At 29.2% G+C, this 40,821-nt stretch carries 32 protein-coding genes, 4 tRNA genes and 1 pseudogene; 8 read left to right on the forward strand and 29 right to left on the reverse strand.

Annotated elements, in window-relative coordinates; genetic code table 11:
* Positions 1-32: 32 nt before the first annotated feature.
* The 4 genes from VJ881_01140 to VJ881_01155 all read right to left on the reverse strand — a co-directional run bounded on the left by VJ881_01140 (position 33) and on the right by VJ881_01155 (position 1,189).
* A tRNA-Phe gene (locus VJ881_01140) sits at positions 33-108 on the reverse strand.
* A gap of 6 nt (positions 109-114) precedes the next feature.
* Positions 115-191 (reverse strand) — tRNA-Asp (locus VJ881_01145).
* A gap of 16 nt (positions 192-207) precedes the next feature.
* Positions 208-283: transfer RNA gene (locus VJ881_01150), tRNA-Val, on the reverse strand.
* Positions 284-430: 147 nt separating this feature from the next.
* The gene (locus VJ881_01155) at positions 431-1,189 is read right to left on the reverse strand and encodes an LCP family protein (GenBank protein ID HKL74646.1); all 759 of its coding nucleotides are present in this window, start codon (positions 1,187-1,189) and stop codon (positions 431-433) included.
* A 182-nt stretch (positions 1,190-1,371) separates the two neighbouring features.
* Here VJ881_01155 and VJ881_01160 point away from each other — a divergent pair.
* Positions 1,372-1,459, forward strand: a tRNA-Leu gene (locus VJ881_01160).
* Positions 1,460-1,701: 242 nt separating this feature from the next.
* Positions 1,702-2,487, forward strand: a pseudogene (locus VJ881_01165) (aldo/keto reductase).
* A gap of 103 nt (positions 2,488-2,590) precedes the next feature.
* Here the strand turns inward: VJ881_01165 and VJ881_01170 are convergent.
* The 12 genes from VJ881_01170 to VJ881_01225 all read right to left on the reverse strand — a co-directional run bounded on the left by VJ881_01170 (position 2,591) and on the right by VJ881_01225 (position 20,508).
* Positions 2,591-4,438, reverse strand: a complete 1,848-nt coding sequence (locus VJ881_01170) for a family 16 glycosylhydrolase (GenBank protein ID HKL74647.1) — start codon at positions 4,436-4,438, stop codon at positions 2,591-2,593.
* A gap of 24 nt (positions 4,439-4,462) precedes the next feature.
* Complete coding sequence (locus VJ881_01175) at positions 4,463-5,824, reverse strand: glycoside hydrolase family 30 protein (GenBank protein ID HKL74648.1); 1,362 nt, start codon at positions 5,822-5,824, stop codon at positions 4,463-4,465.
* A gap of 43 nt (positions 5,825-5,867) precedes the next feature.
* Positions 5,868-6,284 carry a hypothetical protein gene (locus VJ881_01180; GenBank protein HKL74649.1) on the reverse strand — a complete coding sequence of 139 codons (417 nt, stop codon included), beginning with the start codon at positions 6,282-6,284 and terminating at the stop codon, positions 5,868-5,870.
* Positions 6,285-6,318: 34 nt separating this feature from the next.
* Positions 6,319-9,060 carry a cellobiose phosphorylase gene (locus tag VJ881_01185; GenBank protein ID HKL74650.1) on the reverse strand — a complete coding sequence of 914 codons (2,742 nt, stop codon included), beginning with the start codon at positions 9,058-9,060 and terminating at the stop codon, positions 6,319-6,321.
* A gap of 19 nt (positions 9,061-9,079) precedes the next feature.
* The gene (locus VJ881_01190; protein HKL74651.1) at positions 9,080-10,015 is read right to left on the reverse strand and encodes an ABC transporter ATP-binding protein; all 936 of its coding nucleotides are present in this window, start codon (positions 10,013-10,015) and stop codon (positions 9,080-9,082) included.
* Positions 10,002-10,994 carry an ABC transporter ATP-binding protein gene (locus tag VJ881_01195; protein ID HKL74652.1) on the reverse strand — a complete coding sequence of 331 codons (993 nt, stop codon included), beginning with the start codon at positions 10,992-10,994 and terminating at the stop codon, positions 10,002-10,004. The genes VJ881_01190 and VJ881_01195 overlap by 14 nt, the downstream gene beginning before the upstream one ends.
* Positions 10,995-10,997: 3 nt before the next feature.
* Positions 10,998-11,861, reverse strand: a complete 864-nt coding sequence (locus tag VJ881_01200; protein ID HKL74653.1) for an ABC transporter permease — start codon at positions 11,859-11,861, stop codon at positions 10,998-11,000.
* A gap of 3 nt (positions 11,862-11,864) precedes the next feature.
* Positions 11,865-12,854, reverse strand: a complete 990-nt coding sequence (locus VJ881_01205) for an ABC transporter permease (protein ID HKL74654.1) — start codon at positions 12,852-12,854, stop codon at positions 11,865-11,867.
* An 83-nt stretch (positions 12,855-12,937) separates the two neighbouring features.
* Positions 12,938-14,623 (reverse strand): ABC transporter substrate-binding protein, encoded by a 1,686-nt coding sequence (locus VJ881_01210; GenBank protein HKL74655.1) that lies wholly within the window; start codon positions 14,621-14,623, stop codon positions 12,938-12,940.
* Positions 14,624-14,724: 101 nt separating this feature from the next.
* Positions 14,725-15,738, reverse strand: a complete 1,014-nt coding sequence (locus VJ881_01215) for a LacI family DNA-binding transcriptional regulator (protein HKL74656.1) — start codon at positions 15,736-15,738, stop codon at positions 14,725-14,727.
* A 144-nt stretch (positions 15,739-15,882) separates the two neighbouring features.
* Positions 15,883-19,101, reverse strand: a complete 3,219-nt coding sequence (locus VJ881_01220) for a hypothetical protein (protein HKL74657.1) — start codon at positions 19,099-19,101, stop codon at positions 15,883-15,885.
* Positions 19,102-19,158: 57 nt separating this feature from the next.
* Positions 19,159-20,508: a GH1 family beta-glucosidase gene (locus tag VJ881_01225; GenBank protein ID HKL74658.1), complete on the reverse strand. Its 1,350-nt coding sequence runs from the start codon at positions 20,506-20,508 to the stop codon at positions 19,159-19,161.
* A 261-nt stretch (positions 20,509-20,769) separates the two neighbouring features.
* On the opposite strand from VJ881_01225, the gene VJ881_01230 reads away from it, so the two are divergent.
* Positions 20,770-21,360 carry a zinc dependent phospholipase C family protein gene (locus VJ881_01230; protein HKL74659.1) on the forward strand — a complete coding sequence of 197 codons (591 nt, stop codon included), beginning with the start codon at positions 20,770-20,772 and terminating at the stop codon, positions 21,358-21,360.
* Positions 21,361-21,432: 72 nt separating this feature from the next.
* Here the strand turns inward: VJ881_01230 and VJ881_01235 are convergent, their stop codons facing one another.
* A complete protein-coding gene (locus VJ881_01235) occupies positions 21,433-21,633 on the reverse strand; it encodes a cold shock domain-containing protein (protein ID HKL74660.1) in 201 nt (66 codons plus the stop codon).
* Between the two features lie 109 nt (positions 21,634-21,742).
* Positions 21,743-22,753 carry a M23 family metallopeptidase gene (locus VJ881_01240; GenBank protein ID HKL74661.1) on the reverse strand — a complete coding sequence of 337 codons (1,011 nt, stop codon included), beginning with the start codon at positions 22,751-22,753 and terminating at the stop codon, positions 21,743-21,745.
* Between the two features lie 228 nt (positions 22,754-22,981).
* Here VJ881_01240 and VJ881_01245 point away from each other — a divergent pair, with 228 nt between their 5' ends.
* On the forward strand, positions 22,982-24,460 hold the full coding sequence (locus VJ881_01245) for a TrkH family potassium uptake protein (protein HKL74662.1): 1,479 nt from the start codon (positions 22,982-22,984) through the stop codon (positions 24,458-24,460).
* A 17-nt stretch (positions 24,461-24,477) separates the two neighbouring features.
* The gene (locus VJ881_01250) at positions 24,478-25,146 is read left to right on the forward strand and encodes an NAD-binding protein (protein ID HKL74663.1); all 669 of its coding nucleotides are present in this window, start codon (positions 24,478-24,480) and stop codon (positions 25,144-25,146) included.
* Here VJ881_01250 and VJ881_01255 read toward each other — a convergent pair.
* The 8 genes from VJ881_01255 to VJ881_01290 all read right to left on the reverse strand — a co-directional run bounded on the left by VJ881_01255 (position 25,143) and on the right by VJ881_01290 (position 32,355).
* Positions 25,143-26,039, reverse strand: a complete 897-nt coding sequence (locus VJ881_01255; GenBank protein ID HKL74664.1) for an alpha/beta hydrolase — start codon at positions 26,037-26,039, stop codon at positions 25,143-25,145. The two genes, VJ881_01250 and VJ881_01255, sit on opposite strands and share 4 nt — an antisense overlap.
* A gap of 159 nt (positions 26,040-26,198) precedes the next feature.
* Complete coding sequence (locus VJ881_01260; protein ID HKL74665.1) at positions 26,199-27,338, reverse strand: hypothetical protein; 1,140 nt, start codon at positions 27,336-27,338, stop codon at positions 26,199-26,201.
* A gap of 133 nt (positions 27,339-27,471) precedes the next feature.
* Positions 27,472-28,185 carry a glycerophosphodiester phosphodiesterase gene (locus tag VJ881_01265; protein ID HKL74666.1) on the reverse strand — a complete coding sequence of 238 codons (714 nt, stop codon included), beginning with the start codon at positions 28,183-28,185 and terminating at the stop codon, positions 27,472-27,474.
* A 2-nt stretch (positions 28,186-28,187) separates the two neighbouring features.
* Positions 28,188-28,817: a nitroreductase family protein gene (locus tag VJ881_01270; protein HKL74667.1), complete on the reverse strand. Its 630-nt coding sequence runs from the start codon at positions 28,815-28,817 to the stop codon at positions 28,188-28,190.
* Positions 28,818-28,897: 80 nt separating this feature from the next.
* Positions 28,898-29,851, reverse strand: a complete 954-nt coding sequence (gene menA, locus VJ881_01275; GenBank protein ID HKL74668.1) for a 1,4-dihydroxy-2-naphthoate polyprenyltransferase — start codon at positions 29,849-29,851, stop codon at positions 28,898-28,900.
* Between the two features lie 16 nt (positions 29,852-29,867).
* Positions 29,868-31,091 carry a patatin-like phospholipase family protein gene (locus VJ881_01280; GenBank protein HKL74669.1) on the reverse strand — a complete coding sequence of 408 codons (1,224 nt, stop codon included), beginning with the start codon at positions 31,089-31,091 and terminating at the stop codon, positions 29,868-29,870.
* 24 nt (positions 31,092-31,115) lie between these two features.
* Positions 31,116-31,595 (reverse strand): DUF456 domain-containing protein, encoded by a 480-nt coding sequence (locus VJ881_01285; GenBank protein HKL74670.1) that lies wholly within the window; start codon positions 31,593-31,595, stop codon positions 31,116-31,118.
* A gap of 19 nt (positions 31,596-31,614) precedes the next feature.
* Entirely contained in the window at positions 31,615-32,355 is a 741-nt protein-coding gene (locus VJ881_01290; GenBank protein ID HKL74671.1) for a lysophospholipid acyltransferase family protein, read from the reverse strand.
* 168 nt (positions 32,356-32,523) lie between these two features.
* Between VJ881_01290 and VJ881_01295 the strand changes: the two genes are divergently transcribed.
* On the forward strand, positions 32,524-33,969 hold the full coding sequence (locus tag VJ881_01295; GenBank protein ID HKL74672.1) for a glycoside-pentoside-hexuronide (GPH):cation symporter: 1,446 nt from the start codon (positions 32,524-32,526) through the stop codon (positions 33,967-33,969).
* 6 nt (positions 33,970-33,975) lie between these two features.
* Here the strand turns inward: VJ881_01295 and VJ881_01300 are convergent, their stop codons facing one another.
* A complete protein-coding gene (locus tag VJ881_01300; GenBank protein HKL74673.1) occupies positions 33,976-35,178 on the reverse strand; it encodes a hypothetical protein in 1,203 nt (400 codons plus the stop codon).
* Between the two features lie 95 nt (positions 35,179-35,273).
* On the opposite strand from VJ881_01300, the gene mnmH reads away from it, so the two are divergent.
* Positions 35,274-36,332, forward strand: a complete 1,059-nt coding sequence (gene mnmH, locus VJ881_01305; protein HKL74674.1) for a tRNA 2-selenouridine(34) synthase MnmH — start codon at positions 35,274-35,276, stop codon at positions 36,330-36,332.
* Here the strand turns inward: mnmH and VJ881_01310 are convergent.
* Positions 36,329-38,728 (reverse strand): homocysteine S-methyltransferase family protein, encoded by a 2,400-nt coding sequence (locus VJ881_01310; GenBank protein HKL74675.1) that lies wholly within the window; start codon positions 38,726-38,728, stop codon positions 36,329-36,331. The two genes, mnmH and VJ881_01310, sit on opposite strands and share 4 nt — an antisense overlap.
* 173 nt (positions 38,729-38,901) lie before the next feature.
* Between VJ881_01310 and hcp the strand changes: the two genes are divergently transcribed.
* Positions 38,902-40,572 (forward strand): hydroxylamine reductase, encoded by a 1,671-nt coding sequence (gene hcp, locus VJ881_01315; GenBank protein ID HKL74676.1) that lies wholly within the window; start codon positions 38,902-38,904, stop codon positions 40,570-40,572.
* A 60-nt stretch (positions 40,573-40,632) separates the two neighbouring features.
* Here the strand turns inward: hcp and VJ881_01320 are convergent.
* Positions 40,633-40,821: hypothetical protein (locus VJ881_01320; protein ID HKL74677.1), on the reverse strand; the 189-nt coding region annotated here is incomplete at its 5' end.

The following is a 40,821-nucleotide window of genomic DNA, read 5'->3' on the forward strand; positions in this document are numbered from 1 at the left end:
ACGCTCTACCACTGAGCTATTCCCGCAAAAAATGGTGGTGAGAGGCGGAATCGAACCGCCGACACGAGGATTTTCAGTCCACTGCTCTACCGACTGAGCTATCTCACCTAAAAATGGCGGAGGCGACGGGATTTGAACCCGCGGTCTCCGGCGTGACAGGCCGGCGCGTTGAACCACTTCGCTACGCCTCCATTTTTAATTTTTACATGGTGGGCGAAACAGGGCTCGAACCTGTGACCCCCTGCTTGTAAGGCAGGTGCTCTCCCAGCTGAGCTATTCGCCCATCACTACTTCAGCATAAAACAGTATATACAAAACTTAGCTTTAAGTCAAAATTATCAAAGTCTTTTAAAAGATATTATATTTAATTATATACTACATACTACTAAATACTATAAAATACTTGACAATTTAAAATTAAGTTAATTAATTACTTTTTTGCTGTTATTTCATATTTTATTTTAATTTTTTCATTTTTTTGTAATAATTTTACTAAATCACTAACCAGTCTCTGATCCATATTTGTATCTACCATTTTATAACTTTCAACAATAGTAGAATATAGTTGTGGAATATCAGTTAAATAATCTTTATTTAATGTTTTATTTTTAACTGCTTTAATTAATTTTTCCTGTCTTTTTAACCTATCAGTTTTAACCTGTTCATAGTTATACCATCGTATGTAACTTAATGCTTCTTTTCCGGAAAGTACATTTTCTCCCTTTTTTAAATCTAAATTCAAATCAGGAATTTCCATTTTTTTATCTAAATTTATTGGTACTCCTCCAATTTCATCTATAAATTTGATAAATCCATCATAACTTATAACAAAATAATAATCTTCTTTTATATCTAAAAAATCATTTGTTTTTTTTCTTAATTCAGCAGTTTCATATTTTTTTAATTTATTATCATCTACCTCTATTTCAGGTGAAATTGAGTTTAATTCAATAATATTGTCTTCATTTTTATATTGAGCCATAATTATAGCATCAGTTTCTATACTATCTTTTTGAACACTTTTTCTATCATCTAGACCTAAAATCAAAATATTTATATCTCTTTTAATCTCAAAATCATCAATTGCTAATCCTGGGATAAGCTGCGGAAAAAAATTATATAAATAAATTCCTGAAAATAATAAAATAAATATTGCAATTAAAATAACCCATTTAGTCTTTTTATTCATGAATTTAAAACTCCCTTCAATTTTTCATATGATAATTTATATTTATTTTAGTTACTGTTATTATATTTTCAATAAATATAGATCTATTCCTCCTTTTGATTTTAGATTATATTTTTTTGAATCATTTTTAAGCTTTTTTCCTTGACAGAATATATAATTATGCTATAATATATAAGTGCAATGCCGAGGTGGCGGAATTGGCAGACGCGCAGCGTTGAGGGCGCTGTGGGTATTTTGCCTGTGCGGGTTCGAATCCCACCCTCGGCACCATTTTAATTTAATACGATAATTTACCCCCAAGTTTACCCTGATAATGCAGGTTTCTTGGGGGTTTTTTATTTTCAGTTCTTCAAAGGGAAAGAGACACTCTTGTCGAATATTATTAATAAGGCTTTTCCTTCTTTCGAGTTTTATAGATAATACGATTTAATTCGAAAAGAAATGTCGAAATTTAAATAAACTAAGGAGGTTTTTTAATGCCTTATTTAGCTGCTGAAGATCGTTATCAAAAAATGGAATATCACTATACTGGAAATAGTGGACTCAAATTACCTGCAATTTCTTTAGGGTTATGGCATAACTTTGGCGGAGTTGACAGTTTAGAAAACGCCCGCAAAATGCTACGACAGGCTTTTGATTTAGGAATTACCCACTTTGATCTGGCCAATAACTACGGCCCCCCTGCTGGTTCTGCAGAAGAAACAATGGGGATTTTAATGTAAAAAGACTTTAAACCTTACCGCGATGAACTCCTCATTTCTTCGAAAGCTGGTTATGGAATGTGGCCGGGACCTTATGGAAACTGGGGTTCCCGCAAATACTTAATTTCAAGTATAGATCAAAGTTTAAAAAGGATGGGACTTGATTATGTAGATATCTTTTATCACCACCGACCAGATCCAGATACTCCACTTGAAGAAACAATTGGGGCTTTAAAACAGATTCAGGATCAGGGAAAGGCTCTTTATGTAGGTATTTCCAATTATAATGCCCGCCAGACTGAAAAAGCTGTAGAAGTTGCTGAAAAAATGGGAGTTAAACTACTCTTAAATCAGTTTAACTATTCTATCTTTGACCGCTGGTCAGAAGAAGAAAGTCTTTTAAGAACACTTACAGAATCTGAAATGGGTTCAATTATCTTTTCACCTCTTTCTCAAGGCTTATTAACTGATAAATATCTGGGAGGAATTCCAGAAGATTCTCGCGCTGCTAAAGAAAGCGGTTTTCTTAAAAAAGAAAACATCACTGCAGAAAAACTAGAAAAAGTTAGAAAGCTAAATGATATTGCAGCTGAATAAATGGGTATTACCAACCGGGCACTTGAGAATATATGAAAATAACAAAAAAAGCTAAAACCCCCTGATCTAGGGACTTTAGCTTTTTTTGATTGTTCAGCTTATTTTACTTCTTTTCTAAAACTACATTATCAATATAAATTGTAGTTACTGCACCATTATCAGTGTTTCCCAAAGAGAATACCAGTTTGGGTATATCAGCTTTACTTAGATTAACATCAAAATTGAAGTTTTTCATTTCAGTACCTAATTCTGCATTAGTCTCACCATAAACAGTCCAGGATCCTCCATCTTCCTGAATCATAGCAATAATGTCACGCGCTTTATCAGCTCTGGCATCAAATGATAGAGTGTATTCTCCAGCCTCTAAATCAAGATACTGTGCAAACTGAACTGCCCAGGTCTGGTTGCCGAGACTTGTTACATCAATTTTAAATACGCCGTCTTCAACACCATAGTCTCCAACAGCTCCACCTTCACCTGCCCAGACATACCAGTTATCAGGAGCGTCTCCCATTTCATTTACAATTTCACTGTCAAAGTTACTATTTACAACTGCATTTTTAGTATAGCCTGGTTCTTCAGATTCTCCACCTCTTTGAGTTTCATTATCTGCTGTTCTTTCTACTACATGATAGGGCTCTTCCTGATCATCAATATACCAACTGATCTGATCAGGAGTCCACTCTAGAGTAAAGGTATGGTAGCTTTCAACAAAATTACCTTCTTCTAACTCAAAATCTTCAGTGATTCCTCCACCACCATAGTGGTTAGGTCCGTGAACTGTTCCGTGAACTTCTTTTACATTCCCGGCAATGAATTCCATAATATCAATTTCGCCACAGGCAGGCCATGGATTTTCAGCTATATCAGATCCTAACATCCAGAATGCAGGCCATAGTCCCTGTCCTTCAGGCAGTTTAGCTCTGATTTCTACCTTACCATATTTCATATTAACTTTATTTTGAGTTATCATCCTGGTAGAAGTATAATCATAACTTCCATATTGATCACTGCGATTTTCTTTTCTAGCCGTAATAACTAAGTTGCTGTCTTCAACGCGGGCATTTTCGCCTTCAGTATAATACTGTAGCTCATTATTACCCCAGCCAGGAATTCCCTGCTTGTGACCATTTCCTACTTCATAAGTCCAGTAATCTTCATTAACTTCTTCTCCTTCAAAATCATCCTGCCAGTCTAAGTTGCCGTCCTGGTCATAAACTTTAATGTAGTCAACTAACATTTCTCTAGGAAAATCAGTTTCAACCTGACCACCTAAATTACCACCCACAGCTACATTAAATATAAAGAAGAAGTCATTATTGTAAACCCATTCTTTTTTAGGATCTTCTGGAATTTCATCTGCAGCAGCTTCACCAATCTTTGTTATACTGACATTATCAATCCAAATTGTACCTGTATTTTTACCTAGTTGAAATTCAACTCTTGCTTTGGGATCAGTATCTTTCCCCATTACAAATTCAAATTCATAACTTTTTAAGTTTCTGTCTAGTTCAGCTACAAAACCTCCAGTTTCACCATTACCATTAACATAGGAGTTCCAGGATCTATCAGCAGTTCCCCCAATTTTTAATTCTATTTCTCTCGGTTTAGAAGCTTTAGCATCAAATTGAACTTTATACTTATAGCCCTTTTCGATCTCAACTGGAGCCTGCATCAGCTGAATTGAATAAGTATTACTTCCACCTTCAAAAATAGAGGCTTTAAAAGCACCATCATCCATTTCAGCTGAAGCTTCACCAGCATTTTCTAAAAAGAGCCAGCTGTCTTTAGTATCAAAGTTTCCATCACCATTATCTGTAACTTCATTTACCCCGTAAAACCCTTCTTCAAAATCAGCATTATCCAGAATATTTTCCGCCTGAACAGAAATACTAAAAAAAACTAAAACCATCACTAAAATCACTGAAATTTTACTTTTAAACTTTAGCATCCTATCACCCTTTTTAAATATTTTTTAATAAACGAGGGTCTGAATTGCATGAGCAGGTATTTGAACCTTTACCTGTTTTTTCTTTTCTTTTAGAATAAATTCCTGAGCCTCATCTTTTTCATTCATCACTACAACTGCAGTAGACTGATCTGGATTTTCGAAAGCTGTAAATAGGAGCTGATTAGTATCGTTTTCAAGACCAATTTTTACTGCTCCTGGTTTAATGTATTTGCTGAAATGACCCAGATAATAGTAGGGACTATTATAATGAACTTTATTTTTTTCAGTATCTACAATGATCGGGGCATCACAGTAATTTTGAACATGATTTGGTCCACCTTCTTTGTTTAAAACAAGATTCCAGTCTACCCAGCCGGTTGTGTAGTGATTTAAATCCGCTATAAGATGACGACCGTATTTTTCTCCGGTCCACCACTCATCAATAAAGTTATCTGCATTAAATAAGGGATTACAACCTTCAGTAAAGACTAATTCTTTATCATAGGTCTCATAGGTATAGCTTAAAACTTCATCATCAACTATATCCTTGCTATCATCTTCACCATACCAGTGAAAACCTACACCCCAGACCCACTGAGCTGCTTCTGGATCAGCTAAAATGGTATCGACTCTGGATTTCATAATATCTTTGTTGTGGTCCCAGACAATAATCTTAACTTCTTCCAAACCTGCTTCTTTTAGAGTTGGACCTAAGACCTTAACAAAGTCTCTTTCTTCTTCATCTTCATAAATACAGTTGTCCCAGGGGGTCTCAGCCATTGGCTCATTCTGAATAGTCACTCCCCAGATATCTATATCTCTTTTTTGATATTCTTTAATGTATTTAACAAAATAGTCAGTCCAGGTCTGCCAGTATTCTTTTTTTAATTTACCACCTTTGTTCATCCTGCCATTGGTCTTCATCCAAGCAGGTGGACTCCAGGGAGAGGAAAAGAGTTTAAATTCTGCTCCTTCAACTTTCATTGCATCTTTGATAAAGGGAATTAAATACTCTTCATCACGGGAAATATCAAAATCTTCAAGTTCAGTATCTTTCTCTGTTTCTGTATAAGCGTAATTCCCCAGAGAAAAGTCACAGCTATTGATATGTGTACGACATAAGCTGTAAGCTATACCTTTTTCAGGATGAAAATATGCTTCTAAGACTTCATCTCTCAACTCAACCGGTACCTGGTCTAAAGTGTAGGCCCCTGATTCAGTAAAAGCCCCACCAAAACCGGTGATCTCCTGAGCCTTTTGTTCGCGCTTGATTTCAATTACTGCTGAATCAGCAGCCGCTCCTGTTTTGAATTCTAATCTGTCTTTTTCTGTTAATCTGTCATCTGTATTTTTGGCTGTCTGAATTAATTTAATCTCTTTTGTCATTAAATGACCATTCCTTTATAATAAATATTTATTTTTTAACTTATTAATTAAAGTTTGAACTTAACATCATAAGTTTATTCCTTTGTTTTTCATTTAATTTTTGCTCTGGAGAATTATTAAGGCAGGTATTTTTATTCTCCACAATTAATACCATTGCATTTCTACTTAAAGTATGGGTATGCCATACAGATTTTTTGATATTATACATTTTATATGGTTTCATTTTTTGAGCATAAATTTTATCTATTTTCTGATCGCCCTCAGCCAAAAATAACAGACATTCTCCCTTAAGTAAAACAAAGACTTCATCAGTTTGATTATGCTTTTGCATTTTATCAATATTTTTAGGTAATAGTTCATCACAATAATTTAAAACTGCAACTCTCCATTCCCCATAATCTATAATTGGCTTATATCCTGATTCATTATATTCTTCAATATCGATCAAATCAGATTTCATCATTTTCATTCCTTATAAAAATATATTTTTAAATTTAAGCTAATCTCACCTTAATTTTTAATATCTCAGATTTATTATAATTAGTAATTAAATCTCTACTGATTACAGCTTTTTTATCTTCTAAACCAAAGTCAATGTCTTTATTATTTAATTTTATGTTTTTAATCTCATATTCTTTATAATCAAGGTTTTTATTATTTTCATATATTACAGAAATATCTCTTTTAGCAAAAATTGTTTCTATTTTTGCTCTTCCATTTTTATCAAAATGCTCAGCCAATAATTTTGGAACCAGAACTAAATCTCCCAGTTCACCGCTTATTCCATAAACTTGAGTGACCATAGTCAACAAAAGCCAGCTAGCTGAACCTGTTAAATAATGATACATACCTCTACCTCGATTATTGAAATATTCAGGAATTCCAGGATAAATCTTACTTTCTTCAAAATTAATAGATTGATTATAAATAGAATTTATAACTTCATTACCTGCTTCAGCAAATCCTCTTTTATAAAGTGCATTACTATACATTACAGCCATATGATTGAACATAGCTCCATTTTCTTTATGACCATAGGCAAAACCAAAAGCTCTTCCCATATTTAATAAAATTTCTTTGAAATTAGTATTTAAACGATAAGCTTCAAAATTATCATCTTTTAAATATTCATTAGTACTTTTTACTATTTCTTCAATCTGATCATCTGTAGCTACACCGCTCATAATAGGAAAAACTTGTCCTGTTAAAGTCATTCTAAATCCTAGTGAATGATCTCCTTCAAGTCGTTCTCCATTATTGTCATAATAACCATTAAAATGTTTATATCCTTTTTCATTTTCAAGCCATTCATTTTCTCTAATATTTTCTATTATCCAATTTGCTTTTTTCTCTATATCAGCAATTAAAGAATCAATAGCAAACTTCTTCTTTTCCCCTGAAACTTTATTCTGATAGGAAGAAAAATATTTATCTAACAGTTCTTTTTTTGCACTAACTGAGTCATAATTAACTTTGTTATATATAGAGTCAAACAAATATTTCATTTCAGAAGCCAGTTTAATATTTTTTATATTTTTTTCAGATTTTAGTTTTCTTAAAAACTCAGCTATTTCCAATAAATTGCTGGCATAGAGTGCAGTAAAAGCAACACTTTCTCCATTTTCCTCAGCCATATCAAATCCGTCATTCCAATCTCCAGCCTCTAATTTAAAATTATTATTTTCACCAACATTGAAAAATAAACTAAGATGTTGAATTAATAAATGCTCTAAAATACTTCCCTGATAAATTTGATTATTGAAATCTAATAATTTATTCCCATAATCCTCATTCCATTCTTCATCAATTTCTGTACCAAAAGAAGTGTGTGAATCTTTAAAATAACTCTGATTTTCAAGCAAGAAATCCAAATCTCCACTTCGATCAATATATAGTTTGGTAGTCAAAAAAGGCCAGGCACCGTGGTCCATCCAGACTCGGCTGATATTATTACGGTCAGCTATAAATTCTCCTGGTTCAGACCCTATAATTGTAGCATTTGTACCATCAAAACGAACACCAGCAAAATTATTATACAAAATGTCTCTTACATTTTCAGGCTCCATTAATAACAAGCCAAGAGAATCCTGCCATAGATCTCGCCAACCTCTTCCTCCCCGGCCATAATCATGGTGAGGTAAAAATGAACATCCAAAAATTCTTCTCAAAATAGGTTGCAAACTCACCCAGCGCATCCACTGATCAAAATCATTATTTCCAGACTCTAACTGAAATTTATCTAATTTATTCTTCCAAAATTTCTTATTTTCAGCAAGATACTTATTAAATTTTTCATGGCTACAATATTTTTTTACAGCAGTTTTAATTAACTTATTATCTTTATTTTCATCAATGACTATTGCCAATATATAACTTTTTTCCTCATTAGGAGCCAAAGTAATATCTTTAAATCTTAAAGCTCCCATAGTTTCATAACCCTCTACTTCTGCCCCTGCATTTAAATAATCATTATTAACTTTTGCAGCTTTTCCTGGCCAATCTAAAAATCCTTCTTCTCCAATAAAATCTTCAAGAACTGGATAAAAACCTATAGCTTTTTCAGAATTATCTTCAGTTCCTAAAACAGCATAAGAAACATAATTTTTCTTATGACCTCTCTCATCAAAAGATAAAGTAGGGGTTACAACTATTCCATCTTCTATTGTTTTTGTTCTTTGAAGTAAAGAAGTTACATGGCGGTGATCTCGTAGATTATCTGCAGATCTTCCATAAATTGGAATAGCGGAAGTAGGAGTAATTTTAATTTCCTCATCTCCATTATTTATAATTTTAACCTTCATTAATTCAACCTGATCATGATTTGCAGGCACAAAATTTGTTATTTCTGATTTAATTTTTAGTTTTTCACTTTTCCTAATAATTTTATGCCATAAAAAACCTGCTTTCACAGTTGTTTTTTCATCGTTTTTATCTAAATATTTTTTAGAATGCTGAGCTGCAGAATTGCCAGTTGCAGACCACAACTTCTTATCATTAATTAATAACCAAAAATTCCTTGCTGATCTATTATTATGAAGATTTTCTACAGACACAGGCTCCATTGCAAAAGTATTCTGTCCTGTTTTTATATCTCCATTTAATTTTGGTGTAATTGCCGACATCATTCCTACTTCATTTGTTAAAGGAAAATATATACGATTATAATTATCAGCATTTTCTAACTTAAATTCCCCAGAATTACCTGTAAAATGCCATTCATTATTTTCTTTACTCAAACTCCTCACCTTCCAATTATTATTTATTTAATTCTTCGTCACTAAATAACACACTATGATTTTCCTCTATTTCAACAAAACCTTTATCTTTATTTTTATTATAAAATTCCCTAACATCATTAACTACCTGTTCAGGTAAAAATTCTTCATCTGGATCCCAACGTTCTCCAATTTCAGGTACAGCTTCAAAAAGCATCTGAGTATAGGGATGGGTTGCATTTTCGTATATCTTTTTAGTATCCCCTCTTTCTACAAGTCGACCTTTATACATAATTAATGATTTATCACTAATATAATATCCTAAATTTAAATCATGAGTAATAAATATAACTGACATTCCATTCTTTTTACAGGTTTCAATCAATAAATTTAAAACTCCAATTCTGGTAGATGCATCAAGCATACTGATTAACTCATCTGCAATTAAAATATCAACATCCATTAAAAGTGCTCTAGCAATAAGTAATCTCTGCAGTTGTCCTCCACTTAATTGATGAGGAAATTTACCTAGAGTTCTGTCTGGATTTAAATTAACATCACAAAGTGCTTTTTTAATTGCCCTGTCTTTATCTTCATAACCTAAATCAAAAGAATCAAAAATCATATCAAAAACCCTGTCTACTCTATAAAGTGGATTAAACGTAGCAAATGGATCCTGAAAAATCCCCTGAACATTTCGATAATAATTCTTAAGTTCATCTTTATCATCGATTACTGAAATATCTTTTCCTCTATAAGTGATTTTTCCTTCTGTTGGATTTATTAATTTTAAGATCAACTTACCAACTGTAGTTTTACCACTACCACTTTCACCAATAAGTGAAATTATTTTTCCTTTTTCTATATCAAATGATATATCTTTAGCAGCAACTGTATATTCTGGATTAAAAAATCCACATTTAAATACTTTAGTTAAACCATTTACTGACATTACACATTCATTATTTTTTGCCATTTAAATCACTTCCTAATTCTTTCCAACGCCAGCAGGAGACAAAATGATCTTCTGCTACCTTTTCTCTTTCTGGATTTTTTTCACATTTATCTATTGAATAAGGGCAGCGCTGTCTAAAACGACAACCTTCATCAATATTTAATAAATAAGGAGGAGTTCCTTTTATTCCAGATAATTTTTTGTCATTATACTGAATACCTACCTGTGGAAGAGAGTCAATTAAAGCTCTAGTATAAGGATGGCGAGGATTATTAACAATCTCATCAGTAGGTCCAATTTCTGCAAAATTTCCAGCATACATTATCATTATCCGGTCAGCTATCTGATATAATATTGATAAATCATGTGTTATAAAAATTGAAGATTTTATTATTTCTAAATCTCTTAAATTAGAAAGCATTGTAGCTACAAAGCGCTGAGAACTAACATCTAAAGCAGATGTTATTTCATCGGCAATTAAAAATTCTGGATCTAAGATTGTAGATATAATCATAATAACTCTTTGTTTCATTCCACCTGATAATTCAAAAGAATATCTATTTAAAACTGATTCATCAAGATTAACTAAGTCTAAGCGATCTTTTACTTTCTTAAAAAATTCTTTATTTGTTTTCACTCCATGCTGTTTTGCTAAATCTGATATATAAGTTTTTATTTTTTTAGTAGGAGAAAAAGCATCTAAAGCATATTGAGGAATTAAAGAAATTGTTCTTAAACGCAATTTTTTAAATTCTTTTTCACTCATATTCATTATCTTGTTTCCAACTAAATCAACCTCACCAGACATATATTTTAGAGGTCTTTTACAGGAAATAAAAGTATTAGCTAACGTACTTTTTCCACAACCAGATTCACCTGCTAACCCCAGAATTTCTCCTTTTTTTAAATTAAATGTTACATTATCTACTGCTTTAACCTGACCTTTTAAAATATCATAATATGCTTTTAAGTTTTTTACTTTTAATATATTTTCAGTCATAATTTACATCTCCCTTAATCTAGGGTTAAAGGCTGCATCTAAGCCTGTATTTATAAAATAAAGTGCTGTAATTAAAATCGCAAGTATTAATCCAGGTATTATAGCCCACCACCACATACCAAGTTGTATTCCATTCCAGTTTACAGCATTCTGCATTACAAGTCCCAGAGAAATTCCTTTAGTTGGGCCAAGACCTAAAAATTCAAGCTGAACGGTGGCCAACATCGTACTATTAAACTGTTGAATAAATACCATAAATACATATGAAAACATGTTTGCTGCAATATCTTCTCTTAGAATTCTACCAACACTTATCGCAGATATTCTTGATAAGGAAACATATTCTTCATTTTTTAAAGAAAGTGTCTGTGACCTAACAGCTCTAGCAGTCCAGGGCCATGCAGTTAAAGAAACAATTACAGCCATAATTACAACCCCTCTAACCTCAAGAAACGCAGCAATTACAATCAACAAAGCCAGTTGAGGAATTACCACAAAAATATTTGTAAGCATCATTAAAAGTTCATCAAAAATTGTACCTCCATAATAACCTGCTAAAAATCCAATTACACAACCGACTAAAGTTGCTATTGTACCGGCTATTGCTCCAACTAAAAGGGTTGAACGTAAACCATAAACTGTTCTAGTAAATACATCTCTCCCATCAATAGTTGTTCCAAAAAAATGTTGACTGGATGGAGGTAAATATCCTGCTCCTGCATATTCATCATACTCATATTTTGATATCATAGGTCCAAAAACTGCTAACATAAATACTAAAACAACTATTGTTAGGCCAAATATAACCTTTTTGTTTGTTAATGCATAATATAAGTTTTCATGTTTTGCCCAAAAGTTTTTTAACATAACTTACATCTCCTCTGTATATGAAAGTCTTACTCGCGGATCAATAAACATATAGATTATATCTACAGTAAAGTTTGCTACTAAAACCATAGTGACAATTGTTAGAAATATTCCCTGCATCAAAAAATAATCCTGATTTTGTACTGCATTCAGAAGTAATCTTCCCAAACCAGGATAGTTAAATACTACCTGAACTGTAATAGCTCCTCCTACAATTCTACCTAATCTTAGAGCAAGACCTGTAACCTGAGGTAAAACTCCATTTCTAAAACCATACTTACGGATTAACTTTCTTGAAGAACCTAATGTTTCCATATATTTTGAATAATTTGAGCTTTTCTCATACATAATCATATTTCTCATCCCGATAGCCCATCCTCCAAGCTGTACTAAAAACATAGTGAAAAATGGTAAAAACCAGTGGTGTAAAAAATTTATAATAAAACTAAAGTTTAAACCTGGAGATGCAGTTGAACTATAAGCTCCGCTGATTGGAAACCACCCAATAACTACTCCAAAGAAAAAGGCCACAATTCCAGCCATCCAAAAATATGGTGAAGCTGCTAAAAAATAAAAGAAGGGCATTGTTGTTTTATCAACTCTTTTATTAGTACCTGAATATGCTCCTAATTTATTTCCAACTACCCAACTTGATATAATTGCAGGAAGTAATACAGAAATATCAAATACTATTGCTCTTTTTATAATATCTAAAACTGGAGTTGGAAACTGAATAATTGAAATCCCAAAATCAAGCGTAAAAATCGATTTCCAAAAATTTACATACTGTAGCCATAAAGGCTGATCAAGATTAAATAACAAAGTAAGCTGATCTTCTAAAATCTGACGCCCACCTTCCATACCTGAAAAACGAGATAAAAGTGATTGAATTGGATCACCAGGCATCATTCTTGGAATAAAAAAGTTGATAGTAACTGCAAGAATAAATGTTATTATATAAATTACTATTTTTTTCGCTAAATATCTACCCATTTTTGCTCCTCCTTTATAAATAACAGGTCCGATAATATTATCGGACCTGTATATTAAAAGATATATTTTCCCCTCTTTTAATTTTACTTAGCTGGTTCTATGTTAATTAGAGTTTCAATCATACCTAACTGATAGGCATTACCCCAACTAACTGGAACACCATATGGATCATTTTCATTAGGCCAGTTTGTCCAGTATTGAGTTGTTTGCTGTGCCCATAAACCATTATGCCATAGAGGTACACTTGGCATATCTATTAATAATGTTTTCTGTATCTCAGAAGCTAGTTCCTGCTTTTCTTCTTCATCTTTTATCATATTGAACTGGTCAATTTTTTTGAATAATTCAGGATTATCATAAGCTCCCCAATTACCATTAGTTATTTGTTCACCATGGATACTACTGTTTGCAACACCATTCCAGTAATCAAATGGAGTAGAAGATAGTGTTGTCTGGAAAACCCCAATCATCATATCAAAGTTTTTATTAAAACGTCTATTATCAAATAGTGAACTATCAGGGAAATCGGGAGTAATCTTAATACCAATTTCTTCAGCATCAGCTGAAATTGATCTAACTGCTGACATCCAGTCAGTCCAACCACTTGGAACCATAATTTTCAATTCAAGTGGATCTCCATTTGGCATTTCTCTCCAGCCATCACCATCTTCATCAACATAACCTGCATCAATTAGTAAACCTTTAGCTTTTGTAGGATTATATTCAAAACCATAATCTTCTACTACTTCTTCATCAAGATAAGATTCCCAGCCTTCTCCAAATAATCCTGTAGGATTAGATGGCTTTACCAGACCGCCATAAACTTTATTTACAATATTATCTTTATTAACCATAAAAGCCATTGCTCTTCTAAATTGAGTATCATCCATTGGTTCTCGAGTTGTATTCATATACATTAGAGCAGTATTCCAGGAAAGCATATAAGGCTCTTCTTCATACCAGGTTTTTAACCCAAATTGTTTTTTAACTCTTTGAACTCCTGGAATAAAGTTATTACTTAAATCAAGCTCACCCTTCATTAACATTCCCATTACAATATTATTACTCTGATTTACAAGATCAACAAGATATTTAGGAGTAGGCTGACCAAATACATCATTACCCCACCAATCATCATTTCTTTCCCAAACCATTCTATCCTGACCAGCTTCTTTAGCAGTATAAGGACCTGTACCAACTGGATCTTTCATAGCATTAGTAATTAATTGATCTGAAGGAATTTCACTCCAGATATGTTCTGGAATAATATAACGTTCATACAATTCTGCATTCCATTCTGCATAATGCGGCTCACTAAATGTAAATCTTACTGTATAATTATCTTCAGCTTTTACAGATTCCATCCAGTTCCATATTGGAGAATAGAAAACATCATTTTCTTTGGCCAATTCATATGTGAAAACAACATCTTCAGCATTAAATTCTTCTCCATCATGCCAATTAATATTCTCTCTCAAATTAAGAACATATTCGTCATCTGATACCCATTCTCCACTTTTAGCTAACCAGGGAGTATACTCATCTTTCACAGGATTATATGAAAACATAGGCTCATATACCAAACCTCCTGTACCAGGAGTACAGTTAGGAATCAAAATATTCCAGGTTGATGGAGGACCCCACATAGCACCAGAAACTACCAATGTCTTATCACGATCTAATTCCAAGGCAAATGAAACTGTACTAAAAGCCAAAACCAATACCAACACTAAAGTTAAAAATAAAGATAATTTTGAATAAAACTTCACGTTAACACCCCTTTTTTGTTTTTTGAACTTTCTATATAAAAATCCCTTTAAAATACGGGATTTGTTAACTTTGTAAGCGGTTACAATAACAGCAATAAAAATCATCTTATGTCTTTACATGATTCTCTTTCGATTAATTCAACAGGTAAAATAATTGGAGAACTACTTTTATCAGATTTCCCCATCATACTTATCAATAATTGAGTAGCAGATTCCCCCATTTTCTTTTTATTCTGTTTAACTGTTGTTAAAGCTGGTTTAACATAACTGCTAACTTCTATATCATCAAAACCAATTATAGAAAAATCTTTTGGTATTTCAAGTCCTGCATCTTCAATTGCTCTCATTGCACCGATAGCCATAGTATCACTCTGACAAAAAATTGCTGTTGGCTGATCATCTAAATTTAATATTTTTTTTGCAGCCTTGTAACCACCCTTTTCAGAATATTTTCCATTAAATATCCAATCAGAATTATATTTTATATTCAATTCTTCAAGAGCTTCTTCAAATCCTTTAAATCTATCATTAGTGGGTTTAGTTGCTTTAATTCCGGCAATCATTCCGATTTTTTTATGGCCCATTTCTTTAAAATAATTAACAGCTTTTTTTGCCCCTGAAATATTATTAGACATTACATAAGAAGCATTTTCTCTCTTTATATCAATATCTACAAATACAACAGGTATATCTGACTCTAATAATTTTGGTAAGTTAGGATCATCTTTTAACACTCCCATCAATACTACTCCATCAACATGACGATCCTGACATTTTTCAAGGTAACTAAATTCATCACCCCATTGCCTATTTGTAAAATAGAGAATGTCATAACCTTTTTTACCTAAATTCTTTTCCAGACCATAAATTACTTCTCTAAAAAATGGATGATGGAGGCCGCTATTGAAATGATCTGTAAAAAATACTCCTATTATATTTGATCTGTTAGTAGATAAACTTCTGGCAACAGTATTCGGTCTATAATTATTTTCTTTAATTATTTTGATTATTTTTTCTCTGGTTTCATCTTTTACAGCAGGATGGTCATTAATTACTCTAGAAACTGTTGCTGTGGAAACATTAGCCTGAATTGCAATATCTTTTATTGTAGTCATTATTTTCCTCCTTATATTAATGTCTTAATTGTTTTTTGTAACCGATTACAATTACCTGTTATATTTATTCTTCTTGGTTGAATTAAATATTCCTTCTTTTTTATTATAATTTTTCAAATATTATATTATTTTTATTTTAAATCATTATTTTAGATTAATAAAAAGATAATCAATTTTACCATTACGTAGTTTTTTTGCATATTTTCCTTTGATTTTAGATCCTTTTATCTCAATTTTTTCACCATTAATTAAAAATTCAAAACTTTTTATTTTAACTTTATTATCACCAAAAGTGTTTTTATTCTTAGGATTATTGTAAACAGCAATCGTATGGCCTAATAACCTAAAAGCAAAAGAATTTTTTGGTATTTTAAAATTTACTTTTTTCTTTTTAGACAACTGAAAACTAACATCTCTATCTTCCTGGGTAAAAATATCTTTTTGTAGAATTGGACGTGGCTTAAAACATAATTTATTATTTTCATAAACAAATGGCTTAGGACCAAAAGCAATCAATGACCAAATATGCAAAAACTCTGCTGTTGACCCACTCAAACGAGCTATATATCCACGACCATGATTTTTAACATCAGTATTTAAGCTACTCATAATAAAAGAACTATTTTCTAAAATACTTCTACCATATCTTTCTGGATCTTGAAAAGGAATTAAAACATCTTTCATAACCTTATAAAATTCTTCATTTAAATTACTTTTTAATAACTCCAAAAGATATTTATATTCCATATGAAGCCAAATTGAACCATTTTCTAACCATCCTGAACTAAAAGCTCTGGCTCTACCTATATCATCTGGCATATCTGAAAGATCTCCATTAAGTCGATACATCTTCAGTTTTTTATCATATAATTCACTTTTACAAACACTTTGATGTAAATCAAGTATTTTCTCTTTATTCTCCAATATTTTCATGGCCCTAACCTGTCCTTCAAGAAAAGGAGGAAGAGCATGCTGTGCAAATTCTTTTACCTTAATATACTGATTACCCTTTTTCGAATAAAACCCTGTTTTTTCATATTCTTCTGGTAAATAGTAATAATAGGTATTGTAAAGACCACTTTTTTTGTTATAAGATTTCTTAATTGCAGAATTAAGCTTCATTTTACTCATATTTAAAAAAGATTTAAGCTCATTATATTGCATTTCTTTTGTTTGTCCATTTATACCTTTGAAAACCTTATTTCTGTAAACTTCCTTTAAGCTAGTAGCTTGATCCCAATAAGAAAAATCGTCTTCTTGTTTCTGCCATTTTACTAATTCCTGTTCCAGTTCTCTTATAAAATCATAAACTTCTACAGGCAATTTGACATTAGGTTTTATTTTATCTATTTTTTCTATTAAAAAATCAACTAATCTATATAATTCCATAACTTCAGGAGTTGAAGAACCAAATATTCCAGGCAATCCATTTAAAGCATCATACCATCCCGGTTTATTTGCTTCCATTTCAATCCCTACTCCTTCAGGATCAAAAGATGCTAATTTATTAACTACTATTGCAAGTAATTTATTCATTAAATTTGTTTTAAATATCTTTCCGTTTTTCTTTCTTAACTGTTTAGATTTAAATTTACGATTTTTTATTTCAGCTTTTTTCTCTTCATCAACTTTAACTGCATCTAACTGTCTGGGGCCATTATTTGTTAGAACATATTTTTCACTTCTGGGATTTACGCGGACATAATTATCGTAATAAGTATAACTATTATCATTTATAAGCAATTCATATTCTTTTTCAGGATAAACAGCCAGGTAGTTTTTAATTAAATCTAAAAGATATGTCCAGTGATCTATCCAAAATCCTTCTCCATGCTCAGCTTCTATTTTGCTTTCTGCTTTTTTCATAATTTTATTTATGAATTCTTCTAAAGAAACACTAAGTTTAACCTCATTATCAGTTATAAATAGACCTAAATCACCAGGAGTAAATTGTTTTTTTAATCTATTATCTACTAAAGTTTTTTTGTTTTTTACTAATTTTATAAACTCTTTTCTATCATTTCTTTTCAAATGAAAACTCAGGCCTTTAATTAATAATGGATTAAATCCATCTATTTGAATGAGATTTGCAAATAGCTTTATATTTGACTTTTGAACTTTTGGATTAAATAAATTATCAGACCTTCTATTCTGATTAACATCTCTATAATTCCCATTACCCTGTGAAAAATAATTAGGTTCTAATTGAAAAAAATTATAATCTCTTTCCAAATCACCATGTTTACGAGAAAAAAGATGATAAGTATGATCTCCAATTTCAGAAGGAAATCCTCCTCTAAGAACATTATCCAAAAAAGTCTGTCTGCAGTATTGATCAAATTGAGAATAATTACTTACTGTAAAAATATGATCCAAATAATAGTTATGTATTTTTTTGTTTTCTTTTTCTTTATAATTAACATAACCTGGTTCTAAAATTTTCTTCTTTATAGTTTCAAGTTTTTTCTTTGAACTAGTGTGACCATAAAAAGAATTAATAACTATTTCATCTCCACCATTCACTTTTTTTATAACCGAACTCATAGCTGATGGATAACGATTTTCTAAAAGTTGTTCCCCCTGAAAATCAGCTAATATTTTTCTTTCAAAATTAACTGGGTTTAAAAAAGATTTATTATTGGCAAAGATGATCTCAGGATCTACTAAAGGTTGCAGTATTTTATTATCACCATTATCAGAAGAAAAAGAAAGAAAGAAATGACCAGAATTTATTTCTTTTACTTCAGGTTTATCATCAGCAGTTGCACTTATTCTAAAAAAAGGCATTTTTTCTTCCATATTATCAACTCTACACCAACCAGACATAGTCTGGCTAACTTCCTTTAGAGCTTGATTTGATAACCCTTCAGGTATCACTTCAGGTAAACCATCAAGAACTTCTAATTTTATATCTTTATCAGCTAAATTTTTGATGTTCACTCTTCTTACCAATGAGCCAAAGTTTTCTCCTGGTAAAATAAAATAATTTATTAAAATTTCAAGATCTAATTCATGATTTACTTCTTTTAATGTTAAAGAATAAGGTTCAATTATCATTTTATTTTTTATCTTATCTGAAGTTTTCTTAAATGGTTCATATACATAATCAGATTCAATAAATTTAATAAATGTTCTAAAACCTTTAAGGGGAGTTAGTTGATATGATTTATTAGCAGGATTGAACTCCATAATAGCGTGATCCTTATTTTTTATACCAAAACTAGCAATCCCCTGTCCCCTATTTACATAAAAAGCCCAGATAGGAACCCCCATTTTTCCTGCAATTCCTGGTAAAAAACTGGAAAAGGTTTTTTGTTTTTGATAATTTTCTATTATAAATTTTCCTTTTTCATTTAGATGCACAAAATCACTCCTTATTAATCATAATTTCTTAATTCACTAATCTTTAGATACATTAGTTTACTTTTCCAAACCATTATTTTTAATTACTTTTTTATACCATTTAGCACTGTCCTTCAGATACCGTTCTTGACTATTATCATAATCTATATATACCAATCCAAAACGTTTATCATAACCATAAGCCCATTCAAAATTATCCATTAAAGACCAGACATAATAGCCCTGCAAATTCACACCATTCTCAATAGCTTTATGAGCAGCTTTAAAATGTTTTTTCAAATATTCAATACGCTCATTATCTTTAATCCTTCCATCATTTAACTCATCTTTAAAAGCTGCACCATTTTCAGTTATATAAAGAGGTAGATCACCATATTTTTCTTTAATTTCTATCAAAAGATCATACAATCCTTGAGGATAAACTTCCCACCCCATATCAGTATATTTACTACCTTCTGGCTTAATATTACTAATTGGTATAATTTTGTTATTACTATTATATTTTGTTACAGCTCTGGTATAATAATTAATTCCTAAAAAATCTATTTCTTTAGCTATTAACTTCATATCATCATCTTTGATTTCAAATCCGCCAACTGCTTGATTATAAATATTCAAAAGTCTTCCTGGATATTTCTCTTTAAAAATCGGATCTAAAAACCAGTTGTTTATATTTTCTTTTGCTAATTTCGCTGCTTTTTTATCTTTTTTAGAACTACTTGCAGGATAAGTTTGATGAAGATTAAGAGTAATACCAATTTCTCCATCTAAATTTTTACTTCTAAATCTTTCAACAGATTTACCATGGGAAACTAAAAGATTATGAGAAGCATTTAAAGCTAATTTCAAATCATTTAGTCCTGGAGCATGTTCTCCCTTATGATGACCTAAGAAAGAAACAACCCAGGGTTCATTATGAGTTATCCAACGATCAACCTTATCTCCAAGCTCATCAAACATTAATTCAGCATATTCTGCAAAATATTCAGCTACATCTCTATTTGCCCAGCCTCCTATTTTTTGCAATTCAAAAGGTAAGTCCCAATGATATAGGGTTAATGTAGGTGAAATTTCTGCTTCAAGTAACTTTTCTATTAATCTTTTATAAAAGTCAAGCCCTTTTTGATTTACCTTTCCCTTTCCATCAGGAATAATTCTTGGCCAGGATACAGAAAACCTATATGTATCCAGCCCCAATTGTTTCATGATCTCTACATCCTCTTCAAATCGATGATAATGATCACAGGCCACATCTCCTTTATCAGCATTCTTTACATTACCTGGAGTATGACTAAAACTGTCCCAAATGGACATTTTCTTTCCATCTTTATTCCAGGCTCCTTCTATTTGATATGAAGCTGTAGCGGCTCCCCAGATAAAATTATCAGGAAAAAAAAGTTTGTTCATTAATTAACACTCCTTCAATTTTTAATTGTTTCATAGAGTTATAGTGATAATATTCTAAATTTTTTATTAAATAAAATTTATTTTGTAACCGATTACATTTCTTCTTGTTATTATATTCTTGATTAATTACAATAACCCTTTTTTTATTTATAAATTTTTTTCGACAAATAAGTTGATTAATCTCATAAAAAACTATATAATGATAGACAAAGTTGTATAAAGAAAATAAATAAAATAGAATAAATAAAAATATAAAAGGAAGTGAAAAAACTGGAAGCTCGCACCCATACTTTATTAGCAAAAAAAATCTACAATTTTTTTAAGAAAAGAAATGTGAATTTATCTAAATTTTGGCTGACTATAGGAAGTGTTAAACCGGATTTTACTAATGACGATATTAATCATTATAAAGATGAAAGTATATATTTGTTTTACGAAAAATTCTCTGAATTAAAAAATATTGACCCAGAAAAAGATATTAAAAATTTTTCAATGAAATTGGGAGAAATTTTTCATTATACTGCTGACTTTTTTTGTCATGCTCATAATAATAAAAAAATGGAGAATAATTATCTATATCATTTTAAATATGAATGGCAACTTAATAAATTCGCTTATAATTCTAAAAGTGAAATATTCAATCTAAAACATCTCGATCCCTATATTTATCAATTAACATTAAAAGAATTGATGAATTATAAACATAAGGAATACTCAAATAAAAAAACTTCTTTTAAAAATGATCTTTTTTATTCTTTTCAATTTAGTATATTTATAACTAATAAATTACTTGCCAATGCCTATAATCAAAAACTATCTAATCCAAATTTCAATCTAAATATAGCAAAATAATTTTATGTATATCAATTAAAAAACCTCGACCTAAATAGGTCGAGGTTTGTTTATTCCCAGTTTTATTACTTTTTATAGTTTATTTACATTTTCTGCTTGTGGACCACGGTCACCTTCAACAATTTCAAATTCTACTTCTTCGCCGTCTTCTAGTGACTTAAAACCATCATCCTGAATTGCAGAGAAATGTACAAAAACATCATCTCCATCTTCTCTTTCAATAAAACCATAACCTTTTTTACTGTCAAACCACTTAACTTTTCCTGTGTAAATCATTTAAAAAATTCCTCCTAATTTTTAATAAAGTGAGCTCTTTCTTAGATTTTTTTGCCCACAAAATATAGTATATAGTAAAAATGATCATAAGTCAAGTGATAACCATTTAATTACGTAAATAATTTAGTGGATTGGCTGGTCTTCCATTAACTTGAACTTCAAAATGTAAATGTGGACCTGTAGAATTTCCAGTATTACCAGATCTAGAAATCACTTCACCTCTATGAACATATTCTCCATTATGTACAAGTAATTCAGAATTATGAGCATATAAAGTTTTTAAACCTTTCTGATGTAGGATAATTACTAAATAACCATAGCCTGAACTCCAACCACTATAAATTACCCGACCATCTCCAGCTGCTTTTATTCCAGTTCCAGGATTTACTGCATAATCAATCCCTTCATGCATCCTACCCCATCTAGGTCCATAATAAGAAGAAATTCTAGCATTCACCGGAGCTATAAACATCTGTTCCAATCTATCTTTATAACTAAATTCAGGAACTGCCCCAGGTAATAATAAAGTTTGACCAATTTGAATTTTTTCAGGATTTTTTATTCCATTACTGTTAATAATTTTTGTCCTGCTAATATTAAATTTATTTGCTATTGAACTTAAATTTTCTCCAGGAGAAATATTGTATAATATCCCCTTTACAGGTAATATCTTTATTTTCTCTCCAGGTTTAATTCTATTCATATTACTAATATCATTAGCACCTATTAAAGTATCAATATTTATATCATATTTATTTGCAATACTCCAGAGTGTTTCTCCTTTTTTAACTGTATGTTCTTTTATTTTTTTCAGTAGTGAATTTTTTTCTATTATTTCTTTTCTTATTCGACCAATATTATATAAATTTCTATTTTCAGCTAAAGCAAAATTTTGATCTGAATTAAATGTATTTATATTTTCATTTTTATCTGAAGTTAATTTTGTATTTATTAATTCCAAATTATTATTATGATTTTCTGTTATTAATTCTACATTTGCTATCATTCTCTGATTAATTTTTGGTTTACTATCTTCAGAATTAGAAATAAAAGAAATAAATGAAACTAAAATAAAAATTGGAATTAATATATAAATTAGCTTAACAGATTTATTCATTAGTCTTTTCAGCTCCTAATTAAAATAATTACTTAAATTCATATTTATTATACCATTTATTTTATTGTTTTGTAAACAATTATAGCCTACTTCTTTTATTTTGAACTTATTTACTAAATTATTTTTATTATTTTCTGAAATTTTTAATAAACTATGTTATAATTGTAAAAACAATTATTTTAAAAAAAGGGGGGACCAATAATAAAATTAATTAACAGAAAAAACAAATTGACTAATGCTATATTTTTAGTTTCCGCCTATCTTTTAATTGTTCTTGGAATTATGCTTTTTATCCCTTTTTTATTATCTATATTTTTAAGAGAAAATTCTAATATTCAATATGCATTTTTAATTCCTTCAATAATTTCTTTAACTACTGGTTTTATAATAAAATTTTTATATAGAAATATAGAATTAAAATTAAATGTAATTTCAAGTATGGTTTCAGTTACTTTTGCCTGGATCCTATCGTCTTTTATAGGCTCAATTCCTTTTAAATTAGGTTTGGATGAAAGCTATCTCGATTCTTTTTTTGAATCAGTAAGTGGTTTTACTACTACTGGAATTACTGTGTTCCAAAAATTAGAAACAATGCCAATGTCTATTATTTTTTGGAGAAGTATGATCCAGTGGCTTGGTGGTTTGGGAATATTAACTTTTTTCCTATTAATTACCTTTAGAAGTGAAGGAAATCATTGGCAATTATTTTCGGCTGAAAGTCATAAAATAAATACCAGCCGTCCAGTTCCAAATGTATATAAAACAATAAGTATTTTATGGAGTATCTACATATTATTTACTTTTATTCAAATAATTTTATTAGTGATCTTTAAAATGCCTTTTTTTGAAGCTGTAATCCATAGTTTTACAACTTTATCTACTGGTGGTTTTTCTAATTATGATGCAAGTATTGGTCATTATCAATTAAGTGGCCATCCATATTACCGACAAATAGAATATATAATAATTTTATTTATGACTCTTGGTGGAATTAATTTTATAGTTCATTATCAAGCTTTAAAAGGAAATTTAAAAAAATATATCGATAACATTGAGATGAGATATTTTTGGCAAATTATAATATATGTAACAACTATAATATTCATTGGAAAAACAGTTCTAGATACTCAAACCATAATGAATTTAGAAGAAAATTTTAGAAAAATTCTTTTTCAGGTTGTCTCTGTTATGACAACAACTGGTTTTGGTACTGAAAGTATCGGAGGGGCGTTTTTCCCGGCAGTAGCCAAACAATTATTTTTACTTTTAATGTTAATTGGGGGTTGTGTAGGTTCAACATCTGGAGGAATAAAAGTAATTAGAGTTGCAATTCTAAACAAATTATTTATTAGAGAAATCAAAAAAATTTATTTACCAAAACATGCTGTCATCCCGGTAACTATTGATAAACAGACTGTTGAAATTGAAGAAATATTAAAAGTAGCTGCCTTAGTTTTTGCCTGGATTTTTTTGATTCTTATAGGTTCAGGAATAACCGCAGTATTTTCTGATTTATCAGCATTTCAATCAATTTCTGGTATGTTATCTGCAGTCGGAAATATTGGTCCATTTTATTTTTCAGTTAGTAAAATGGCTTCTCTTTCACCAGTTATAAAAATAACATATATTATTGGAATGTTAGCAGGAAGACTTGAAATATTACCGGTATTTTTAATATTTTTTCGTAATGTCTGGAAATACAACTAAAATCAGGAGGAAATATTATGTATATAATAATCGCGGGTGGAGGTATAGTAGGACGTAATCTCACTAAAATGTTAGTAAAAGATCACGATGTTGTAGTAATTGACCAGGATAAAAGAATATGCGAAAGGTTATATTCAGAATATGGAGTTTTGACAATTAATGGAGATGCTACAAAAATTGAAACTCTAAAAGAAGCAGGTATTGATCGTTGCGATATAGGAGTTGCTGCTATGAGATATGATTCTGATAATCTAGTTTTTGCGCTAATGGCAAATAATTATGGAGCAAATAAAATTCTTACAAGAATGAGAGAACCCGAATATGAAAGTGCCTATGAATTAGCCGGAGTCACAAAAATTGGTTCTGCAATTGATATTATGGTCAATGAATTTTACATAGAAATTGAGGAACCTGAGATAAGAAGGGTTGCCTCAATAAGTAATGGGAAAGCTGAAATTTCAATAATTACTATTCCTGAAGATTCTAAAATAAAAGGAAAGACAATATCTGATATAGTACAAAATCCCAGTTTCCCTGATGATTGTATTATAGCCGGTATTTTCGACATCAAAGAAGATGAGCTAATAATTCCAAGAGGTAATCAACGTATCTATGCAAAAAACCAGGTTTTCTTAGTAGCTTCTGAAGATAACATTATACAGGCAGCTTCATTTTTGAAAAGTTAGTTTTTATTTAAAAAATTATCTATTATTGCAATTAAATCCTCAAGTCTATCAATAAATGGAGAATGTCCGGAATTTTTAATAATTTTTAATTCAGCATTTTCTCCGATCCCTTCTACAGTTTCTTCTTGCATTTCTCTAGTGACAACTTCATCATGATCACCATAAAAAACCAGGGTGGGGACTTCGATTTCATCTACCTCACCTGTTCCTTCTATTAAACCATTATGTTCATGTGATATATTAAAATAACTTAAGGCAAAATTAAAATCAACTAAATTTCTTTGTTTAAGCATTTCATCTATATATGCCTCATAGCGGTTACTTTCAGGTGTATGAGTAGTAAATTTAGATCTTTCACAAACTTTTTTCATTGTCCAGCGAGCAATTTTATTTAAAATGAATTTATCTTTCCATTTGTATGCTTTCAATGCAGGTTTAACAACTTCTTTAATTTCTCCACGAGAAGCCAGATATTCTCCATCTTTATAGATCGGAAAACCTTTTATACTTGAACTTTCAAGTAAAATTAGTCTTTGAACATATTCCTGATAATTTATAGTAAACCTCATTGAAACTGTACCACCAGCACCCCATCCTATTATATTAAATTCTTTTAAACCTAATTTATCGCAAAATAATTTAAGGTCTTCAGCAAGATCTTCAATCCTATCAATTTTTTCATTATAAGAAGATTCTCCAAATCCTCTCAAATCAGGAGCATATAAGGTATATTTCTTTTCTGATATATTTTCCATAAATAAATCCCAGTCTTTTGATGAACTGGTATTTCCATGAATAAGTAAAATGATTTTTTCTCCTTTTCCAGTTTTTCTATAAGCAAGATTTTCACCATTATCCAATTTTACTTTATCAAATTCAATTTCATTAGCCATAGTTACATCTCCTCTTAAAATTTGATGATTGCTTCCATAATATATTATTAAAAAAATATGCTCTATTTCCTTCTTTTAAATAAAATTTTTTCAAAAAAAATAAGCTCTTATCATAAATATGATAATGATAAGAGCTTAAAAAATTAAATTTTATATTTTTTAATACCTATAAATAGCTGCTATTTTTTCATTTGCTGGCATCTCTTCTTTATTTAAAATATATATTTCTCCACCATTCATTATAGTATAAACAGCTGCTTCATTGTATAAATCAATATCTTTTGAACTGTTGTCTATTTCTATTTTTTCATTATCATGATTAAATAAGCCTCTTTTTTCACTATCACTCTGAATAAATAAAGAGTCTATTTTACCATAATATGCTTCTTTTATTATTTTTTTGAAATCAGTATCAGTTTTATCACTACCAATTAAATTTTTATATTTATTTATAGCTTCAATTTTATAATTTTCAATATATGGTTTTACAACTTTCCAGGCTTTATTTAAAATTTCCCCTTCACTAATTTTATCAGGACTCCCTTTAATAAATTCTTTAAGCAAATTATTATAACTATTTGCTTTCTTATAAAGAGGAAATACTTCTTCAACACACATTACTATTAGTGGATCATTTCTATTATGCAGATAATCATATACTGCCTCATCTATTTCTCTTAAATATCTCAGAAAATCTTCTTTGTTATCTTCATCTGTTACTCCCTGCCCATGATAAATCGCAGAACCATTACCAGAATTAGAATGATATTGTATTGTCTTTTCGGGATCATCATACTTTAAAGTATCTTCAATACTATCAGGAGAGCCTTCAAGTTCAATTTCTCTTATATTTTCTTGTGTACTTTCAAAAAATTTATTACTATTTTTACTTATGGTTAATATATAAAATTTCCTATCTTCAAAAAGTTCAGGAATTAATTGCTTTATTAAAAAATTATTTTCTACAGCAATTTCTTCTACAAAATTAAGAGGTAAACGATAATAATTTATACTTTCTTTCGAAAGAAATACAGCTAAACCAATACTTTGTTTAAACCAAAAATCTCTATTATTTGTTAGTTCCCGAAGAGGTTTTAAAAATTCATCAACTTCACTATCATTATAATCCCATTTTTCTTTCAGCTTTTCTCTGATTTCTTTAATCATATTTTTCATTCTAATTTTCATCTTGTTCACATCATTACCGGCTTTTCGACTTGTTGGCATATATAAACTAACACAGGGCCCTTCATTTCCACTAATCAATTCTTGAATATCACTCTTCATAATTTTATCCACATTGTTCCCCCCTGTTTAAATTTACCTTTATTTAGTTAATAGCCAATACTTAATTTAATAATAACAAGCGGTAAAAAATATTTCAAACTTCATAATATTATTATAATTCGCTAAATTAAATGTATTTCCTGCTTTATTTATTTCTTAATTTCATAGCTTTTTTAGGATAATCAGTTATAATACCATCTACCCCAATATTTAATAAAGTTTTAATTTCTTTTTCAGCATTAACCCCAAATACAAAAACTTCTAAGCCATTCTTATGTGATTCATCTATTAATTTCTTAGTAGTCACAGAATAATGAGGATGTAAACTTTTAATATCTAATAATTTGGCATAATTCCATGGTTCATATATATTTGAAGTGTAGAGTATGCCAGATTTAATTTTAGGATCTATTTTTTGAATTTTTTTAATACTATAGTGATTAAAAGATGAAAAAATTACTTTTTCTTCTAATTTTAATTTTTTTACTAAATCAACTGCTCTTTTCTCAATATTAGGGTATTTTACCAGGGAATTTTTTATTTCAATATTTATTATCTCACATGTTTTTAACTCTGCTAATACTTCCTTTAAAGTTGGAATTTTAGCTTTATCAAAAAAATTACTTTCTAAATTATATTGTCTTAATTCACTAAATTTCATATCCTTTATACATCCCTGACTATCTGTGAGACGTTCTAGATTTTCATCATGTATTACCACAATTTCATTATCAGAAGTCAAATGAATATCAAGTTCAACCCCATCAACTCCAATATCAACAGCTTTTTTAAAAGCTGAAAGAGAATTTTCAATTGCTATTTTGGGAGCACCTCGATGCCCCAGAATATAAGGTTTCATTTTTAATATTCTTCTACTATTTTATCATATTCAAATCTAGTTTCACGGGGATTTAATTTTTTATTTTGATCAAAATAACCCATTGAAATCATCATTGTAATTTCATAATTATCTTCAATATCATATAGTTCTCTTGTTTTTTCCTGGTTAAATCCAATCATCGGGTGAGAATCTACTCCATAATATTTAGCTGAATACATAATACTCATAGCCAAAAGAGAACTATTTCGAATTGCATAAGATATTTTTCTACCTTCAGTATTATAAAGTTTATTATTATTATAGGAAATAACCTTTTCTATTTTTTCTTCAGTAATTTTATTTAATCTTAATTTTTCATCCCATATATCCTTATTTCTTGCATAACCATCTTTATCTCCTAAAATAATTAAAGTAACTGGTGCTTTTAAAACTTTTTCTTGATTACATGCTTCTTCATAAAGTTCTTTTCTTTTACTTTTTGATTTTACAGCTATTATTTTCCAGGGCTGTGTATTAAAACTTGAAGGAGCTAAAACAGCTAAATTTATTATTTTTTTCAATAATTTATTATCTAAATCTTTTTCCGGATCAAAAAAATTAACAGAACGTCTCTCTTCCGCAAGTTCTTTAAATGACAAATTTTTATTCATAATAGCCCTCCTGTTTATTTATTAAGAATTATTACTATAATTATATTAACTTAGTTTATATTTGTCAAAAAATTAATAAATTATAAAAATTGCACTACTTTTGCAACACCAAGCGTCAATGCATAACTAACATTAATTAATAAAAAATTTTGAACTGAAAAAATAAAAGTTTCATTCTTTTGTTGATTTTTAAAAAATTTATTTATATTATTTTTAACAGGTATATAAGTAAGTAATACAAGCAAACTAAATGCAGGAAGAATATTCAAAAGGACAAGAATAGTAATATTTATATAACTAATATAATATAAAATTTTAAATAATTTCAATGCTTTCTCAACACCAATATGAATAACTAAAGTAAATCTTTTGTTTTCTAAGTCATCTTCAATATCACAGACATTATTTGCTAACATTATATTAGCTATTCCATTAACTGCCGGTAATGAAACAAAAAATATTTTGATAATCTCTTTATAGTTAAACATAATATTAATTAAATTATTTTTCAGTAAAATATTCACGATATCAGTTGAAAAAACATGAATATATGTTGCTAAAAAAATAATAATAAATCCCATAAAAAATCCAGAAAAAATTTCTCCAAGAGGCATTCTAGAAATAGGGATAGGTCCATATGAATATAAAACTCCTACAATAAAAGAAATTATTCCCAAAATTAAAACAACAGAATCAGTATTCAAAAATAAGAAAAATCCTGTAATTGAGGCAATACTAAATAATATTATTATTGTTTTTATAACCGTTGCTTCTTTTATATTATAATGAACAATCGCATTATGTTTTTCATAGTTATATCCATGTTTTTTTTCAGCTTCTTTATAATCTATATAATTATTTATTGTAGTTGCCACCATATCAAAACTCAAAAGAGAAATAAGCATAAGTAAAAAATTTTTAATATCAAATTGATTATAATTATATATAGCAAATAAACTACCAGTGAAAAAAGGGACCATACTGGCCACTTTGGTTTGAATCTCAACCAATTTTAGAAAACTTTTAATATTCATTATATCAGCTCCGGAATTAATTGGTAATTTTTGACTTTAAAAGAGTAAGTATAATTTTAAATTTTAACTCATCACTTACAGTTTTGGCTAATAATTTATTATTAAATACAAAATTAGGGATATACTTATTATTTTCTGAATTTCTTTTCTTTAAATTTTTATTTATTTTTTTCATTAAATCCTGCAAATTATAGATATGATATCTATTTATATTTAATTTCTCTGCTAGGACTTCTAACATTCCGGCAATAATATACTTATAATCCTGTTTTTTATCAATATCTAACATTTCAGCAATATAAGGAATTAATTTTTCAAATAATAGTCTTTTAGGGGGCATCTTTTCTATTTTAAATATTTTACCTGTTTCTAAAATATCATTTTCACAAATATCACATAAAAAATTAAAATAATATTCATCATTATAAGAAAAATCCAGATAATATTTCTTACCTATTAAGTCTTTAAATTTTTTCATAGTATCATAATAACCCATATTAAGATTTCTTCTTGCTTTCTTTTTACTAAAATCTACCGTTAAACCAAGATCATCTGAAGGCTCAATTTCAATAATATTTAGATCCATTTCACTTAAATCAGGACTTCTACCTAAACCAAAAGTCCTAACAGCTATTATATTTTTATATCCTCTTTTTGCTAATAAATTAACTGGTAAATTATTATAAAAACCACCATCTAGAAAAATTTTGCCATCAACTTTTTCTCTAATAAAAAAAGGTAAATAGGCACTGGCCATTAGATATTCAGCCAGTTTTCCTTCAGGAATATCTTCTAAATATAATTCCATTGGCTCTTTATCAGTTAAAGAAATCGTTACTATTCCAAAATCTTTACCGGAATTTCTTATTTTATCTTCTTTAATATATTGTTGTAAAATTTCCTTTATTTTTGAGTTATCTACACCCTTTTTTTCAAATATGTCTTTAACTTTATTATAAAAATATATAAATGTTTCTTTAGTAATTTTTAGATCTTTTAAATCCTGAAAATAATTATCATTAATTTCATAAACTTTTGAAGGCTTAATATTGTACCATAGATTATAAGCTTTTTCCAGATCATCCTGGATCAACATTGCTCCATTTAAAGCACCTACTGATGTACCACTTATTCCCCCAATTTTAATATCTAATTCAGCAAGAGCTTTAGCTGCTCCAATATGATAAGCACCTTTTGCTCCTCCTCCTTCTAAAACCAAACCATAATTTTCTTTTTGCATTTTAATCACCTTTAATAAATATTTTTAAACTACTGAAAATACAAACCAGACAATAATTATGATTTGTAATATAAATTTAATAAAACCACTTCCTAAATAAGCTATTAAAGTGGAAAATGCAATTTTAAATGATCTATCTTTATCACGATTACTTATATATTCAACTACCAGAACACCAAAAAACGGACCAATTATTAATCCCAAGGGCCCTAAAAATATCATACCAGCTAACAATCCTAAAAAAGCACCTAAGATTGATAAATTATTTCCTCCTGATTTTTTTACAAAATATGCATTAGCCAAAAAATCAGCCAATTGAATTAAAATAGTTATAAAAGCCAAAGAAATAAAAAAACTTTGAGATAACACACTATCATTTAAGAAAAAATGATAAACAGCTACTCCTAACCAGATGGGGATAACATCAGGAATAATTGGAATAAAACTTCCAACAAGACTCAAAATGAAAAATATTCCAATTAGCAAATACAAGAAAATATCCATTTAGCATCACTCCTGTTTTTTAAGAATCATTGTCCCCATTTTTTTCATTGTTTGTAGGTATTATAAGATTATTTTCACCTTCAAAAGAACGCAATTCACCCTGACAAAGATTGGTCATCCAATTACCGAACCCAGGAAAGGGACCTTCTCCAGGATATTCTGGAATCAAATTTTTAACTGTCAAAGCCATTCTACGAGCAAAATCTTCATTTGTTTCATCTTCTTTGGCATAATGAAGATCACCTATTCTAACTTTCACCGGTTTTCTAAAATATATCTCTTTACTACCAGCTATTGCAAGAGGTAAAATTGGTATTCCTAATTTTTTAGCTAAAGAAAATACACCTACATGAAAAGGAAAAAGCTCACCTTCTTCATGACCTATTCTTCCTTCAGGAAATATTGCTAAAATCTCACCTGATCTTACAACTTTAAACATTGACTTTAAACCTGCACTTCTAGAATGGGTTCGTGTTCGATCAATTGTAATTATAGGTTTACCCATAAAATCAATAAAATTCTTATTAAATTTAGTATCATAAATACCTTCATATTCAGCTACAAAAATTATCCTTGGTTCTGCTGGAAAAATTGAATAAATTAAAAAAGGATCACTCCAGTTTAAATGATTTGAAATCAAAATAAATGTTTCATCTTCAGGAATATTTTCTTTACCTTCAACTTTTAAATTAATCATTGAGTTTAATAAACCTGTTGCTAATTTCTTTGTTATTTTGAATTGAATTGGCGGTTTAGCCATTAATATCACTCTCTTTCATTATGAAATCTAACTTAATATATAGCTTTTATCTTTATTAATAATTCTAGATTGCATTTACATTTCCTTCCTATCTTTAAAATGCAAACTTTATTAAAAATTGAAAATAAAAAAATTTTTATATATAATAATACTTGAATGGAGGTTAAAATGATTAATACACAAAGTATTGATAAAAAAAATATAATATTATACGGACTTGGTGACCTTTTCGGCGGTGGAGCTTTTTTAATCATTGGAACTCTTTATATGATTTTTTTAACTGATATAGTAGGACTCAGCCCCAGTCGAGCTGGCACTGTTTTAGTAATAGGTAAAATATGGGATGCAGTATCAGATCCTCTAATGGGTTATTTGTCTGATCATACTAAAACTAAATATGGAAAACGAAGAATTTATTTTCTCATCGGAATTATCCCGATTGCCATAAGTTTTACATTATTATGGTATCCTATAGATTTTTCTTCACAGCTATTTTTATTTTTTTATTATAGTTTTGCTTACATATTTTTTTCTACTGTATTTACACTAGTAATGGTCCCCTATACTGCTTTAAATGCCGATATGACCTCGGATTTCAAGGTAAGAACAAAATTATCTACTTCTAGAATGTTATTTTCTCAGTTATCAGCTTTAATTGCAGGGGTCCTTCCCAAAATGTTAATTAACTTTTTATTAAAAAACTCTATTATAATTACTGAATCAAAAGCTTATTTAGTAATGGGAATTATTTTTGGTATTTTTTATTCTCTTCCCTGGATTTTTGTTTTTTGGGGAACAAAAGAACTTCCAGAAAACCATTCAGAAAAAAGAACTAAATTAACTACAAAAATAAAAAGTTTTAGAACCATTTTCGAAAATAAATCTTTTAGAATTCATCTTTTAATGTATATTTTTGCCTATTTAGCAATGGATTTTGTTATGGCCCTTTTTGTTTACTACTTAAACTATTATTTGCAGTTACCAAATCTCTTTTCTTATTGTATGCTAGCAATTTTAACAAGTCAAATATTAATGTTGCCTTTTTATATGAAAATCAGCAACAAATATGGAAAAGCAAAAGCCTATATAATAGGTTTAACAATCTGGGGCTTAAGTATGCTAAGTCTTTTATTTTTGGGACCTAACACTTCTATTTATTTAATCATATTAGTCTGTATTTTCATTGGAGCCGGTCTCTCAGCTGGAGTAATGGTTCCTTATGCCATTCTTCCTTCAATAACAGATGTAGATGAAGTAATGACTCTCAAAAAAAGAACAGGCGTATATTCAGGTCTTATGACCCTTATTAGAAAGTTTGCCCAGGCAATAGCCATGTGGTCAATTGGTATTTTTCTTTCTTTAATCGGTTATGTTCCAAATACCAGCCAGAGTGGTGAAACTTTATTCAACTTAAAAATGATTTTTATATTCATTCCAGTAATTTTCATTATAGCTGGAATAATTTCTGCCTTTAAATTTAAAATTACTCCAAAAAAACAACAAATTTTAAGAAAAGAAATTAACAGATTACGTTCTGGTGGCAAAAGAAAAGAGGTTAAACCCAAAGTCAAAAAAATATGTGAAGAATTATCTGGAAATAATTATTTTAATTAATTTTACTTACATATTCATAAAAGCCTCAATATTTTCTATAAATTTTTCATTCAAATAAATACTTTGAGTTTTTTCTTCTTTGATAAAAATATCATCTGTGATTAAATTATATTTGATATTATCTCTTTGAATTATTTCTTCAGGCATTTTTTTAGTTTCTTTTTCTATAATTAAAATTGGACTTTGATTGTTTTTTATTAATTTTAATGGATTGTATTCAAACCAGGAAATTAAAAAAGGTTGAATATCTGGAGCAAAAAAAGTTCTCAATTCTTGTGAAATTTCTTTTACTTTTTCACCCTTTTCCAATTTATTAATTATGTATCTTGTTTCTGCATATAAATCATTTTGAAGACCATATAGCTGATTTAAAAGTATTTTTGAAGCAGGACCTGTCGGGGGCTCAATAAAAATAAATTTATTTATATCTATTTTAGATTTTTCGACTGCAGCCAGTGAGAGTAGAGCTCCCTGTCCATCACCTACAATATATAACTTATCATAATTTGGATTAATAGAAATTTTTTCAAGAAATTTTATTGACTCTGTAACTAAATCATTATAGTTGAAATCCTCTTTTTCTGTAGTCTTTGCAAAATTAAAGGTATTATTTTCATAATAAAAAACTGCATATCCATTTTTAATAAATAACTCTCTTATCATTTGATATTTCTTAATTGTTTCATCATTTGCTTTACCAAAATCAGAAAAAATCATTAAGGCTGGATAAGGTGGACTAATATCAGGTTCCTTTTCTATTTCTTTCGTTTCTAACTTTTCTTCTTTTTTTGTACTCTTTTCTTCTTTCTCTTTTTTTTCAGATTTTTCTATTTCTTTAATTAAATGAAATCTTCCTTTTAGATTTTTTTGAATATATTCTCCTGTTATTTCATAATTAGAAAATTCCCCAATAAATTTTCCAGTTTCTTCAGCTGGAATTTCAAAATTTATTTCACTGTCTTTATAACTTATATTTTTTAACTGATAATCTACTATATTTTGAGCAGGAATATCTATTGTCCCCTTAATACCATTATTGGTATTAAAAAAATCTATTACAATTTCTAATTCATGATTATTAACTCTAATTTTTCCTGTCCATTTTCCTATTAGATCATTTTCAGTTAATGGTTCAGCATTAATAGGTGTAGCTATACTTATGATTAAAATTAATAAAAATATAATTAAAAAACTATCATTTATTTTCATTTTACGCCTCCTACATTTATAATTTTTATATTTAATTGCTTATATAGTAATTATATCATATAATAGATATGAATTTAAAAAGGAGTCAATAATTTATGGATAAAATAACATACACAGAGTCACTTAATAAAAATTCTGTAATTTATGTCGATGTAAGAACAAGCAAAGAATATAACGAGTCAACAATTCCCGGGGCAATTAATTTACCGATTTTAAATAATAAAGAGAGAAAGATTGTAGGTACTATATATAATAATGAAAGCCCTGCAGCTGCCAAAATGAAAGGTGTTGAATTTATTTCACCTAAAATTCCAGAATTAGTTAAAAAAATTAGAGAACTAAGACAAAAATATAATTATGTTATTATATTTTGTTCAAGAGGTAATCTTAGAAGTAAAAGCCTTGTAACCTTTGCTGATTTAGCAGGTCTTAAAGCTTTTCAATTAAAAGGTGGTTACAAAGCTTATAGGCACTTTATATTAAATAAACTAGAAAATTATAAATTAGATAATCGATTTCTTGTAATCCACGGTAATACAGGAGTTGGTAAAACTGATCTTTTGTATAAATTAAATAATAAAGGCATTCATATTATAGATCTTGAAGGTCTGGCAAATCATCGTGGCTCAGCTTTTGGTGATATTGGACTTAAAAAACCAAGAAATCAAAAAATGTTTGATTCATTATTATGGGAAAAACTAGAAAGTATTACAGATGAAAATATAATTGCTGTAGAAGCTGAAAATCGTAGAATAGGTATGTCTAATCTTCCTCAATTTTTTGTAAATAAAATGAATAATGGAATTCATATCTTAATAGAAAGCTCAATTGATGCTCGAATTAATAGAATCTATAATGAATATACTGATAGTTTTCAAGAAAACAAACAAAAATTTATTCAAAAAACTTTAGATTCAATTGAATCAGTAAAAAAACATTTAATAAGAGATATGGGTAAACAAAAATATAAAAGATTAAAAAATTTAGTCAAAAAGAAAAACCTTAAATCTGTGATTGAAATTCTATTAAAACACTACTATGATCCATTATATAAAAACAAACAAAAAATACAAAAAAACTATTCTTTAAAAATCAATTCTGATAATCTTAATTATATACAGGACAAAATAATTGAATTTATTTCAAATATTTAATTATTGATTATTTTTTCGGCTATTTCTACTGCCTTAAAAGCATTATCGGCATAACCATCAGCCCCAATTTTGGAAGCATATTCTTTAGTTACTACTGCTCCACCTACTATAACTTTTACCTTAGGAAATTCATCTTTGATTTTTTTGGTTATTCTTTTTAAAGAAGGCAAAGTAGTTGTCATTAAAGAACTTAAAGCGACTATATCTATATTATTTTCTTTAATTGAATTTATTATTTCATTATCAGCAACATTTTTACCTAAATCAAAAACTTCAAATCCATTATTTTGAAGCATTATTTTTACAATATTTTTTCCAATATCATGTATATCTCCTTTAACTGTTGCCATTAATAATTTACCTTTTGTTTCCTGTTTTTCATCCAATATTAATGGTTTTAAAATAGCTACTGCTTTTTCCATTGTTTTGGCTGAAGACATTAGTTGTGGTAAATAAAACTCCCCTTTATCATATTTATCTCCTACAATTTTTATTGCAGGAATCAAAATTTCATTTATTATTTCTAAAGCTTCATTTTCTTTTAATAATTTGTCTAAATAATCATCTAAATATGAATCATCTCCATCAATTATACTCTCTTTTAATAAAAAACCAATATCTTTATGATCAGACTTATTATCTTTTTTTATCTTTTCATTATCTTTTTTATGATATTTCTTTATATATAATTGCGCATTTTTATCGCGTTCTACTAACAAATCAGAAGCTTTTATTGTATTTATTATCCCCTCATCTAAAGGGTTAACTATAGCCATATTCAATCCTTCCCGAATTGCCATGGCTAAAAAGCTCCTATTAATATATCTTCTAGCAGGTAATCCATATGAAATATTACTTATTCCTAAAACAGTTTTTAATCCTAATTTTTCTTTTATTAATTTTACAGCTCTAAGAGTTTCATCAATCTGCTCCTGGGAACTTCCTGCAGTAAGTACTAAAGTATCTACAAATATATTTTTTTTAGGTATTCCTAATTTTTTAGCTTTTTCAAGAATCTTTTTGGCAACTTCTACTCTTTTTTCTGCACTTTCAGGTATACCTGAATCAGTTAAAGTTAAAGCTATAACTGAAGCACCATATTTTTTGGCCAGTGGTAAAACTTTATTTATACTTTCCTTTTCAGCAGTAACTGAATTTATAAGAGCTTTCCCCGCATAAGATTTTAATGCTTCTTCCATAGCTTCATAATCACTGGTATCAATAGAAACTGGAATATCACATTTGTTATGAATAGCAAAAATCGCTTTTTTTATATATTTTTTCTGATCAAAATCAGCAACCCCTATATTCAAATCAACTATATCTGCTCCTGATTTTTCCTGTTTGGAAGCTAGTTCCCCTAATAATGATGTTTTACCATTTTTAATTTCTTTTGTTAGCTGCTCATTTCCACTGGGATTAATTTTTTCACCTATAATAGTAGTAGGTATATTTTCTCCAACCCTTACTATCTTTGTTCTGCTGGCAATACTTCCATTTTTCTCTTCTTTTCTTTTTAAAGGTTTTTTATTTTTCACTTTTTCTTTTACTTTTTTTATATAATCAGGGCCAGTTCCACAACAACCACCAATTATATTGGCACCATTTTTTACAGCCTCATTTATATAATCAGCCATATAGTCAGCATCTGCATTATAAACTGTATTTCCGAGAGAATCTAATTGAGGCATACCAGCATTTGGTTTAAAACTTAGAGGAAGATGAGTCGAATTTTTCAGTTTTTCTAACACACTAATCATGTCTTTTGGACCTATACTACAATTAATTCCTAATATATCAGCTCCTACAGCTTCTAGAATAATTGCAGCAGAATCTGCCCCTGTTCCACTGATCGTTTTTCCATTTTCTTCATAAGTTAAACTACAAAGTACAGGTAGATTACTTACTTCTTTAGCGGCAATTACAGCAGCTCTTGCTTCCTGAATATCAGAAATAGTTTCAATAGTTATTAAATCTACACCAGCTTCTTTTAGAAAATTTATTTGTTCGGCAAAAATATTTTTAACTCTATCAAATGTAAAATTTCCAATTGGTTTTAATAATTCTCCAGTCGGGCCAACTGAACCTGAAATAATAATTTCATTACTACTAGCCTCTTTAATAAATTTCACTGCATTTTTATTAATTTCTTCTATCTTATCTGCTAAATTATATTCTTTAAGTTTTAATCTATTCGCTCCAAAAGTATTAGTCTGGATAATATCACTTCCAGCTAAAAAATAAGATTCATGTACTTTTTTTACTTTCTTTTTATTTTTTAAATTCCATAATTCTGGAGGTTCACCTGCTTTTAGACCATTTTTTTGCAATTCAGTTCCAATCGCTCCATCAAAAACTAAAATTTCATTTTTCAATCTTTGTAAAATATTTTTCATCATAACACTCCCTATATCCAAAATCTTTAGTAATTTTTTACTCTATATTTATCTTATCAAAATAATAAAGCTAAAACAATAAGGTAAAATGTGATAAATATCATAGTAATCTTCTCAGCTTTCTATTACAATAATATTGTAAAACAAATTACAAAAATCAGGAGGTATAATTTATGAGTATGTTTTGTTATCAATGTCAGGAAACATCTAAAAACGAAGGTTGTACAGTAAAAGGAGTCTGTGGAAAAAATGAAGATGTTGCAAATCTACAGGATTTACTAATTTATACTTTAAAGGGAATTTCAATATTTGCTGAAAAAGCAAAAGATTTAGGAGTAGAATACAAAAAAGCTCGTGATTTTATTGTTGATGGAATGTTTGCCACAATTACTAATGTTAACTTTGATGAAAATCGTTTTGAAGAAATGATTGAAGAAGGTATTAAATTAAGAGATGAATATCGCGAAAAATTTGAAAAAGCTTATGAAAAAGAAAATGGAGAAGAATTTTCAGGTAATCTGCCAGAAATGGCTGTCTGGACTCCAGAAAATATAGATGATCTTTACACAAAAGCTCAAGAAGTTGGAGTTCTAAATACAGAAAATGAAGATATTCGTTCACTAAGAGAGCTTATGACTTATGGTCTAAAAGGAGTTTCAGCATATTTAAGTCATGCCAGAACATTAGGTTATGAAGATGAAGAAATTTATGATTTCCTCCAGAAAGGTCTGGCCGCTACTACAGATGATAGCCTGTCAGTCGATGATCTTATTGGTATGGTCATGAAAACAGGAGAAACAGGCGTAAAAACTATGGCTCTTCTTGATGAAGCCAATACAGATACTTATGGACACCCAGAACCAACTGAAGTAAATATTGGTGTAAATGACCGCCCTGGTATTCTCGTAAGTGGACATGATTTACGTGATTTTAAAGAATTACTGGAACAAACTAAAGGTGAAGGTATTGATATTTATACACATGGTGAAATGTTACCTGCTAACTCTTATCCAGAATTTAAAAAGTATGATCATTTTATCGGTAATTATGGGAATTCCTGGTGGAAACAGGATGAAGAGTTTGAAAAATTCAATGGCCCAGTATTAATGACTACAAACTGTTTAACTCCTCCCAAAGATAGTTATAAAAATAGAGTATATACAACAGATGTAGTAGGTTATCCGGGATTAAGTCATATTGAAGACAGAGATGATTTTTCTGACACTAAAGATTTCTCAAAAATAGTAGAACATGCTAAAAAATGTGATTCTCCGGAAAAACTCGAAGAAGGTTCTATTCCTGGAGGATTTGCACATAATAGTGTTTTAAGTATTGCAGACAAAGTAATTGAAGCAATTCAGGCCGGAAAAATCAAAAGATTTGTAGTTATGGCTGGTTGTGATGGTAGATTTAGTTCTCGTAACTATTATAAAGATGTAGCAGAAGAATTACCTGAAGATACTATTATTTTAACAGCTGGCTGTGCAAAATATCGATATAACAAACTTGACCTTGGAGATATTGATGGAATTCCAAGAGTGCTCGACGCAGGTCAGTGTAATGATTCCTATTCACTGGTAGTAATTGCCCAAAAATTAGCTGAAGCAATGGATATTGATGATATTAATGAACTTCCAATATCCTATGATATTGCCTGGTATGAACAAAAAGCAGTTACTGTTCTTCTTGCTCTTCTCAGTCTTGGAGTAAAAGGAATTAGACTAGGACCTACACTTCCTGCTTTTGTTTCAGATAATGTATTAAATGTATTAGTTGATAAGTTTGATATTAAACCTATTGGTGATGTAAAAGAAGATGTTGAAGCAATGATGGCCGGTAACTAATTTAAAATATATACAAAAAAAATACTTAACGGGAGGTAGGCTACCTCCCGTTTTTTATATTTACCTATTATTTTTTGTTATTTCATACCATTTTTCCTGTTCTATATTATTAGCAGATTTCATTTTCTTTAATTTTTGATATCTCATTTCTCTTTTCATCTTATGAAAATTCTTTAATCTTTCTTCTTTTAAATCACCATCTTTTATTGCTTTTTTCACAGCACAACTTGGTTCATGAGTATGAGTACA

It is taken from the genome of Halanaerobiales bacterium, assembly GCA_035270125.1.
In the GTDB taxonomy this organism is placed as follows: Bacteria; Bacillota; Halanaerobiia; order Halanaerobiales; family DATFIM01; genus DATFIM01.

Excerpts from the sequence above, each read along its gene's own strand:
- VJ881_01175 (HKL74648.1), bottom strand. The coding sequence starts at position 5,824 with ATGACAAAAGAGATTAAATTAATTCAGACAGCCAAAAATACAGATGAC.
- VJ881_01205 (HKL74654.1), bottom strand. The coding sequence starts at position 12,854 with ATGGGTAGATATTTAGCGAAAAAAATAGTAATTTATATAATAACATTT.
- mnmH (HKL74674.1), top strand. The coding sequence starts at position 35,274 with ATGGATAAAATAACATACACAGAGTCACTTAATAAAAATTCTGTAATT.
- VJ881_01290 (HKL74671.1), bottom strand. The coding sequence starts at position 32,355 with ATGGCTAAACCGCCAATTCAATTCAAAATAACAAAGAAATTAGCAACA.
- VJ881_01195 (HKL74652.1), bottom strand. The coding sequence starts at position 10,994 with ATGACTGAAAATATATTAAAAGTAAAAAACTTAAAAGCATATTATGAT.
- VJ881_01285 (HKL74670.1), bottom strand. The coding sequence starts at position 31,595 with ATGGATATTTTCTTGTATTTGCTAATTGGAATATTTTTCATTTTGAGT.
- VJ881_01255 (HKL74664.1), bottom strand. The coding sequence starts at position 26,039 with ATGGCTAATGAAATTGAATTTGATAAAGTAAAATTGGATAATGGTGAA.
- VJ881_01240 (HKL74661.1), bottom strand. The coding sequence starts at position 22,753 with ATGAATAAATCTGTTAAGCTAATTTATATATTAATTCCAATTTTTATT.
- VJ881_01270 (HKL74667.1), bottom strand. The coding sequence starts at position 28,817 with ATGAATAAAAATTTGTCATTTAAAGAACTTGCGGAAGAGAGACGTTCT.
- VJ881_01310 (HKL74675.1), bottom strand. The coding sequence starts at position 38,728 with ATGAAAAATATTTTACAAAGATTGAAAAATGAAATTTTAGTTTTTGAT.
- VJ881_01265 (HKL74666.1), bottom strand. The coding sequence starts at position 28,185 with ATGAAACCTTATATTCTGGGGCATCGAGGTGCTCCCAAAATAGCAATT.
- VJ881_01280 (HKL74669.1), bottom strand. The coding sequence starts at position 31,091 with ATGCAAAAAGAAAATTATGGTTTGGTTTTAGAAGGAGGAGGAGCAAAA.
- VJ881_01295 (HKL74672.1), top strand. The coding sequence starts at position 32,524 with ATGATTAATACACAAAGTATTGATAAAAAAAATATAATATTATACGGA.
- VJ881_01200 (HKL74653.1), bottom strand. The coding sequence starts at position 11,861 with ATGTTAAAAAACTTTTGGGCAAAACATGAAAACTTATATTATGCATTA.
- VJ881_01250 (HKL74663.1), top strand. The coding sequence starts at position 24,478 with ATGTATATAATAATCGCGGGTGGAGGTATAGTAGGACGTAATCTCACT.
- VJ881_01300 (HKL74673.1), bottom strand. The coding sequence starts at position 35,178 with ATGAAAATAAATGATAGTTTTTTAATTATATTTTTATTAATTTTAATC.
- VJ881_01170 (HKL74647.1), bottom strand. The coding sequence starts at position 4,438 with ATGCTAAAGTTTAAAAGTAAAATTTCAGTGATTTTAGTGATGGTTTTA.
- VJ881_01190 (HKL74651.1), bottom strand. The coding sequence starts at position 10,015 with ATGGCAAAAAATAATGAATGTGTAATGTCAGTAAATGGTTTAACTAAA.
- menA (HKL74668.1), bottom strand. The coding sequence starts at position 29,851 with ATGAATATTAAAAGTTTTCTAAAATTGGTTGAGATTCAAACCAAAGTG.
- VJ881_01180 (HKL74649.1), bottom strand. The coding sequence starts at position 6,284 with ATGAAATCTGATTTGATCGATATTGAAGAATATAATGAATCAGGATAT.
- hcp (HKL74676.1), top strand. The coding sequence starts at position 38,902 with ATGAGTATGTTTTGTTATCAATGTCAGGAAACATCTAAAAACGAAGGT.
- VJ881_01225 (HKL74658.1), bottom strand. The coding sequence starts at position 20,508 with ATGAACAAACTTTTTTTTCCTGATAATTTTATCTGGGGAGCCGCTACA.
- VJ881_01155 (HKL74646.1), bottom strand. The coding sequence starts at position 1,189 with ATGAATAAAAAGACTAAATGGGTTATTTTAATTGCAATATTTATTTTA.
- VJ881_01215 (HKL74656.1), bottom strand. The coding sequence starts at position 15,738 with ATGACTACAATAAAAGATATTGCAATTCAGGCTAATGTTTCCACAGCA.